Origin of the sequence: Allobosea sp. LjRoot9 (assembly GCF_964252745.1) — a bacterium.
In the GTDB taxonomy this organism is placed as follows: domain Bacteria; phylum Pseudomonadota; class Alphaproteobacteria; order Rhizobiales; family Beijerinckiaceae; genus Allobosea.
In genome coordinates this window covers 1,350,581-1,408,251 of record NZ_CAXUPC020000001.1, presented here as the reverse complement: position 1 = coordinate 1,408,251, position 57,671 = coordinate 1,350,581, and the positions used below count along the sequence as shown (strand labels likewise).

Sequence of the window (57,671 nt, the reverse complement as noted above, 5' to 3'; positions counted from 1 at the left end):
GGTCAAGGGCATCAACCGCGTCGTCTACGACGTGACCAGCAAGCCGCCCGGCACGATCGAGTGGGAGTGAAGGGGAGTACCTTCGAGTAGTATCGGACAGCAGAGGACACTCAAGCGAATCCTAGGCCTCCGATAGCAGGCGATAAATTCTAGGCGACCCGCAGATCTGCCGCTCTGTCGGGCGTCTCCCCGCTCTTCGAACGGCGCTCATACGCTGTCAGGCACCCCCACCTTCGCGACTTTGTGGCCGTCAATATTCGGTCGCGCGCTGCCCGAAGACGTTCGCGCGCGACCAGCTCTCGGCGTCGATCACATGATCGCAGATCGATTACTGCTCCTTCTTGAACAAATCCTGGAAGATGAGCGGCCCCCAAATGCGGCCGCGTGCATGCACCAGCGCGCCGCCCTCGTTGAGCTTTCCCAGCGTGACGGGTGCGAAGCCGAGTTGTTTGGCCAAATCCTCCACGGGAGCGGTCGCGTCCTCGTCGTCACCAGACAGAAAGACGACCCGGTGGCCGCCCTCGATGATGGGATCGGCAGCGAGGGTGGCCGCGCCCAGGTGATTGAACCCTTTGACGAGCTTGGCACCGGGGAACGCCTTCGCGACGAAGGCGGACGACGGGAGACCGTCCAGCTCGTCAGGCTCTGGAAACGCGTTCATCGCGTCGATGACCGTCTTGCCTTTCCAGCTCGGCAGGGCCTTCGCAACCTCGCGATGCTCCCCGAACGGAACCGCCAAGATGATCGTGTCGGCCTCGAGCGCATCCCGCAGCGGCTTGGCGACGACCCCGGGTCCAATCGCCCGAGCCTGCGGCGCCAACGCCTCGGGCGGCCGGCGGCTCGCGACGGTCACCGCGATGTTTTTACGGGCGAAGGCGCGGGCGAGGGCCTGGCCTATCCTGCCGAATCCTACAATCGCGTAGCTCATGATACTTCTCCTATCCGTGTTGAGATTGATTCCTCGGCCTTCAACGGCGCGGGGTTATCCGTTCTGCTGTGTGGAGATCTTTGGGTAGACGTCCCGTCGTGAACGACGTCCGCGCGGCCGGACTGAGCCTTCAGCGCGGAAGCCGTTCCACCGTGGACACGCCAATTCCCGCGGATCAGCCGCTTCCGGTGATCCGGCGCAAATTCAGATGGCCGAGAAGCCGCCATCGACAGACAACTCCACCCCATTCACGAAGCTCGACTCGTCTGAGGCCAGAAACAGCGCGGCCGCCGCAATTTCCTCAGGACGGCCCATCTTTCCCCGCGGAATCAGGGATTCGAACATCTGCTTCGCCTCCTCGGTGAGGACTTGGTCCTGCATCGGTGTGGCGATCGGCCCCGGGTGCAGCACATTCACCCGGATATTCCTGCCCTTGAGTTCGTTGAGCCATCCGCGTGCGAACGCGTGCAGCGCCGCCTTGCTCGCCGCATACACGCTGTAACCAGGAAAGCCTTTGATCGAAGCAACTGACCCGGTCATGAAGATCGAGCCACCATCGTTGAACAGAGGCAACGCCTTCTGGACCGTAAACAGCGTGCCGCGCGTATTCAGGCCGAAGGTCGCATCGAAATGCTGCTCGGTAATCTCGCCCAGTGGGACGGCTTCGCCCGTGCCAGCGCTCGCGTACAGGATGTCGATCCTGCCCTTTTCCCGTTTGACCGTATCGAACAGACGGTCGAGGTCGTCGAGATTGGCCGCGTCGCCGCGCACGCCGGTCACGTTCCGGCCAATCAACTTGACGGCCTCGTCGAGCGCCTCCTGTCTCCGGCCCGTGATGAAAACATAGGCGCCTTCTTCAACGAACCGCTTGGCGCTCGCCAGCGCCATGCCGCTTGACCCACCCGTGATGACTGCAACCTTACCCTCAAGCTTTCCCATGACTTCTCCTTCAGACTCCGTCTTTGGTCGTTCGGGGAAGACCCCCGAGACCGTGGAAATGGGTCCGTCGGCGTCGGGTGTTGAGTGCGGAAGCGCGCAGATCGGTGGTGCGAAATCCATCCGGCTGGATGGCTGATACCAGCCGCGACGATCGGTATCCGCCGTTCGGAATTGAGCTGCACTCGTCGGCATAGGCCGAGATGACCGCCCGTACGGCTGTTCGATGTGTTAGATATGGGCTTTGGAAGGCGCGCCGCGCGGTGCGGAATTGCACCATGATCGACTGGGATGACGTTCGCTATTTTCTTGCCGTCGCGCGCGGAGGCTCGGTGCGGGCTGCCGCCGAGCGCCTCGGTGTGAACCACTCGACCGTGCTGCGACGCATCGCCCAGCTCGAGGAGCGCCTCGGGGCGCAGATGTTCGAAAAGCTGCCTTCGGGCTACCGCCTGACGGCTGCGGGCGAGGAGGTCGTCGAGCTCGCGAACCAGATGGAAGCGTCGTCGCACCAATTGGAGACGCGCGTCTTCGGGCGCGATCAGAGCGCGCGCGGGCTTCTGCGGGTGACGCTGCCACCGTTCCTCGCGACACATCTGCTCATGCCGGATCTCGCCGATTTCGCGCGTCTGCATCCGGATATCGAGATGGAAATCGTGTCATCCGGCGAGGTGGCGAATCTGACCAACCGAGAGGCCGATGTCGCGATCCGCATTGTCGCCGACCGCAAGACCCTGCCGCTCAATCTTCACGGCCTGAAGGGACCGGAGCTGTTCAGCGGTGTCTACATGTCTCGCGATCGACTAGCCGCGTGGCGTACGGGCGCGCCTGATCCCATCCGGTGGATCGTCATAGACAATCAAGGACTCCCGGCCTGGGCGCGCGAGGGAGAGGTTCACACCACGGGAGTTCCATTCAGGACCCCGGACGCCGAGACGCAGATCGTTGCAGTGCGGCAAGGGATCGGGATGACGAAACTGCCGTGCTTCGTCGGAGATGCCGACGCTCTATTGGTGAGGGTGCCGGGCATCGACCTGCCCATGCATGGGACGCTCTGGCTTCTCACGCAGGGCGAGACACGCAAGACGAAGCGCGTGCGGCTCTTCACGGAGTTCGTATCCCGCAGGCTCGCCGCCTACGCTCCGCTTCTCGCGGGTCTGCCCATATCGCGCGACTGACGCCCGGCATGTCGCCGGCGACGCTTGCCGTAATCCGGTCGGAAGCCGAGCTGCGACCGCTTGAAGCGGCGTCGTTCAATCCGCGAATGTTGCGCCGTATCGCAATCGGCGCGAGGGCCGCACGACTGACGGCGACGGGCTTCACCATCCCTGACGGTCTTTTTGGCAGGCTGGAGACGCCGCTTTTGCGGAGAACTCCGAGGAAAATAGAGCAACCGGTGTCGATAGTCTTTGAAACCGAGCAAATCGCGGATCGCCGAAATTCTCCTTTGAAGTCAAGAGCGAGAATTTCTGACGGATCCGGGATACGGTTCTTCGTCGGCGGCGGGAAGTTTTTCCTCGATGGATCAATGCGTTATGATACTTCGGAACAATCGAGTGGGAGTAAAAGGTTGGGGCACATGTGGGGGAGGCCGGACTGTGACTGCCGATCTGGATGGGTCGAACCGAACCACGAGTTGATGGCGCCTCGCCGGCGGGCGCTTCCGGTCAATGCCGGGGTGGGTGACATTCCCGAACGGCCAGCGGTGTAGTCATCAGATTGAGCGACGAAACCATCCGGTGCTATCGAGGGCGTTCAACACGGAGCAAGAGTATGTCGAGCGATGGTCCGCAGGGGAAGGCAATCCGGGCGTTCTTTGAAGATCCCGAGAACGAGAACCTCTTCCCCAACTGCCCTTTTCGGCGAGAGCTCCCTCATTTGCATGAGTTTGATGCCGCGTCGGCCGACATAATCCTGGGCCATATGCTTGGTCACATCATAGACCACAAGGCAGGTCAGCCGTGCCGCAATGAATCGGGTGAAATGGTATCGGCGATCAATCAGGACGATATCCGGGATGAACTTCGGTTCGTCTACAATGATTGTAATAATCCTAGGCTGAACGAAGAAAGAAAATCCGGCGCAGATCTAGATCCAGCCGATCTCGATCCATATCGGTACCCTGAATATCATGGCTTCGATCCTGAACAGAGAGGCTGTTTTGGCGCCGATGCGCGCGCGGAACTGATGGCGGAAGCCATTCGCGTCTATATGCGGAATCCAAATTACTTGAAAACAGTAGCGCCGAATGTGGCCACCCGAATCCGTGCAGCGGTGAATCCAAATCCCGCCTTGAACCAGATCACTCAATTCAACTGATGGCCTCATATGGGCGGAAACGACCGCGATAATTGATCTGGCTTGCCCCCTGAAAAGGGATCCTCCCTGTAGTCAGCCTTTTGGGCCTCCGGAGGATGTCAGGACTGCCAGGGAAGAAGCTGTCGGCAAGCTCAGGCAGGCCGGCGCGTTGTCGTCGCAGGGTCGACCGGTTGGGGAAGCGATCTGCGCCATCGGTGTGACGCCGCTCACACATCATCGGTGGGCAAGGACTCTGGCGGTCTGAAGTTGGTCGTGTCCCGTAGCGTGGTGTAGCTTGTGATGGCCACCACGTTGGCCGGCTGGGCCGGGAAGGTCAGGCAGCCAATGTTGGGATGCCGACGATTGGATCATCGCTCAATGGCGCGATGCTTTCCAGCGTGATGTATCGGGCGCGCTGGACGGCCCACTCGTCGTTTTGTTCGAGCAGAATGGCGCCGACGAGCCGCGTGATGGCGGCCTCGTTGGGAAAGATGCCGACGACCTCTGTGCGGCGTTTGATCTCGCCGTTGAGCCGCTCCAGGGGATTCGTGCTGTGCAGCTTGGCGCGATGCTGCGTCGGGAAGGTCATGTAGGCGAGGACATCGGTCTCGGCGTTGTCCATCAGGGCGGCGAGCTTGGGGACGGTCGGCCTGAGCTGATCGGCGACGCGGCGCCATTGCTGGCTCGCGGCATGGGCGTCGTCCTGGGCGAAGGCCGTGGCGATGAAGGCTGAGACGACGCGCCGCCCGCTGCGGCCGGCATGAGCGAGCGCATTGCGCATGAAGTGGACGCGGCAGCGCTGCCAGGTCGCGGTGAGCACCTTCGAGACGGCGGCTTTGATGCCCTCATGGCTGTCGGAGATGACGAGTTTGACCCCGCGCAGGCCGCGCCGCGCCAGCTTGCGCAGGAAGGCGGTCCAGAAGGTCTCGGCCTCGGACGGGACTGTCAGGGATTTTGTGTCTTGGGCCATAGTGACGCCGATGGAGGGCGCATATGGTCATCAAGAAGGACACGTTGGATCAGTTGCTTGCGGGGCGTGACCCGCGAGATGTTTTTGCCAAGGATGGACTTGTCGACGAGCTGAAGAAGGCTCTTGCGAACCGGGTTCTGTCGGCGGAGCTGGACGATCACCTCGATGGCGAGGCGGCGGCCGGGAAGAGCAATCGCCGCAATGGCTATTCGAAGAAGACGGTGCTGGGCGAGAGCTCGAAGCTGGAGCTGCGGATTCCGCGCGATCGGGAGGGTACGTTCGATCCCAAGCTGATCGCCAAGTACCAGCGCCGCTTTCCCGGCTTCGACGCCAAGATCATCTCGATGTACGCCCGGGGGATGAGCGTCCGCGAGATCCAGGGCCATCTGCTGGAGATCTATGGCCTCGACGTCTCGCCCGACCTGATCTCGACGGTGACCGACGCCGTGCTGGAGACCGTAACGGAGTGGCAGAACCGGCCGCTGGAGACGAGCTATCCGCTGATCTTCTTCGACGCCATGCGCGTGAAGATCCGGGACGAGGGCCTGGTCCGCAACAAGGCGGTGTACCTGGCCCTTGGCGTGCAGGCCGACGGCACCAAGGACATCCTCGGCATCTGGATCGAGACGACCGAGGGCGCCAAGTTCTGGCTACGCGTGATGAACGAGCTGAAGAACCGCGGCGTCGAGGACGTGCTGATTGCCGTCGTCGACGGCCTGAAGGGCTTCCCCGAAGCGATCAACGCCGTCTTTCCGCAGGCGATCGTACAGACCTGCATCGTGCATCTGATCCGGCATTCGCTGGAGTTCGTCTCCTGGAAGGATCGAAAGCCCGTCGTGCCGGCGCTGCGCGCGATCTACCGCGCCAAGGACGCAGAAGCCGGAGCGGCCGCGCTCGAGGCCTTCGATGCGGGTTTCTGGGGCAAAAAATACCCCGCGATCGCCCTGGCATGGCGCCGCAACTGGGATCGCGTCATCCCGTTTTTCGCCTTTCCCGAGGGCGTGCGGAAAATCATCTACACCACCAACGCGATCGAGGCTCTGAATGCCAAGCTCCGGCGCGCGGTCAAAATACGGGGGCATTTTCCAACCGACGAGGCCGCGACCAAGCTGATCTATCTCGTCTTGCGCGACGCTGCGGCCGAGTGGAAAATGGCACCGCGCGAATGGGGCGAAGCAAAATCCCAGTTCGCCATCATGTTCGAGGAACGCTTCATCACGCGGTGAAGCTCAACCCGCCCCGGACACAAAAATTCAGACAGTCCCGCCTCGGACGGGCCGATATCCATGCCCAGCACCTCGCGCCTGCCGTCGCTGTTGACGCCGACGGCGACGATGACCGCGACAGAGACGATCCGGCCGGCCTGGCGGACCTTCACATAGGTCGCATCGATCCAGAGATAGGGCCAGTCGCCCTCGATCGGCCGGTCGAGGAAGGCCTGCACCCGTTCGTCGATCTCCTCGCAGAGCCGCGATACCTGGCTCTTCGAGATGCCGCTCATCCCCATCGCCTTGACCAGGTCATCGACTGAACGCGTCGAGATGCCCTGGATGTAGGCCTCCTGGATCACGGCCGTCAGCGCTTTCTCGGCCATGCGACGCGGCTCGAGGAAACCCGGGAAATACGAGCCCTTCCTCAGCTTCGGGATGCGCAGCTCGACCGTACCGGCGCGCGTCTCCCAGTCACGCTCGCGATAGCCGTTGCGCTGTGCCAGGCGCTCCGGGCTCTTCTCGCCCAGGCCTGCGCCGGTCAGGCCGCTGACCTCAAGCTCCATCAGGCGCTGGGCGGCAAAGCCGATCATCTCGCGCAAAACATCCGCATCAGGGCTCTTCTCCAGCAGCCCGCGCAGGTTCATCATCTCGTCGGTCATCGGTGGATCTCTCGGTTCGGGGTTGGTCGTCGCAACCCAAACCTAACCGGCAACCGCCGATGACCACCTCACCTACACCACGTGACGGGACACGACCCTGAAGTTCGACCAGGTGAAGCGGCTGAAGGACATCAAGAAGGAAAACGAGCGACTTCGGAAAGCCGCCTCGGATCTGACGCTGGAGAAACTGATCCTCGCGTAGCTGTCCCCGGGGAAGCTTCCGAGCCCCACCCGGCGCCGTCGCTGTGTCGAGCACGTCGTGCTCGCGGCTGAACGGCGCTTCACTCTGATGCGAGGGCGGTCACCTAGAGCGATTTCCGATCCAATTGGATCGTTCAATTGCCCTAGACCTTTGTTTTGACGCGTTTTCTTCACGCGAACCGGTATCCACTTCGCTCGAAAACGCTCTAGGTTCCTTGCAGCGTCAGAAATGGGCTTTTGGCTGGAGCTTCAGCGTCGTTCGCGTGGAATCCGCCATCTTCGATAGCAACCAGCCGGGATTGCCGAGGTTGAAATAGGTCTTGAGCAGAAAGCGCCAGAACAGACGCTCTGCGTTCGAGGAAGGCCCATGCTGCGCCAGTATTCTGGCGCATTCGGCCGCGGTTCGGCTGCCGTGGACCGCGCTGTTGTTCACTCCCGTTCGCCGGAAGCAAGCAATCGGCCGATCAATCCGGCCGTAGGGCTCCTTCGTCAGGGCTCGGCAGAACATCTCGTAATCGCCGGCGTCCTTGTAAGCGATGTCGAAACCGCCCAGTTCCTCGAAGAAGCTCCGCGAGAAATAGGTCGCCATGTGCATGATGGGGTTCCAGCCCAGACACGCAAGGATTGCGGGCGTCACCCAGTTCGGAGGGGCCGCGAGCCCACCAAGGCTATGCCCTTTTGCATCGGTCCATCTGATGGCGCCGACGACCCAGCGCCTGCCGCTTTCGCGGTAAGCCTTCACCACCGCCTCGGCCGCGCCCTCGAGCATCACGTCATCGGCGCCAAGAAAGCCCAACAACTCGCCGGACGAGTTGAAGGACCCCTTGTTGATGGCGTCGAAGATGCCGCTGTCTTTGCCCTGGAGCACGCGCAGCCCACAGCTGAGCGCGAGCTCTACGGTTCCGTCGGTACTGCCGCCGTCGACGATCACATGCTCGATCTCGATGTCGTGCGTCGCGTTCGCGCGCGCGGACTCGATGCATTCCTTCAGATACTCGACGGCGTTCAGCGTCGGGGTGACGATTGTCACGATCATGGAACTGCCCTGCCGCTACAGCCAGTCGGTTACGAGAGCTGGGGCGAGGGGGCCGCCTCCGGCCTTGCGGCGATCATCGGCAAGGTCTCCTCCTCCGCCATGTCGCTCTCCATGTCGCCTTCTGCCACGACAGGAATCCGGGTTGCCGCGTTCTGCATGGCCCACATGGCCGCCTGGGTGCGGTTCCTGACACGCAACTTGCGCAAGATCGCCTTGACGTGAACCTTCACAGTCGCCTCGGCGATCTCGAGCTTGCGTGCGATGACCTTGTTGGATTCGCCCAGCATGAGCCCTTCCAGAATGCTGACCTCGCGGCCGGAAAGGCCCGAGAACGGAGACCCGTCGGCCCTGCGTTGCGCGCCTTGCAGAAGGCGCTGTGGTGCGACCGCGACTTCTGAGAGCTGTGACAGAAGCTCGGGGGGGAAGACGGCTCCGTTCGCGATGACGACCTCCAGAGACATGATGAGATCCTGCGCGGAGATGGACTCGACAAGATATCCCACCGCTCCCAGTTGCACGGCGCGGTGCATCAATTCGCGGCTGCCGCGCAGGGCAAGGGCCACGATCTTGGCGCTCTTGAACTGCCTCTTGATGTCGCCGACGATGGAGCAGGACATGTCGTCGATCACGACGATGAAGAGATCGGGCGATTTTTGGCCGTTCTCGTGCCTATGGAGATCGAGGCTGGCGGTTCTTTGGCTTACCCGGAAACGCGCGCCATTCAGTAGCTGTGTAATCCCTTCCCGGAGCAGCGCGTTGTCGCTCAATACGGCGGTTTCGATGAGTTCAGGCATCGTATTTCCCCCATTACTCGACACAAAAACCGATACGATAAAGGCCTACTCGAACTACTGCGTATCCATTAATCTGTTAGAGGCATTCCGAGACAGGATTCGCATCTTCTAATCAATTGGGGCATCAGGCTGGCTCAAATTGGCATATGTGCCAGAATTTCATCGTTAATAATTAGTTCATTCGGATGTGTTCGTCTTGTCAGGAAAGTACGGTCCTCGTAAGGACAATCCTTACAGGACAAGGCCTGGCTGTTAAGGCATGGCTGTTATTGTCGAGGCTTGATTTTGCCCTGGCGCGGCTTGCTTCGCGGCTCCGGATCGATCGCAGACGTTCGGATTAGATCTCTGGCGAGTACCGCGGCTTCCGTCCGATTCCGAACATTGAGGACACGCATCACCCCCGAGACATGGATCTTCGTGGTTGGCTCTGCGATGTGGAGCGCCTGGGCGATTTCGCGGTTCGAAAGCCCATCCGCCAGGAGTGTCAGGACATCTTTCTGTCGCGGCGTTAATCCGAATGGGCTCTGCTGCAAGCTGGAGCGCCGTTGTGGAGCGTCGCGAGAATGATGGCTTTCCGCGTCCGTGCTGAACGGAGTCAGGGCGCGCGGGATCGAGAGGCGCCCGGCAAGGACATCCCTGACCGATTCAACGATCTCGTCATCCCGCTGCAGCGTTGAAATGAAACCGTGGAAGCCTTCAGCGATAAAGTGGAGAACCTGGTCGAAGGTGCCGTTGGTCGAGATGACGACATAGCGCGTCAGCGCAGAGGCGCGCTTGAAGTCCCAGATGATGCTGGGACTCGCCGATCCCATCAGGTTCAGACTGACGAGCGCGAGATGGATGTGTTGTTCTGCCGACAGGTTGCGCATCAGGCTGTCGAGATCGGTAGCCTCTAGAAATTCGGCCTCCGGCAGCGCAGCCTGCAGCACGACCCGCAAACCCGTGCGGTAGAGGGCATGTTCGTCGGCAACCAGAATCCTGACCATGGTTCGTGCAGCCGATCCGGTCGCCTTTTGCAGTCAGGAGGCGCGGCAGTTCTTGACGCAGCTTCCGCTTGGTTACAGGCGGCCATCGAGGCCCAGCCTCCCAGTTCCCCATGCACCGTGGTAACGGGAACGGTCTCGCAAGTCGCTACGCCCTTCAGGAGAGGGTGCCGCTTTGTGCGTGGCCATCATTTTTCGACGATGCCAAGCTGAGTACTCCGCACAGGTCTGAATGCGACGGCTCAGAGCACCGATGGCGTAGAGCAGGATGCGAAAAAGTGGGCACCGGTTTTTTGCATTGATCCTGCTGTCACTCTTAGATGAGAGCAGGATGCGAAAAGTGGGAGCCGGTCTTTCGCATCGATCCGGCTCTGGTCAGTGCCCTCAGATATCGAGAATCCAGCCGTGGCTGGCGCCGTATCTGATGATGTCGAGGCGCGAGTGCAGCATCAGCTTCTTGCAGGCCCTGTATCGGTAGGTTTCGACCGATTTGATACCAAGGCCAACGCGCCGGGCGATCTCCTTGTTGGAATGACCGACGGCCGCGAGGCGCAGGACCTGCAGTTCGCGGTTGGTCAATGTGCCGTTCGGAACGGCTACGGGGGCCGGGCTGTGGGCTTGGGACAGCTTGCGAATCCATTCGGAGCGGAACTCTTCCAGCTCGGAATCGATGTAGATGCCGCCGCTCAGCACCGTTCTGATGGCTTGGGTGACCTTGTCGCTCGACGAAGCCTTGAGGACGTAGCCGCGAATGCCTGTCTTCAGCGCCTTCTGTACGTAGCTCGACTCTTCGTAATGGGTCAGCATCACGATCAGGGTCGCGGGAGCTCCTTCAAGAATGCGCTCGGCCAGTGTGAGGCCGCTCATGCCGGGCAGGCCCATATCGAGAATGACGATGTCGGGGTTTCGGTCGCGGACGAGCGTGAGCGCCTGGGAGGCGGAGGTGGCTTGTCCCACAAACTCGAGATCCGGCAGCCCGAGTACGAGAGCCTGTAGGCCGGTCAGGATGATCGGGTGATCGTCAACCAGTATGATACGCGCCGTCATGGCGGGGCGGCCTGCTGCGGTTGGGGCTTCAATGGTGCGGTTGCCGTCACGATTGTACCCTTGCCGAAACGCGGGCCGATCTGCAGTGTTCCGCCAATGCTGTTCATGCGTTGCTGCATCCCGCGAAGCCCGATGCCCGAACTGCCGAATTCTCCCTGCGGCTGTGTTTCCGTCGACAAGCCGGCGCCATCATCGGCTATCGTGAGCGACACCGATCTGCAGTTGAATTCCAGAACGATATCGATTTTCTGTGCGCCGAGCGCGTGCTTGAGCGCGTTCGTCAGCGCCTCCTGGGCGACCCGGTACAGGTTGCTTTCGAGGGCGACGGGAAGCGAGTCGGGCTCCGTTCCCTTCTTCTTGAAGGAGAGGTCGAGCCTGCCGTCCGTTGTGAACCAAACGGCTGTGATCTCGATGGCTCGGCTGAGGCCGAGTTCGTCGACAATCCGCGGCCGGCCACCGACGACGGCATGGTGGATTTTACGTCCGACCTCGGAGACATGCATGGCGAGGTCGTCGAGGCGGCTTCGCGCCGGGCCGCGGGCGGCGTCCCGCATGCGTCTCAGTTCCATGAGAACGAGGGCCATCTCCTGGCCTGCGTGGTCATGAAGATCCTGGGCAATGCGCTCACGCTCATCGGCGCGGATATGTTTGATCTCGTCCTGGAGTTCCTGCTTCTGCGCCTCCGCGATACGCAGCGCCTCGACAACGAAGCAATATTGCTCGACCAGTCGCAGGCGATCGCGGCGCAGTTCGTCGGCTTGCTCCATGGCAAGGCGCTCGTGCCGCTCGGCCCTTGACCTCCTCATCTGCTCTGCGCGCGCTACAAACCTTGCATCTCGCACAGGGAGGAGGCGCAGCAGAAGGCTGGCCGGGCGGCTTTTGCGCCGCGGAACCAGAGCGTTGCCAAAGCAGCGATAGTCGAGGGCGCCGCCCTGTCCGTCGAAGCTGACCCTTTCGATCAACGGCTGACGGGAGCCTGAGCAGCGAATGAGATAGGTTCGCAGGGCTTCGGCTCGGCTGGAGCAGATGTCGAAGAGCGACGATATCGAAGTTTGGGGAGAAAGAGCCAGGTGCGCTGCACGATTCTGCGCATGGATGCTTCCGTCGCAGCAAACAACGAGAGACGGTTCGAGATAGGTTTCCAGATCTAACTCAGTTCGAAGCTGCAGATGCATCATCGCGGAAGTATTCCCTCGTATCTGGATGCAGTTCTGTTCGCTTGAGGTGAAGCACGACGCGGCATGCGGCGGCCCCCCTGGCGATCGTCTGTTCAAGATCGACGGCTGCATAGCCGACCGCATTAGCGGTCATCACGCCGAAGATGTTCGACGTCAGCATGCAGAGGGATGGGTGGCTGATGACTGCATTTCCCAGGGGGCATTTGCAATTGCCCAGGACGATATGGTCTTCGTCTTCTTCGATGATGAAGAATGCGCCGTCAGCGCGCTTATTCAAATTGATCAGAGCTGCAAGAAGCTGATCTCGATTGAGGTTCTGAACGCCAAGTGCTGTCTTATACTGTTTCTCGATGTCCGATCCCAGCCGCGCAGCGATGCTGCTGACATAGGCGCATGCATCATCGACTCCGGCTGTGGTTTCGAGCAAATCCGCCATGCCGGCAACCAGGGTATCGAAAAGACAATGCTGGTCGAAATCGATGACCAGCGAATCAAGGCTGGGCGATGTCGTATTGGCAATGATTGGGGGCACGATGACTGGCCCTCCTGAACAGATTGCTGGTCGGATACGGGCATTCGAGCGATGAAGTTCACGCAAGATCGACTATACGGCGGGCATGAGCTGTGAAGATCTCTTTCGCCGGTAATTATCCCTCCGTAGATTGGATCCTATGTCCTGATTAGGAACATTTTGTATCGAATTGGCGCAATTCTTGTGTTCCTTGGCGGGGAGCGAGAATGGGTGGCGAAATACGGCTCATTTTCGCTCGACGCAACTAAAGGTTGAAACCAAAGTCTGCACGTTGAGCGTGTTATAGCATTCAAAGCAGTAAGATATCAATGGTTATTATCACATGCACGTGATGCGTTAGGAGATCAGCGACGTGGCCTCATTGATGTATGTCAAGGAGTGCCCGAGGCGAAAGAACTGAATAATTTAAATCTGCGTTAGGCTCGTTCAGAGCCGAGCCAGAGGCGGTCTTCCATCCGGGAATACATTTATTTTATCATATAGTACCATATTGAACGAAGTTTGCCCGGCTAGTTCACAGTAAGAATATTCGATAGAATGACTATATAAAGGTCGCTTATATGTAGTAATTTATTTTAAATTATCAATTTAAATTATTTTGAATATGAAAATAATTAGAATATCGTAGGTTATAATAAATACATATATGTATGCATATCGAATAATTCTAGATAATATTGAATTTATTTTTTAGTAATTAGACGTATTTGGCGAGTCATCGCTTAATTGCCTGAGAGTCATCGAGGTTGTATTAAGTATTGATGTTACTTATGAGATATATTTTTGGGTAAATAATCGCCGCCGTTCAATGAGCGCGGGCGGGAGATCGGGCTCGGCACGGTGCTGACGCACGGCAAACCAAGCGTTTCAGCGTGATGACCGGCAACGCTTGCATCGCGATCCATGGGTTGCTCCCGGGCGCGGTCTCTGTGGCCATCTGCATGCCGCCGTGACGACGGAAGACGATTGCTTTCATTCACCCGACGGTCGAGGAGCCTGGCGCTTTGATCGAAAGACGTGCCTGAAGCAACGGTGAAGCGACGAGCTTCCGAAGCCGTCGCCAGGCGAATGGCAAGAAGCTCTGTTGGGAGTGGTCGATGGGCGTGTGCAGGATCAGACCGGGATCGATGAGCATCCTCGCGCCAGTCCTATCCGCGAGGCGGCGGTTGAAGACCAGGTGCTCGCAGATGCTGGGGCCAGGCTGGAGATAGCTTCCAAGGCGATAGGCATCCGTGCGGTAGAGGCACAAGCCGTTGAAGGTCGACGCGCACTCGATCTCGCGATCGTCGGTGAGCGCTCGCTGGTGCGGATAGATCTGCGAGCGAAAAAAACGATAATAGGCGAAGATGTTGTTCCGGCTTCCCGCCAGGTCTTCCAGCAGCGTGTCGAAGGATCTGTGATCATCCTGAAACGCCAGGAGATCGTAGTAGTGGGGTCGCGACGTCGCCGAAACGCCGAAGATGCCTTGCCGCTCGAGTTTGGCTGCGGCGGCGAGCAGGGCGGCGATCGAGGGTGGCCTGGCGATGACGTTGTCGATGTCGAGGACGCAGATGAAGCGGGGCTCGAGATCGGCTGCTTCGAACTCGCTCTTGAGCCGCTCGCGACCAAGAGCCATCCGCTTCAGCCGATCCCGCTCCCCCGCCATGAAGGGGGTCGGCACCAGAACGATCCTCCCGCTGGTCTCTTCACGCTGAAGCAGTTCCCGGGTTCCGTCGCGCGAGCCATTCTCGCCGACGAATGCGACGACGCTCAGCCCTTCCGAGCGCAGCGCGGCGAGCAGGCCCAGGAAGGACGGGATCGTCGCGGCACAATCCCTGGCTAGAGACAGAAAGACGAAATCGGGTCTCATCATAGCTTTCCCGCTCAGCTATCCGAGGCTTTGAGGGCGATCAGCGATTTCGCGAGGAACAGGACGTTCTCAGTCAGAACCCGCGCATCCGGAAAGAGCTCTGTAAGCTGCGCCCGGTCGAGCATCGAGGTGCCTTCCACGATCTGCATGGCGTGGTCGAGCGAGGTGGCCTTTGCGTAGAAGCCGCGCGCCTTGCTCGACACCATCCGCCGCTGCACGGGCTGCGGCAGCCAATGCAGGATCGGAGCGTTGCTGTGAGGGTCCAGCGGGAACCAGAAGTTCGGCGTCTGCACGTAATAGCTCGGAGCCAGCCGCCTGATCTCGGCGGCGACGCGCTTCATGTCGTCCCAGCGGCCGACATGCTCGATCAGCGAGTTGGAATGGACGAAGTCGAAGCTGAGATCCTCGAACTGCGCGACGTTGCGGGCATCTCCCTGGATGACATGAAAGCGCGGATCGGGCGATTGCTCCTTGGCTTCGATGTTCAGGAGCCAGATCTCGACGCCCGAAGCGGGCATGTCGAACTGCCAGTAGTCGGCGTCGCCTCCCATGTCGAGAATCCGGCACGACCCTCGCGTCCTGATCACGGTCTCGATGACCGGACGGATATAGGTCTTGAACCTTTCCTCGCGGAAGTGCGCGCGCCGGAACGATTGCGGGATCATGTTCATGGGGTCTTAGCCTCGCGATGCCGTGCCTGTCCGGGGCTTGATTCTAGCGGCAATCCATCCCCAGGCGGCCGTCTTCGAGGACTAGGCGCATTGAGCTTGCGGACTACGCCGTTCTGGTGAGGTCGGCAGGGCACGGCTAGAGCGTTTCCGAGCGAAGTGGACACCGGTTCGCGTGAAGAAAACACGTTAAAACAAAGTGTTAGAGGCTGTTGTGAACCAACTGGATCGGAAACGGCTCTATTTCGGCCCGATGATCTGTCCGCTCGCCTCCTGGCCGAGAGTGCGGAACGCATCATACGAAATCGGTCCCTGCCCCCAGATGAAGAGCGGCGCCTTGGTCGCCTGATGCAGCACATAGGTGTTGCGGTCGAAGAGATTGCCGCCCGTTTCGATGATCCCGAAATTCGGGTTCGACGCCGCGACATCGCTCACGCCGCCCGATAGGCCACTCGGCCCCTCATAGATCACTTCATTGTCGTGCACGGCATTGCCGACGGTCCTGTAGAGCGCCTTGGCACGACCGGCTTTTGCGGGTGGCTGATCGAGCCGCTCGCGGCCCTGATCGACGAGCACGATCCCGGCGCTGCCTTTGCTTACGGTGACCGTGTTGCCGTAGACACGCACTCGCTCGGATGCCGCGATCTGGATGCCGGCGCCCCAGACCCAGAGGCTGCCCTGCTGGCCGCCACGCCCGGTCCCGTTGAGGCGAACGGTATTGTTACGGATGATGGCGTCGAAGCTGATCTCGTAGAAGATTCCAGCGTCGGAGTTCCGCTCGACGACATTGCCTTCGATCAGCACGTTGCGGCAATCGACATCGCACCAGAGCCCTGAGCCGTAGTTGTCATGCACATGATTACCGCGCAGCGTCAGGCGCTCGACCTTACCCGCCTTGACGCCGCCAGCCTCCCAGCCCGCGTCGAAGCCATAGATATTGTTCTCGTAGATCTCGTTACTCTCGATCATGACATCCGCGCCGTTGGGCGAGATCCCTAGCTGGCCGTTGTGATGAACCTTGTTGCCGCGCACGACGCTTCCTTCGCCGGTCGCTATTCCCGCTCCGCTGTTGAAGCGAACCTCGTTGTCTTCGATGAGCCAGGCTGTAGCGCGGCGATTCTCGTCGCCGAAAATCGCGCCATGCTGAGCCGGCGTCGCATATTTCTCCACGATCAAGCCTTTGACGGTGACGCCGCGTGCGCCGTCATTGCGGAAGGCATAGGGCTGGCGCGTTCTCTCCAGAGTGCGGCCGCGCGGATCATCCGCGAGGTAGGATTGCCCCGTTGCAGGGTCGTCGAAGACGGTTCCCGGCCGCAGGGCAGCGAGTTCGGAGACCGGTTCGAGCGGCTGACCATCAAGGAAGAAGCGCACCGGATCGTTGCAGCGCGGACGCGAGGCCAGGCAGGTGCCGAAGGCAGGACGAAGCCGACGTGGCGTTGCGATGACCCAGAAGGGCCCCGACTGGCGCATATCCGTGACCAGCTCGGCTCCATTCAGGATCGCACCCGGCTGGCCGATGAAAACCTGCCTGTCCTTCGGCGCGATGAGTTGAGCCCGATGTATTCCGGGCGCGATGCAGAATGTCGCTCCCGGTGCCGCCTTGGCGACGAGAGCCTGAATGCTTGCACCGACAGGAATCTGGATCGCTCCGATCGGGCATATCGCGCGCTCCGCGGCTTCGGATGGGGGACCGCCCAGGCATGTCGCCGCCAGCAGCGCAGCCGCGCCGGCGATGTGCGCTCCAGTGCCTGCCATGCGCCGGGGCCGGGCGGGCGCGACGACGATATGCAAGCCGCGATAGATCATCAGCGAGCCAAGGCCGACCCCGAACAGGATCCAGAACGGAATGCCCAGCATCGGTCCTTCGAGCGCGACGTCGAAGGATGCGTCGATGATGATCGAGGCGAGATAGCAGCTAAGGAAGATGAAATAGCGGGACCAGTCGACATCGCCGCGCAGCCAGGCCAGGCGCGACGCGCGCAGCAGTGCCACGATCCAGCTGGCGCAGGTGAGTAGCCAGAGCGCCAGGCCGGGTACTCCGCCTCTGGCGAGATATGTCATATGGACGCTGTGAGGGCTGCGCAGCGTCGGGCCGCCGCGTTCGAGACCGACCACGAACCCGTCGGCTTCCGCCAGGTTCACGCCGAAACCCTTGCCGGTCCAGAAGTAGGGGCCATGGAATGTGTAGTTCCGGATGGCCTCCCACCAGTTCAGCCGCCATTGCTTGGTGCCGTCGAGGTTGTTGGCATCGCTTGGCGCGGCAATGCTCACGACATTCTCGACCAGGGCGCGGGCGCTGATCGGCCGCTCGCCCCGGGGCAGATCGATCTCGAGATCGGCCATATAAGCTAGGCCCATGATCAGTACGATGCCGCTGCCAATGGTGATCAGGCGGCGCAGCTGGCCGCTCAGCACCATGGCCAGGACCAATGGCGCCAGCAGGGCCAGCATGCCGCCGCGGCTCTGACTGGCGATCAGCAGTGCCGCGCCGAGCGCGGCAACGAGCCAGAGGCGCCTGACCTTGCAGAGGCCGACGAGGACAAGCACGAGCGCGCCGCAGAGATGGACTGCGAGCTCTCCCGAACGAACCGAGATGACCTCTACGTCCTGGCCGGGCAGCTTTGGAATCGAGCTGCCGAAGAAGCGCGCAACGAGATAGAAGACGATGGCGATCGGGATGAGAATGCGGGCGTTCAGCCTGAAATAGCCGACGACCTGGGCGATCCTGGCTGGGCGCTCCACCAGCAGCGCCGCGACGATGAAGGCAAAACCGGCATAGAGCGCGACCGCACCGTCTCGCGGCGCGTCGATTCCATAGGCTCCTAGGCCCTGCAGAGTGCGCAGCAGGACCCAGGCCATGAGCAGGCACGCGCTGATGGCCGGCACTGTCGCCACAAGCACCGTCGTGCAGCCCGAGGCAAGGAACGCCAGCAGGCCGAGAACAAACAGGATCTCGCCGATGAAAAGGGGAGGCAGGCCGAGATAGGCGAAGCTCTTCCCGAAAACGACATATCCGGCGAAGCCGAGCGCCAGCGCGGGCAAATAGCGATCGGTCGCCCGCCGGTCGGCAGTGCCGTCTGCCAGTGCTGGTGACCTCCCTTTCATGATCCGTCCTCGCTCTGCGCGGCGACCAGCCGGCGAGCGGCGAGGGTATCGCGCGGCTGCTTCGAAGCAGGATGGGATTTGGAGGTAGCCATGCCGGCGAGGGCGATGCTTCACCCCGTTCTGGGCAGTCCCTTTGCGCAGCGTTGCCGCCGGGGGAACGGCGGTAAGCTTGCGGGGGCGAGATGCGGCTTGGCTGTCGTCCGTGGTCGATCCCAAGAGTTGAGAGCGTTGCCCATGCGAAAAACCGATACCGACTTTTCCGCGCAAGGCTCTAGAGCGTTTTCGAACGAAGTGGATACCGGTTCGCGTGAAGAAAACGTGCCGAAACAAAGGGCTAGAGCACTTGAACGATCCGATCGGATCGGAAATCGCTCTAGCGGAGGCGGAATGAAACGCAACAGGGGGACACGATCGGCGGGAGATGCGCTCCCCTGGCCAGATTCGGATCGGGTGGCCATGACGCTCGAACAGGACATGCCGGGCGGCCAGGCGCTGAGCGGTGTCAAGGCAAGCTTTCGCCCGATACTCGGTCCCGTACTGTCCTTTGGCGATCAGGCGCTCTCCAGCGCCTGCAATTTTCTGACGACCATCCTGCTCGCCCGGGCGCTGGGCCTCGAGGCCTTCGGACTGTACACGATGGTCTTGCTCGCGCTGTATTTCGCCATGAGCCTTCAGCTCGGCCTGATCGTCAGTCCCATGATGAGCATCGGGGCGAAAGAGGAGGGGGCTGAAGCGCAAGCCTACTACACCGTGGTCTTCCTGCATCAGGCCGGCTACGTCGCTGTCGCCAGCCTTGCGATCTTTGCCGTTTTGACCTTCGCTGCGGGCGTGGTGCCGCCGCTCGCTGGCCTCGCATTGCCGGGTTCGATAGCTGCAGCGGCCTATCTGACACAGGATTTCCTGCGGCGTTATCTGTTCGCGCGCCGTCAGCCGGCGGGCATCCTGCTGATCGACACGGTCAATCAGGCGCTCAAGCTCGGGGCGCTCGCGGCGCTCTGGCACGCCGACATGATCAGCGTCGCGGATGCGCTATGGGTCGTCGCTGGCGCCGCCACGGTCTCGGCAATCTGTGGCCTGTGCATGTCGGGACCGTTTCGCTGGAAGCCGGAGGTCTTCATTGAAGTCACGGGCCGGCAATGGCGATCGGCGCGGTGGCTGGTTCTCACCGGATCCGTGCAATGGGTGCTCAACTATAGCGGCCTGCTCGTGACGGCCGGACTCTTCGGCCCCAAGATCCTTGGCGCGCTAAGGGCGGCCCAGAGCCTGCTCGCCGTGTTGAATGTCGTGCGCGAGGCACTGGATAATATTGTTCCACCGTTGGCCGGACGGGCCTTCGCGGAGGGCGGGCTGCCTGGTCTCAGGCAGATGCTCGGTCGCGCGATGCTGTTTGCGGCACTGACCGGCGCCTCGGCCGTGATAGGCCTTGGCCTGTTTGGCCCGTGGCTGTTGCACCAGCTCTACGGCGGCGAGATACTCGAGTTCGACTGGGTGATCGTCTGGTATTCGTTCGCCTTCCCGATGGCGCTCATGACCCAGGCGCTGGGCTGCGCCTTCCGGGCGCTGGAGCGTACGCGACCGATCTTCCTCGCGGTCTTGGTCGGGGGCTGTTTCAATCTGCTTGCGGTCTATCCGGCTGCGGTCGTCTTTGGCGTGGCGGGGCTGATCGCGGTCACGCTCTTGTCGGAGCTGACCGTCCTGACCGTCCTGACGATCCAGGTGGTACGGGTGCCGGGCATGGTGTCTGGCGAGCCCCATGAGCGCATTCGCTCTGCCGGTGGCAGGGCGGTTGCGGTGCCGCTGCCATGATGCCGATCCCGTCATCGCAGGTGCATCTCTGGTGCTGCCAAATCGATCTTGGCAGGACAGAGACGCAGGAACGGAGCTGGATCCTGTCCGATGACGAACGCGCCCGCGCCGACCGCTTCCATGATGCGAAGGCGCGGCTCGCATTCGCCGCGGCGCATAGCTGGCTGCGGCATGTTCTGGCCCTCTATACGCTTGCTTCGGCGTCGCAGCTCCGCTTCGTCGAAACGATGTTCGGCAAGCCTATGCTTGCGAACGGGCACGAGCGGCGGCCCATAGCCTTCAATCTCAGTCATTCCGGCGAGTTGGCCATCGTCGCGGTGACAGCCGGAATGGCGGTAGGAGTCGATATCGAGCGCGTTCGGCCGGTCTCGTCCGAGGTTGCGGCAGGGTGTCTGGCGCCCGGCGAGATCGCGGGGCTCGCCGCGCTCGCGCCTGCGCTCCGCAACGAATGCTTCTTCCGCTGCTGGACGCGCAAGGAAGCCTGTCTGAAGGCGATCGGTATCGGTCTGAACGCGGCGCCGTCGAGCTTCGAGGTCTCACTCGATCCGTTCGTGGCGCGGCTTCTGGCGGTCCATTCCGATCCGACCGAGGCCGACCGCTGGCAACTCGCCGACCTGCGGCCGGCGCCGGGCTATTGCGGCGCGCTGGCGGCGCGGCATCGTGATTGGTCCGTGATCTGGATGGCTCGTCCAGCGCTGGCAAGTAGCGCCCCGCGCTGAGGTCAACCGGGGCGCGTCGTTTCAATGATGCGTTCGGCCATGGTCCGCGAACCGGCTTGCGAGAACGCACCCTCATGGCCTTCTCCTGGAAGGGCGAAGCAAGGCGTTCCGGCGGGGAAACGACCCGTCCAGCCGAGGGCCGGATCGGGTGGCCAGCCATCGGGGATCGCTTCGCTCCGGAAGAGCAGAACGCGGCTATGATAGCTGGGTGGAGTATAGCGTTGGACCAATGTCTCGAGTTCGTCCGTCGTGCGCCAGAACTGAGCTTCATCGGCCACTTCGTCGGCGGCTCTCCAGAAGAGCAGCCGTTTAGCCTGCCGCACGGCGGCAGTCGATTGCAGCCAGAACGACATGCGCGTCACAAAGCTGCCTGCCCCCGCGCGCCAGAACCGCCGGGCGAAGCGGCCCGCGCGCCTCAGCTTGAAGAGCAGGCGCGCACTGTAGGGTTGCCGCAGGAAATAGCCTGGGGCCCAGCAGTCGATCAGAACGAGCAGATCGACTTCGCGTCCGGTCGCCGCGAGTTGCCTGGCCACTTCGCACGCGATCACGCCCGATCGGCAGAAGCCGGCGATCCGGTATCGTCCCTCGGCTCTGGTCGTGATGATCGCGTCGCAATAGGCGGCCGCCAGCTGTTCGATCGAGACCGGTGCCGCGCCGTCCACGAGCGGGTCGAGCAGTTGCAGGGCGACAAAGGGCTGATCGGGGCCGAGTTCCTGCGACAGCGGCCGATACAGACGCAGATTATGGGCCGTATGATTCAGCGCAAAGAAGGTCGGCTGCGTGCCGGTCTGCTGCAGCCAGGTTCGGCGCAGCGCTGTCGCGTCGACCACAGGCGGCGGAGCCGGGCCCGCCGGCAGCCAAAGCGGGGACGCGATCGGCAAGGAGGTTGGGGTCGGGCGCGGCAGTCGCTCGGTCGGGCTGGCGACCAAGGCTTCGGCAAGGCTCTCATACCGCGCCACCAGCTCGCTTGCAGTCGCCTCGTCATAGAGATCGCGATGATATTCGCAGGTCAGGCGCCAGCCTTCCTCGCGCTCAACCAGAATGAAATTGAGGTCGTAGAGCGCGCCCGGCAGAGGTGAGGGAATTCCCGACAGCTGAAAGCTGTCATTCGCGAGCACGCCGATGAAGGCGCGTTGCACGATGAAGTTGACCGAGATTGGCGGCCTGCTGGCGTCCCCATCGGTCGGTAGCATCGGGGCGATCTTGTCGAATGGCCATTGGTGATGGTCGACCGCTTCCTCGAATGTGTCGCGAGCGGCTCGGCAAAGGTCGAGAAAGCCCTGCTCGTCCGAGAGCTGCGTACGCAGCACGAGGGTGTTGACGAACGGGCCGACGATCGCTTCCAGCTCGACCTCGTCGCGAGCCGCCATCTGTGTGCTCAGGACGATGTCGGAGGCGCCGGTGCGCTGATGCAGCAGCGACAGGAGAACGGCATAGGCGGCGGCGAAGAACGTCGCGCCTTCGTTGCGCGCCAGCTCGGCGAGCTTCGCGGTCAAGGGACGGGGCAGCAGCCTGGAGAGCGAGGCGCCGTTCGTGCTGCGCGTCGCAGGGCGCGGATGATCGGGCGGAACCTCGACGACGCGCGCGTTGGCGAGCTTGTGCGTCCAATAGGCTTCCTCGCGTTCGAGGCTACCGCCGGCAATTCCCTCATAGCTTCCCTCGGCGAAGTCGGAATACTGGAGCGTGAGATCGGGGAGGGCGGGTTTGCGGCCGCGGCCGAGCGCTTGATAGGCGGCCACGAAATCCTTGGCGATGATGCCCATCGACCAGCCGTCGCTGACGATGTGGTGGGCAATGACCAGGATCACGGCCTCTGCACGGCTCTTGCGGAGTAGCGTTGCCCGTAGCAGCGGAGCCTCGCTCAGATCGAAGCCTGTGCGCGCCTCGACCTGGGCGATGCGATCGGCCTCCGTGGTTCGATCGGCCTCCGGCAGGCCGGACAGGTCGATCTCGACCAGTTTGAAGGGCACATGCTCCGCTATGGCTTGAACGGGGTGGCCATCGATGACCTGGATAGCCGTCCGGAGGCTTTCGTGCCGGTCCAGGATCGCCTGGAAGGCATCCTGTGCGAGAGCGGCGTCCAGATGGCCGCGTATACGCCATTTGATAACGATGTTGAGCGCCGGCGTACCTGGGTCCTTGTTGTCGAGCTGCCAGTAGCGCTCCTGTGCCGACGAGCACCGTGCCGTCATCACGATACGGTCGGGTTCGCGAATATGGATTTCGGGATCACGCGAGAACTGGTTTGCCATGGTTGTTCACCCTCGCTCGCGCTGTGAGACGGCGTCCGGCTCGCCTGGCTGCGCGGTGTCGCGCGATTGCCGCCATGGCCGCTTCCAGAATGCGGGAGCGGCGGCCGGTTCGGTGACGCCTTCGTCGGGAAGCGATGCAGCGACGCTGGCGATCGTCCGGTTCCGGAAAAAATCCCGGGCCGCGAGCTTCAGGCCCTCGCGTCGCGCCCGCCCGGTGATCTGGAAGATGCTGAGGGAATCGGCGCCGAGATCGAACAGATCCTCGTCAATGCCGATACTCTCGCGCCGCAGCACATCGCACCAGATGCGGACCAGGGTTTCCTCGACACGGGTGCGCGGCATGATCTTGCCGCCCGTCGGCGCCGCGATGTCGGCGTCGGGAGCGGGAAGCGCGGCGCGATCGAGCTTTCCGCTGGAGTTGAGAGGCAGTGCCGACACGCCGACCCAGGCCGTCGGCACCATGTAGTCCGGCAGCTCCTGTGCCAGCATGGCCCGCAACTCGGTTGATGGCGGGCTTTCCGCGCCGATGACGTGATAGCAGACCAGCCGCGGCTCGTTGGGGACGTCCTCGCGCAGGATCACGGCCGAGACGAGGCCGGTCTTGCGCGCGAGGACAGCCTCGACTTCCCCGGGCTCGATCCGGAAGCCGCGCAGCTTCACCTGGTGGTCGAGGCGCCCCAGATGCTGGATGCGGCCATCGGCGAGGTATTTGGCACGGTCGCCGGTGCGGTAGGCCTTGGCGCAGGTGTCCGGATCGACCGGGTTGGCGATGAAGCTCTTGGCCGTGAGCCTTGGGTTGCTGGCATAGCCGCGTGCCAGCCCCGCGCCCGCGATCAGCAGCTCGCCGGGAATGCCGACGCTGACGGGCTCGTCATTGTCGTCGACGATGTAGAACTGCGTGTTGGCGATCGGCAGGCCGATCGTGATGACGTCGTCATCGGGTTGGATGCGGGCGACCGAAGACCAGATGGTGGTCTCGGTCGGTCCATACATGTTCCACAGCTCGCCGCCGCCTTCGAGGAGCTTGCGGGCGAGCTCAAGCGGCAGGGCTTCGCCGCCGCAGAGCATGCGGAAGCCCGGGCGCGAGCGGAAGCCGGCTTCCAGCAGGAGCCGCCACGTCATCGGCGTCGCCTGCAGAACGGTGGCGCCGCTCTGTTCCAGCCGCGCCAGAAGCTCCGTTCCATCCTTCGCGTCCTCGGCGGTCGCGATGGCGACCCGGCCCCCCCGGATCAGCGGCAGCAGCAGCTCCAGCGCCGCGATATCGAACGTCACCGTGGTGACGGCGAGCATGGTGTCGGTGCTGGCGAAGCCTGGCTCGTTCGCCATCGCAAACAGTAGGTTCGACAAGCCGCCATGAGTGACCTCGACGCCCTTCGGCGCTCCGGTGGAGCCCGAGGTATAGATCACATAGGCGAGGTGACCGGCCGAAACCGGCGCCGTCCTGATGCCGGCGAGCTTGCGATCGGTCTGGTCCACATCGATCGGGATGATGCCTTCGTCGAGGTCGAGGACGGCCGGATCCAACGGGCCGGCGGTCAGAAGCGCGACGGCTTCCGAGTCCCTCAGGATCGTCAGGATCCGGGCCGTGGGCATCATCGGGTCGAGCGGCACATAGGGGAAGCCGGCCTTGAGCGCGCCCAGCATTGCGGCGACGAGCGCCGGGGAACGCGCGATCAGGAGCCCGACGCGGCTCTCGGGCGTATCGATCCGTGCCATGAGCTCCGCCGCGATACGGTCTGCCCAGGCGTCGAGCTCGGCATAGGACAGCTGCTCATCGCCGAATGACAAGGCGATGGCATCAGGCTGTTGCTGTGCCCGCTGCTCGAAGGCCGCGACAGTGCCCTCTTCGATCTGGAAGGCGACCTGCGTGTCGTTCAGATCCGAGACGAGACGCTGGCGTTCTCCGCCTTCGATCAGCGGCATCGTCGCGATAGTCGCGTCGGGATTGGCCGCAAAAGCCGCGAGCAGCGTGCGGTAGTGCCCCAGCCAACGGTCGATGGTCGCAGCATCGAAGAGATCGGCGCCGTAGCAGCAGTCGATCCGCAGCCCGTCGTCGGATTCCCCAATGTTGAAGTAGATGTCGAAGGTGGAGAACGATTTGGGGTTCGGCTCCGCGCTGGCGCTGACGCCGGGTCCGAAGTCGAGATTGCCCGCCAGACGCTCGAGATTGAACTGCACCTCGACGAGCGGCAGCCGGCCCGAGACGGGCGGGATGCGCAGCCGCTTCAGAAGTGCGCCGAGCGTGAAGCTTTGATGGTCGTAGGCGTCGAGAATCAGGTGTCCGACCTTGTCGAGATGGGCCGAGAACGGCTCTACCGGATCGATGGAGCCTCGGATCGGCAGGAAGTTGACGCAATGGCCGACCGGCGTAGGGCCGTTCAGCAGCGATTGCCCGGCGGCGGGAACGCCCACCACGAGGTCGCGCCCGCCCGAGAGCCGCAGCAGCAGGACCTGGAAAGCGGCGAAGAGTGTGGCGAACAGGGTTCTCCGGCGCTGCGCGCCGGCGGCCTTCACCCGACGATAGAGCTCGGCGTCGATGAAGCTCGTGCGCGTGCCGCCGCGGAAGCTGCGCGGCGCTTGCCGCGGCCGGTCGGTCGGCAATTCGAGCGGGGCGGGAATGTCGGAGAATATCCCGGCCCAGTATGTTCCGGCCTCATTGACGCGCGGGTCCTGGCGCATCAGCCTCGCATATTCAGCGAACGGCATCGGGGCCTTGAGGCTGCCGGTGCCGGAGCGATAGGCTGTGGCGATCTCGTCGAGCAGGACATTCGTCGACCAGCCATCGCAGACGATGTGATGCGCCGACAGGATCAGTACATGCCGGTCATCGCCGAGCCGGATGATCTCGGCTTCCGCCACCGGGCCCTGCACCAGATCATAGGGTCGGTCGGCATAGGACTCGATCGCGGCGCGAAGTGCCTCTTGCGGATCGGGTTCGCCGCGCAGATCGCTCATGGCGACCGGGAAGCTCCCCGATGGCGCGATCTGCATCGTCTCGCCATCCCCAGAGAACCTGGCATGGAGGATCGCGTGCCGGGCGGCGACCTGCCTGACCGCCTCCGCGAGGCGGGGCGCGTCGATGTCGCCTTCGAGCGTCAGGCTGATGGATTCGTTGAAGGCGGCGCTGGCCTCTGCTCCCGTCTGAGCCGAAAGCCAGATTTCCGTCTGGGCCTCCGTGAGAGGAAGTTCGGTTTCGGAGGGCGCGATGAAGGTCTCCGCCGCGCGGCTTTCGACGCTGCCGCCAGGCAACATCCCGTCCCGCCGCATGAGCTGGAGGCTTTCGCGGAAAGCCCGGAGGATCGCGGCGATTTCGGCATCGCCGTGCTGAGTCGTCAGGAAGCACGGATAGTGCTCCTGGATGAAAATTCCGCGGGCCCGCAGATGATAATGCAGCAGGCTGCCCAACCGGTGGTCGCGGCCCGGCTCGAAATAGAGGACGCTGCCATAACTTTCGATCGGTACGTCCCAGCCGACCTCCGCGAAGGCGCGCTTCAGATCCTCAGTCAGATGTTGCATGCGGTTGGTCAGCGCCTCCGTGAGCGCCGGCCCCTTGTCCCTGACATGCTTCAGCACGGCGACGGTCGCCGCCAGGGCGAGCGGATGCCTGACGAAAGTTCCCGCAAAGAAGGTGACGCCGATCTCGGGCGCGCTGTCGTCGCCGAAGCGCCAGGCGCCGCCGTCGAGCGCATCCATGAAGCGTGGCGTTCCCGCCAGCAGGCCGACGGGCAGGCCGCCGCCGACGACCTTTCCATAGGTGGCCAGATCGGGGCGGATCCCGAGCAGGGCCTGTACCCCGGCCGGATGGACCCTGAATCCGGTCACGACCTCGTCGAACACCAGTGCCGTGCCGGCCTGTTCGGTGATCGCGCGCAGCTCCTTGAGGAAGGCGGCGGGCAGGTATCCGGGCCGCCGGCTCTGCACGGGTTCGACGAGAATGGCGGCAAGCTCGTGAGCGTGCTCGCGGAGCCAGGCGAGGCTTTCATCCGTGCCGTAGTCCAGCACGGTCATGCGGCCGACGGCCTCCGCCGGGATACCCGGTGCGGCGGGTACGGAGCGGCGCTGCTCGCCCGCGCCGACGCCGCGGACCAGAACCTCGTCGAACTGGCCGTGATAGGCGCCCGCGAAAGCGACGATGCGATCGCGGCCGGTCACGGTGCGGGCAACGCGTATCGCGGCCATCACGGCTTCGGAGCCCGTATTGCAGAAGGCGACGCGGGCATGGCCGGTGAGCTCGCAAAACAGCCTGGACGCCTCGTGCGCGAGCGGCGATTGCGGCCCGATGGCAAAGCCTTCGGCAAGCTGGGCCTGAACGGCCTCGACGACGAAATCCGGCGCGTGGCCGAAGGCCGTTTGGCCATACCCGTTGACGAGGTCGATATAGACGTTGCCGTCGACATCCCAGATCTGGGCGCCCTTCGCCCGTGCGGCGACGATCGGGTAGACCATCTCCTTCCAGTCCGCGGCGAAACCCGAGACGGTGCGCGGGTCGGCGAGCATCGGGCGATGCTGGTCCGCGAGACGCTTCGAATTCGGGGTCCTGCCGACATAGAGCGCCGTCAGCCGGGCGATATGGGCTCGCTGCGCCTCGGTGAGCGCCTCATTGCCCGTGCGGATCAGGGGCCGGAACCGTGTGGCCGGGCTGGCTGCTCCCGCCGCGTTCGGCGCAGCGGGAGCAGGAGTAGGAGCAATCGCCGGTTGAAGCTGTAGAGGCGGTGCCGTCTTTGCACTGGCAGGCGATGCCGCCTGGCCGCTCAAGACCTGCAACTGACGCTCCATCAAACGCGACATCGCGTCGAGTTGCTCGCGCATCAGCACGTCGATGGCCGAGCCGTCTGGCCGGTCGACGTTGATGGCGGCAGCGGACGGGGCAGCGGGCGAAGCAAGGGATGGGGCAGGGGATGGGGCAGGGGATGGGGCAGCCTTCGCCGCTGTCTGCAGGATGATGGCAGGCTGCGCGATTTCCTGCGGATGAAGCGCGGCGATGTGGCGCGCTACTTCGTCGACGCTTGGAAGATCGTCGAGAAGCTGCCGGAAGCGGATCTGTACGCCGAACGTCGTCTGCAGGCTTTGGGCAGCCTGTGTCAGCAAAAGCGAGTCGAAGCCGAGCTCAAGGAAGCTCGCGCCGGTCTCGGCTTCGCCGAAGGGCCGGCCCGACAGATTCTCGAAGATGGCGGCGACGCGGGTGCCGAGGCCCGAGCGGCCCAGGAGGAGGTCGACATCAGCTTGGCTGTCCATGGCCGGTTCCTGATCAGGTTGACCTTGATGAAGATTGTCGAGGGGCGGGACGGGTATGGCCGGCACGCCTCCGGTGGAGGTTGCGGGAGCCTCGACCCAGTGCCGGCTGCGCTCGAAAGGATAGCTCGGCAGGGAGACGTGTCTGCGGTTGCCTTCGCCGTGATAGGCAGTCCAGTCGGGCGCGATGCCGGTGCTCCAAAGGCGTCCGAGGGCGGCCGCGAGCATCTCTCCGGCGTCGCCCTGCGCTGCAGGCAGGCAGGAGATGGCGGTGCGGCCGGCGCCAGCCCCTTGCAGCGCGAAGCTCGCCAATGCAGCGCCGGGGCCGACCTCGAGCAGTACCGGAGAAAGCTCGCGCATCAGGGTGGCGATACCGTCGGCGAAGCGGACAGGCTCGCGGGCATGCCTTGCCCAATAGGACGGATCGGTCGCCTGTTCGGCGGTGATCCAATCGCCGCTCACACCCGAGACATAGGGCAGCTCGGGCGGATTGAGGCGGATGGCCGCGACCGCTTCGGTGAACGGCTCGATCAACGGGTCGATCATGCCGGAGTGGAAGGCATGGGAGGTCTGCAGCCGGCGATGCGTCACCTCGCGTCGCGCAAGCTCCGCTTCCAGCGCCTCGATCGCCTCGAACGGGCCAGCGAGCACGCTCATGCCGGGGGCGTTGACCGCTGCCACCGAGACGCCGTGACGAGCTAGCGTCGCAATCTCGGCATCGGGCAGGCGCACGGCCAGCATCGCCCCGCCCGGCAGATCCTGCATCATGCGGCCGCGCGTCGCGACGAGCGATAGGGCATCCTCGAGCGAGAACACGCCGGCGTGGCAGGCTGCGGCGAACTCGCCGACGCTGTGGCCGAGCATCGCGGCAGGGCGCAGGCCCCAGCTCGTCAGAAGCTGTGCGAGAGCATATTCGACCGTGAAGATTGCGGGCTGGGCGAGCACGGTCGCCGAGAGGCGCTCCGGATCGGCGCCGCCATTGCTCGGATAGAGCTGGCTGCGCAGATCGAGATCGAGCCGGGGCTTCAAGATCTCGCAGCAGAGATCGACCGCCTGACGATAAACCGGCTCTCCGGCATAGAGCTCGCGCGCCATCTGCGGGTATTGCGACCCCTGACCCGGAAACATGAAGACGAGGTCGCCTGAGCCGGTCACCGCCGTGGTGCGTGCGGTATTCTGCTTGCGTAGCGCTTCGGCAGCCTCGGCATGGCTGCTGCCGGCCACGGCGATGCGGTGGGCGAAATGGCGCCGTCCCGTCTGCAAGGTGAAGGCGATATCGGCGAGGCTCTGTTCGGGGTGTGCGTCGAGATGCTGCGCGAGCCGGTCGCGCGCCTGGCCGAGCGCCGCGGCGCTCCGGGCCGAGACCGTCAGGATCTGGCTGCTGCGTGCCGGGGCTTCCGCTTCGGTCGCGGGCGCCTGCTCCAGCACGAGATGGACATTGGTCCCACCGACGCCGAAGGCGCTGACGCCCGCACGGCGCGGTCCTTCCCCGGCGGGCCAGCCCTGCTGACGATCCGCGATGAAGAATGGGCTGTTCGGCAGATCGAGCGCGGGGTTGGGTTGCGTGACATGCAGGCTCGCCGGCAACGTTCCGTTCGCGACTGCGAGCGTGGCCTTGATCAGGCCTGCGACACCGGCTGCCGCATCGAGATGGCCGATATTGGATTTGACGGAGCCCAGCGCGCAGAAGCCGCGATCCTCGGTCGCCAGACGGAAGGCAGCGGTCAGCCCGGCGACCTCGATCGGGTCCCCCATCGGCGTGCCGGTTCCGTGACACTCGACATAGCCGATGGTGCGTGGGTCGATATCGGCGGCGGCATGGGCCATGACGATCGCGGTCGCCTGACCGTCGACGCTGGGCGCGGTGAAGCCGACCTTGCCGGCGCCGTCATTGTTGAGGCCGACGCCGCGGATGACGGCGTAGACGTGATCGCGATCGGCGACGGCATCCTCCAGCCGTTTCAGCGCCACGATGCCGGCACCACTGCCGAAGACCGTGCCGTTGGCGCCGCTATCGAAAGCGCGGCAATGGCCGTCCGTCGAGACCATGCCGCCATCCTGGGCGAGATAGCCTCGCCGCTGCGGGAAGGTGATGGAGACCCCGCCCGCCAGGGCCATGTCGCAGCCGTGGTGAAGCAGGCTCTGGACGGCCTGGGCGACGGCCAGAAGCGAGGTCGAGCAGGCTGATTGGACCGCGACGCAAGGGCCGGTGAGACCGAGCTTGTAGCCGATACGCGTCGCGGTGAAATCCGAGGCGGAACCGACCAGCATCGAAAGGTTGCCGACCTGAAAGCTCGACGTGTAGTCGGCGATGGCGGCGCGATCCTGAAACAGATTGTGCAGCAGATAGGTGCTGGATGTCGCGCCGGCGAAGACGCCGATGCACTGGCCGGGTTTGGCGGGATCGTAGCCCGCATCCTCGAGCGCTTCCCAGGCACATTCCAGCAGCAGGCGCTGTTGCGGATCGGTGACTGCGGCCTCGCGTGGCAGCATGCCGAAGAAGGGAGCGTCGAACAGTTCGACGCCTTCGAGGATGGATCGGGCCGGGACATAGTTCGGCAGCGCGCGCGTCGCCGCATCGAAACTGTCCTCGAGTGCGGCGGGGTCGATCCGGGTGATGGATTCCACCCCGTTCAGAAGGTTCTGCCAGAACGCACCGATATCGGCCGCGCCGGGGAAGCGACCGGCCATGCCGATGATCGCGATGGCGCCGCTGGGGAGGGGGTCACTCATGGGAACCGCCGGCCGGCGCGGCACCGAGCGAGGATAGCGTCAGCCCGCGTGAGCGAATACCGCGTTCACGCGCTGCGGCGAGGGCGCCGAGCGTGCCGTGGCCCGCCGGTGTCAGATGACCGGCCAGGGCGCGCAGGTTCGGGCGGCGGTACAGATCGATCAAGCCGAGGCCCGCCATGTCATGGGTCGGGTCATGGGCAAGGCGTCGGTGGAGTTCGGCCATCAGCAGCGAATTGCCGCCGAGATCGAAGAAATTGTCGTCGATGCCGACCTGGTCGATCTGGAGGACATCGGCGACGATCTCCGCGAGCTGCCGTTCCAGGGCACTGCGCGGCGCGCAATAGGGCGCGGCAGTGTCCGGCCGCGATCGGTCCGGCTCGGGCAGCGCTGCTCGATCGAGCTTGCCGTTCACCGTCAGAGGGAGATGGGGCACGAAGACGAAGGCCGCCGGCACCATGTGATCCGGCAGGACCGAGGCGAGATGGGCTTTCAGCGCGGCAGGCGAGGGACGTTCGCCGCCCTCCGTCACGAGGTAGCCGACGAGGCGGTCATGCCCGCCGCTGCCGGCACGCAGCAGCACTGCAGCCTGCCTGATCGCGGGATGCGACAGGAGCGCCGTCTCGATCTCGCCGAGCTCGACGCGGAAGCCGCGAATCTTGATCTGCTGGTCGGCCCGGCCGAGATACTCGTATTCGCCCTCGTCGATCTGGCGGGCAAGGTCGCCCGAGCGGTAGAGCCTGGCGCCCGGCCTGTGGGGGTGCGGCACGAAGCGCGCGGAGGTGAGGTCGGGCCGGTTCAGATAGCCGCGTGCCAACCCCGCTCCAGCGACGAAGATCTCGCCGATCTCGCCTGTGGGAACCGGCAGCATGGTGTCGCCGTCGAGCAGCAGAATGTCGAGATCTGGAATCGCTCGGCCGATCGGGCTCGAGCGCCGCGTGGTTTCGGCCGGCGACAGGGGACGATAGGTGACGTGAACCGTGGTCTCGGTGATCCCGTACATATTGATGAGACGCGCGTGCTCGCCGCGCCGTTCGTACCAGCCCGCCAGGCGCCTGGGGTCCAAAGCCTCGCCGCCGAAGATGACGAGTCTCAGCGCGAGCCGATCGCGCCCCGAACGATCGCGATCGGCCTGGTCGAGGGCTGCGAACGCGGACGGCGTCTGGTTGAGGACCGTGACGCCTTCATCGGCGAGAAGGCGCAGGAAGGCAGTGGGGTCGCGCGTCGTGCCTTCCGGCACCATCACGAGGCGCCCGCCATAGAGGAGTGCTCCCCAGATCTCCCAGACGGAGAAGTCGAATGATACGGAATGGAACAAGGTCCAGACATCGCCAGGGTGGAAGGCGAACCAGGCCTGCGTCGCGCTGAACAGCCGCGTGACGGCGGCGTGCTCGATGGCGACACCTTTCGGGCGCCCGGTCGAGCCGGAGGTATAGATCACATAGGCGAGGTCGCTTGCTGCCGGCAGATGGCGGGTCAGCAGATTCTTGGGCAGCGGTTGCCTCGCCGTATCGGCGTCTGCGCGATCATGCGGATCGAGCCATCGCCGGCCGGGGGGCAGCCAGCCGGCACAATCGGATGTTGCGACGATGATCGCGGCATCGGCGTCCTCGACCATGAAAGCGAGGCGCTCACCGGGATAGGCGGGGTCGAGCGGCAGATAGGCGGCGCCGCTCTTCAGGATGGCGAGCATTGCCACGATCAATTCGAGCGAGCGCGGAAGGCAGAGCCCGACGATGGCGCCAGGCTTCGCCCCCATCGCGACCAGGCGAGCCGCCAGCTGGTCGGCGCGGCCGTCGAGCTCGGCATAGGACAGGCTGGCCGAGCCAAGCGACAGCGCGACATGGCGCGGCTGCGCGGCGGCTCGGGCCGAAAACAGGGTGACGAGAGTCTCGGCTTCGACTGGGGCCGCAGCGCTTGCGGTCCTGTCGGATAACGGCGCTTGCGCCGGGATGGCCGCCTCAATGAGAGCGGCTCCGGCTGGTGCTTGCACCCGGCTGCTATCCTGCGTGCAGCAGGGGGCGGTTCTGTCGAGGATCTTGGTCATGGAGGGAAGGCTATGCGCCAAGGCCGTCCGACAAAATGGGAGCAGTTGGAGTAACACCATCTCCCCATGAAGCAGCGCGTTCCGCGCAATGGGGCAGCGCCCGACGGTCCCTATCGGGCGAGGCTGCGCGGAAGAGCAATGCTCGGGAGTGGGTCGGCCTCTGTCGCCTACGAGGCCTTCAGCCGGAAATAGAGCCCTGAATAGGTCTCGACATGGCATTCCGGATGAAACGGCACGTCCAGGCTGCGCGGCTTCTCCCATGAGTCCACGAGCTGATAGCCGAGCGCGAGCATGCCGTTGATGAACCCGGCGCGTTCCGCCACGCTATAGGGGCAAAATGCCACTTGCCGTGCTCGCGTGATCACGGACTGGATCGTCACGAAGGATCGTCGCGCGTGAAGCGGCGTGCGTTGCACGATCACGTGCCGCGGGCGACCCGCCCATGCGCTCAACCTGTCTTGAAGATAGCTTTCGGACAGATATTGCAGCGAGCCTGCCGCGAGCAGGATATCCATCCCGCAACCTTCGTCGACGGCGTTGGTGAAGCGCAGCCGCTGGGCGGCTTCCTTGCCTGCGAGCGCCCGACCTGCCTCCGTGATCCGGGGGACATCGAAGACGGTCCAGCGAAAATCCTCCGGGAAGGCGAGATAGCGGTCGTACTGGCGGAAGGCGTGACCGACATAACCACCGAGGTCGAGGAGCGTCCGGGCTCCTTCGTCCAGGGCGCCGCGTAACCAGAACAGGACCGGGTATTCGGTCGCGGGCATCGGCTCGAAGCCGCCGGCCGTCGTGGTGTAGTGGTCGATGTCGGCCATCGCGTCGTGGTCGAAGCCGGCCAGGCCCGGCGGAAGTGCAAGGCGGGCTGCCTCGAAGCTCCCGTACACGCCGCTATAGCCGCAGTGATATTTGCCGGCTCGAAAGCGGGTCTGGTAGAGCCAGCGGCGCATCGCCGTACCGGCTGGAAGCCAGCGAACCGCCGGGAGCAGCCTTTGGTTCCAGGCCACCATCGCCATCATCCGTCACGCTCCCATCCTGCGCGCCGGCACCCGGCGGATACCCAAGATGAAGGGCTCGCTTAGGACGAAGATCGCGGCCGGGCCGCCTGCGTCCGCTCGCATCGTGATGGCGCGAGCGAACAGCCGCATTGCGGGTTCGACGAAAAGAATCGTCAGGGCGAGAAGGAACAGGATCACCGTCGCCCGCAGACGGGTGGGCTGCGGAGCGATGTGGCGCGTTCGCGGCGCAGGTTGGAGCGCCGGCCGATCATGGGAGATGGAAAGGGGTGCAATCCGTCGTTGCGCCTGTCTGGCAGGCGCGCCGAACGCCGCCGTCATCAGTTCGGCGCCGCCTTCGTCGACTGCCCGCCAATGCTTTGCGAAGGCCGAGTGCTGGACCGCTGGCAAGCCCGTGCGGGAGCGTTCGCCGTCGCGGTCTTGCCGAGCAGGGTTCTCCGACATTGCCAAAGGGGCCTCCATTCCACTGTGTCGAGATCGCTCCCAATCGCCTGCAGCGAAATCACCGCCGGCTGCGACGCGGGCTTCGAGATCCGCTGCAGGATTATAGCTTTGGTTCAGCGCCTCATTTTCAGCCCCAATGTTGGGCAGCGTCGACGCGAATGACGTCGTCTTCGCCGAGATAGCTTCCGTTCTGGACGCTGATGAGTTCAAGCGGCTCGATACCGCTATTCTCCAGTTGATGGGCGGCTCCCAGCGGGATGAAGATGTGCTCGCTCCTGCCGAAGCGACCGATCGTCTCGTCGATGGTCACGGTGGCTGTGCCACGGACCACCACCCAATGCTCGGACCGGAAGCGATGCTTCTGCAGAGACAGGCGCCCTCGGGGAGCGACGACGAGCCGCTTGACCTGGAAACCCTCGCCGGAATCGACGATCTGGTAGGAGCCCCAGGCATAATGAACGCTCGCATGCGTCTCGGCTTGGCTGCAGCCCTTGCTGCGCAGCAGCTCGACGATCTGCTTGACCTCTGCTGCGCGGTTGCGGTCGGCGACAAGAACGGCATCCCGACTCGCGACTATGATGAGATCTTCCACACCGAGGACGGAGGTCATCGGCCCGTCGGTCGAGACCAGACAATTATGTGCATCGAACAGCTCGACATTGCCGCGGCGGGCATTCCCGCTGCCATCATGGTCGCTCAAGGCCCACAGGGCGTCCCAGTTCCCGACATCGGACCAGCCGCATGAGGTCGCGACGACAGCGGCTCGTTCCGTGCGCTCCATGACGGCGAAATCGATCGAACGTTTCTCGGCCTTGACGAAATCGGCCAGGGCCAGCGCGAAAGCGCCGTCCTCGTCTCGTCCGTTCGCGAGGGCGGCTTCGACTGCCTTCACTGTCGCGGGTTCGAAGGAGCGATATTCCTCGATCAGGGTTTTGGCGCCGAACAGGAAGTTGCCCGAGTTCCAGAGCCAGCCCTTGAGGAGGTATTCCGCGGCACGGTGTCCATCAGGCTTCTCGGCGAAGCGCTCGACGCGCCGGGCTTCGCCCTCGAGGACAACCCCGGGCTCTATCCAGCCATATTCCGTGCAGGCATGGCGCGCCGTAATCCCGAACGTGACGAGGCGCCTGGCTCGGGCGGCAGAAAGGCCGTTCGCGACGGCGCTCCGGAAGGCGGCCGGGTCGGTAACGACATGGTCGGAGGCGACCACGAGGACGGTGGTGTCCACGTCCTGGCTTGCCGCGACCATGCAACCGGCAAGGATGGCGGGCCCGGAGTCGCGCCGCTCGGGCTCGAGCACGATATCGGCCGTGGCGTTTATTTCAGCGAGCTGCTTCTCCGCCAGGACGCGATGAGTATGGTTGGTCAGGATGATCGGCCGGTCGAACAGCTTGTGGCGCAACCGCAGGACAGTGTCCTGGAATGTCGAGCGTTCACCGAGGAGCATGGCGAACTGCTTCGGGAGAGAGTTGCGGGATGTCGGCCATAGCCTTGTCCCGGCGCCACCGCACATGATGATCGGACGTATCTTCGAAGGCATGTGGGGATCCTCTCGGCGGGGGGCGGCGACGTGGTCATTGCCGGCTGGCAAGGCCCGTGAGTGAGCGAATGCTTGTCTGAGTCTCCCCGGATTGTTTGCTTTCGGTCGGCTCCCGCTTTGGCGTGATCTGGATGATGTCACCGGGCTGCAGGGAGGTTTCGAAACTTGCCTGGATCGTCGCCGGTGCGAGGCCGGTTTGGCGCGTGATCCGGAGGTCCCAGTCGGCCGCGGCGCTGGAACCCTCGCTGGCGGCCAGCCTGCGGCGCCGGCTCTCGGCGATTTCGCGCGCCGCCGGAATGCTGCGCTCGACCTCCAACATCTTCTGCCGTGTTTCCTGGAGCTCGAGGACGACGCGGCGCATATAGGTCGTGTCGAGCTCCCTCAGCCGGAGCGTCAGCTCGCCCAGCGCTGTTTCGTTTTTGGCGAGCTCGGCTTTGATCCGGGCGGCGTCGCTGCGCGTGCGGGCATGTTCGCGCTCGCGCTCGACCTGAACGGTGCGCAGCGCATTGCCGGTCGCGGCGAGCTTGTTGTATTCGGACGACTGCTCTTGTGTCAGATCGACCTGACGCTTGGCCAATTCGGCCTGCTCCGTCAAAGCGGTCCTTTCGGATGCGAGCCGTGCGACTTGCTGGCTCAGCAATTCGCGCTCGCCCTCGCGCGCACGGTGCTGGAAGTCGAGGATTTCCTGCTCTCCAGCCATGATCTGGGCGCTGCCCGACGTCCGCGAAGACAGCGGCGCGAGCTGCTTCACGCCGTCACGCTCGGCCTCCAGCCGGAGCCGTCTCGCCGCCAGCGTCTGGAGCGATGTGCCGAGCAGCTGCTCGCGCTCGTCGGCAAGCAGGAGCTCGGATCTGAGAACGGCGACCGACTCGTCGCCGACGCGGTAGCCGCCGGCCAGCGCTATGGCCCCCAGGACACTGAGTCCGTGCCGGAAAGGATAGGTCCCCGGTGAGCGAACCTCGCCCATGACGTAGACGGGCTTCAGTTCGGCGATCCGCAGGCTGACGACGGCATCACGAAGATAGCCATCCATGAGCGCACTGCGGATGCGCCCCTCCGCTTCGGGCGCGGTCAGCCCGCCGATCCTGATGCGCCCAGCCAGAGGCATGTTCACCGCACCTGCGCCATCGAGCACGAAGTCGCCGGAGAGATCCGACTGGCCAAAGACGGAGATCGTGACCTTGTCGCCGATCGCGAGCGTCTCAGTCGCTTCGCGTTCCGCCGCCGACGCGCTTGGCCCCGTGAGGAAGCTCGGCCCCGCGAGGAAGCTTGGCGTCGCGAAGAACAGGAAGGCGAGCAGCGCCAGAAGGGAATACCGCAGGCCGCATTGTCCCGGCCCGTCGAGATGGGCGGGCGTTCCGGGCGCGGGATGAGGTTCCCGTTGATCAGTTGAGGCGTGCAAGGTCAGCTCCGACCGTCCTGCCCAGGCAGATCTCAGGATGGGATGCTGGGCGGCGTCAGGATGTCAGGACTAGGCCCGCTTTCCGCGTTGCCATTCAGGCCAAGGCGCGTCGCCACAGGATTAATCCCAACGTGCTGTACGGCCGTCGCCGTAGCACCAGGGCATCATGCTGGGTCGTGGAAGTCCCACCAAGAGGATGACCCTCCCAAAGCGTCCTTTGAGAACGGAATGCTTACGGCAAAGCTGCGGGTTCGTTCCCGTGCACGACCCGGCGGAGTTCCGACATGCAGAAGCGTATTCTCGTCACAGGCGGTGCTGGCTTTCTCGGCTGCCATCTTTGCGAGCGCCTGGTCGCTCAAGGTCATCAGGTCCTGGCGGTCGACAATTACTATACAGGTCGCCGTGAAAATCTGAGCGCGCTTCTCGGTCAGCCTCAGTTCGAGGTAATGAGGCACGACGTGACCTTCCCGCTCTATCTCGAGGTCGACGAGATCTACAACCTCGCCTGTCCCGCTTCGCCGGTGCACTATCAGCGCGATCCCGTGCAGACCACGAAGACAAGCGTGCTTGGCGCGATCAACATGCTCGGCATGGCCAAGCGGCTCGGCATTCCGATCCTGCAGGCTTCGACCAGCGAGATCTATGGCGATCCCGACGTCCATCCCCAGGTCGAGGATTATCGCGGGCTCGTCAGCATCAGTGGGCCGCGCGCCTGCTACGACGAGGGCAAACGCTGCGCCGAGACACTGTTCTACGATTACAACAGACGCCACGGCGTCGCGATCCGCGTCGCTCGCATCTTCAATACCTATGGCCCGCGCATGAACCTCGAAGACGGCCGCGTCGTCTCGAATTTCATCGTCCAGGCGCTGCGCAACGAACCGATCACGCTCTACGGAGACGGTCGGCAAACACGCGCCTTCTGCTTCGTCGACGATCTGGTCGAGGGGCTGATGCGCCTGATGAACGTTACCGAGCCGCTGGACGGCGCGGTCAACCTCGGCAACCCGGTCGAGACGTCCATGGCCGAAATCGCGAACCTGATCGTTTCGATGACGGGTTCGCGCTCCCAGATCGTCTTCAGGCCGCTGCCCCAGGACGATCCGCGCCAGCGCTGCCCCGACATCAGCAGGGCGCAGGAACTGCTGCACTGGAGCCCCAGGGTCCCGCTGCGTGAGGGCCTCGAGCGCACGATCGCATATTTCGACGACGTGCTGTCGAAGATGCACGACCCGGTGCGGCGGGTCGAGGTCGCGAGGGCCGGCTGATGACATCGCAAACCCCTCTTCCTCGCGCCCGCATCATGGGCGTGAATGTCAGCGCCATCACGATGGCGGACGCGCTGCACGCGATCGAAGACTGGATCGGCCGGAAGGCTCACCACTTCGTCTGCATCACCGGCGTCCATGGGGTGATTGAAAGCCAGTCGGATCCGGCGCTCATGGCAATCCATGAACATGCCGGGCTGGTTACGCCCGATGGGATGCCTTTGGTCTGGATGGCCCGCAAGCTCGGACACCGGCATACGGAGAGAGTCTACGGCCCGGATCTGATGCTGCAGCTCTCCGCGTTGTCGGCGGAGAAGGGCTATCGCCAGTATTATTTCGGCGGCGCTCCGGGGCTTGCCGATCGCCTGCGCGACCGTCTCACCGCGCGTTTTCCGGGACTTGCTGTCGCGGGCACCTTCTCGCCGCCATTTCGGTCGATCCCGGCCGACGAGGACGAGGAGATGGTGCGCATGATCAACGACGCCAGGCCCGATATCGTCTGGGTCGGGCTCAGTACCCCCAAGCAGGAATACTGGATGGCCCGACATGTCGGCCGGATCGATGCGCCCGTCATGATTGGTGTCGGGGCGGCTTTCGACTTCCTCGCCGGCACGAAGCGCCAGGCGCCGCTCTGGATGCAGCGGAACGGGCTCGAATGGCTGTTCCGCCTGGTGTCGGAGCCAAGGCGGCTCTGGCGCCGCTACGGCAAGATCGTGCCGCAGTTCATGCTTGGAGCCGGCTTGCAGCTTCTCAGGGCGAGGACTGCGACAACGGCTACCCACAAAAGAGAGACCGTCTCAAGAGAGGTATAATTCGATTTGGCGACTGCTGGAGCTGGGTGATTTCAGATGAAATCGGGAAGTGATCCCATCTGAAATCTGAATCCGTCTCTCATCAAAGAGTTAGAGCAGGTTCTAATACGAAAGACCGGTTCCCGTTTTTCGCATCCTGCTCCGGAGAAAATAAAAATCGCTATCCCTAAAATTGAATTCTCAGTGGAGCAGTATAATGTCTCAGAAAACTGTCTTGGTCACTGGTGCGGGTGGCTTTATTGGCTTCCATCTGGTCAATTATTTGAAGAATCGAGGCTACAAGGTCCGAGCTGCCGACATCAAGGACCCGGAGTATCAGGTCAGCGCGGCGGACGAATTCCGGATTCTGGATCTCCGCGAGATCGATGACTGCCGCGAGGCCGTTCACGGCGTGTCCGAGGTCTACAACCTCGCCGCGGATATGGGCGGCATCGGCTATATCTCCGGCGCGCACGCCTCGATCACCTACAACAACACGATGATCAGCGCTCAGATGCTCAAGGCCGCGCACGACGCCAAGGTCGAGCGCTTCCTGTTCTCGTCCTCGGCCTGCGTCTACCCGCAGCATCTCCAGGACGTGCCCTCGGTGGTACCGCTGAAGGAAGAAGATGCGTTCCCGGCCGATCCGGAACCCGGATACGGGCTGGAGAAACTCTATACCGAGAAGCTGTGCCAGTACTTCACGGAAGACTACGGCTTCCAGACCCGGCTGGTCCGCTTCCACAATGTCTATGGGCCGCTCGGTACCTATGACGGCGGCAAGGAGAAGGCGCCCGCCGCCATCTGCCGCAAGGTCGCGCATGCGAACTCCGGTGATACGATCGAGGTCTGGGGAGACGGCAGGCAGACGCGCTCCTTCATGTACATCGACGATTGCGTCGAAGGGATCTATCGCATCATGCGGTCGGATTATTCCGGGCCGCTGAATCTCGGCACGGACGAGCTGGTCGACGTCAGCGGGCTCGTCGACATCATCGCCGAGATCGCCGGAAAGACGATCCTCAAGCGCTTCAACACCAATCGCCCGCAGGGCGTCCGCGGCCGCAACAGCGACAACACCCGCCTGCGCGAGGTGCTCGGATGGGAGCCGCTTATCCATCTCAGGCAGGGGCTGATTCCGACCTACGCCTGGATCGAGGGGCAGGTGAAGGCGGGCGGAGCCGACCGTCAGGCTTTGATCGAGCCGATTCCGAGGGTCGCAGCCCAATAGAGCCGGATGATTTCAGATGGGGTCACGAAGTGATCCCGCCTGAAATCTGAATCCGTCTCTCATCAAAGAGTGAGAGCAGCAGAGCGTTTTCGAGCGAAGTGGATGCCGGTTCGCGTGAATAAAGCGCGTTAAAACAATGACCTAGAGCGATTGAACGATCCAATTCGATCGAAAATTGCTCTGGCGCAGCCAGGTTCCGCCATTACGTGGCAGGGGAGTTCGCCATGCCGGACGTTGTCACCACCGTCGTCCCTTCCGCGATCGCCATTGCAAAGCCGGGCTATCAGCTTGGTGCGAATGTGGCTCCTGCAATGCGGCGGCAGCTGGTTGCCGCTGCGCTGCTGGCGGGAGATCTCGTCGCGCTGACGATCGTCGCCGGTATCCTGCAACTCGGCGCGGTCATAGTGGCGGCCGATACCAAAATCGCCATGGCGAGCCTGATGTTGGTCTGGATGCCGGCTCTGTGCGCGGCACAGGCCTGCTTTGGGCTGTACGGCTCGGAGCGCGCCGAACCCGTCGACAGGCTGCGCCGGCGCACGCTCGGCAATGCCACGGCGGCAGCGGTGGTGATGATCTGGCTCATGATCGCAGCGCCGCCCTCCCATTTCTGGGGCTTCGTCGTCATCGGGGCGGCCCTGACCGTTATGCTCGGCTTCTATATCGAGGCGCTCGTCAGGGGCGTATTGCTGCGCCACTCGCTGTGGACCGCCCCCACCATCCTCTACGGAACGATGTCAGCCTGCGCGGCTCTTGCTCGCAATCTGGTCTTGCGGCCGGAGCTAGGGCTGAGGCCGGTCGCCATACTGACCGATGACGACGGCTATGCTTTGTCCGACGCCGGACAGATGGCGGATATTCCGATCATCACCTCCGGGCAGGCCAATGTCATCTCTTCGCGGATCGAGGTCGCTCTTTGCGCATCGGGCGATCTGCGCGAGGAAAAGGCGGACTGGCTTGCGCGCCTGCCCTTGCGCCAGATCTTCGTCGTTCACGACGCCTCGGCGCTTCAGGTCCTGAATCCGCAATTGCGGGCGATGGGCGGGCTGTTCGGGCTCGAGCTGCGCAGCGCCATTCACATGCCGCGCAATCTGCGCCTGAAGCGCATTGCGGATCTCGTGGTGGCGATACCACTCGCTGTTCTGGCGCTGCCCGTGGTCGTCCTGTTCGCGCTTGCCGTGAAAGCGGTCGACGGCGGCTCCGCCTTTTATGCGCAGCCTCGGATCGGCCGGAACGGCCGCATCTTCAATGTCTACAAGCTTCGCAGCATGTATGCGGACGCCGAAGCGAGGCTGGCCGCGCATCTTGGCGCCGACAGCACGGCGCAGCAGGAATGGGAGCGGTTCTTCAAGCTGTCGAACGACCCTCGGATCCTGCCCGGGATCGGGCAGTTCATCCGCCGGTCCAGCGTCGATGAGCTGCCGCAGCTCTGGAACGTCCTGCGCGGCGACATGAGCATCGTCGGACCGCGGCCGTTCCCGGCCTATCACAGCCAATGCTTCGACACCGCGTTCCAGGTCTTGCGGGCGAGCGTACCGCCTGGCCTGACGGGCTTGTGGCAGGTGACCGACCGCAGCGATGGCGACCTCGCGGTCCAGAAGCAGCAGGATAGCTTCTACATCCATAACTGGTCGTTCTGGCTGGACTTCTACGTCCTGCTCCAAACCGTTCCGGCAGTGCTGCTGGCGCGAGGTGCGAAGTAACGCACCGCAAGCGGTTTCGCGTTTGCGGAACGCCGGGGGCGCAGCCGATCGCGCCCCTCACTCAGATCAATCGAGAGCAGCCGGGGCAAGCCATCATGGATTTCTTCAGCGAGATGCGAGGCCCTCGCCAGACGGCGACGTTGTCCAGCCACTATGATGCCGTGAGCTTCGATTTTCTTGCGATGCTTTGGCAGCGGCGCGGGCTGATCCTGTCGATGGCCTGTGGCAGCATGCTGCTTGCGGCTTTGGCCACGATGATCATGCCGTCGCGCTACGCGGCCGATCTGGTGCTGCAGTTCGACTTCACGCGTGAGGACGCCCCGAATGGCGGCGGCAAATCGAGCAGCGTCGCGCTCGAAGCCTCGACGCTCGTCGAGAGCGAGGCGCGGATCATCCGCTCGCTTGCGACGGCGCGCGCCGTCGCGTCGCGCATGGGGCTCGATAGTGAGCCCGAGAAGCCGGCCTCGACCCTGTCAGGTCTGATGGCGGGCGCAGCCGAGATGATCTTTTCCTCGGCGGCTCGCAACCGCATCCGGGAGTTTCTGGGGCTTGGTGGCGTCGGTCCCATGACCGCGCCGGCGAGGCGCGACATCGTCGCGCAGAAATTGCTGTCGTCGCTGACGGTCAGCAACGATGCGAAGGCCTATCTGATCACCCTCAAATATCAGGATACCGATCCCGATCGCGCTGCGCGCATCGTCAATGCCTTCGGGATTGAGTATCTCAGGCGGAAAATGGAGGCCTCTGCGAGCGCCTCGCAGCGCTCCAGCCAGTGGTATGGCCTGCAGGCGCTGGAGGCGCGCGCCAACCTCGTCAGGATCGACAAGGAGATCGAGGACTTCCGTATCCGGACCGGCTTCGTCGAGCTCGGCCAGGACGGGGCTGACATGCAGCAACAGCAGCTTCGCGACATGCTGGCCCAGCTCAATGCCGCCTCGGTCACGCGGCTGGCGGAGGAGACGCGCCTGCATCGTGCGCAGGTATCGCTTGCTGCCGGCAATGTGCCGCAGGCGACGGATCTCGGCGGGTCTCCGGTCGTTCAGGCGCTTCTGGATGAAGAAGGAAAGGCGCGCAGGGCTCTGGACGAGATGGTCAGCTCGACGGGCGATCGCCACCCCGCGGTCGCTCGGCTCAAGCTGACGCTCGCATCGGTACAGGAGCGCCTGAAAAAGCAGCTGGCGCAGTCGGTCGCCAATATCGAAACCGATGTGCAGGCAGCCCATGCCGCCGAGGCTGCGCTGTCACAGCGCGTTGCGGCGCTCCAGACGAAATCCATTGAGTCCAGGGGGTTGGAAGGTCAGCTGAAAACCCTGCAAGCCGAGGCGACGGCCGCGCGCGATCGGCTGAAGCAGCTCTCGGACGCACAGCAGCAGTCCAGCGCTGTGAGCGAATTGAGGCCCGTCGTGGCGCAAATCCTGGCTCCCGCCGAAGTCCCCTCGCTGCCGGCTTCCCCCAGCCAGGCGCTCGTGCTTGGCCTCGCTTTGATGGGCGGGCTCGCCGCCGGGGCATCGCTCTCCTATGCGCTGGAGAAGCGGGATCGCGGTTTCCGCAGCGAGAACGAGTTCGCTGCAGAGACCCGCGTCAACTGCGTCGGCCTTCTGCCCAATCTCGAGCACTATCCGAGCGGGCTGGAAAGTCTCGTCTTCGCCGAAGCGGTGCGATCGACGGTGGCCGGGATGTTTCCTCCCACCAACCCGCCGAAGGTCGTGCTGATCACGTCTACGGCGCCGGGCGAGGGTAAGTCCTTCGTGGCCTCGGCCATGGCCCGCGTGCTCGCGAAGATGGGGCAGCGGGTTCTGGTGGTGGATGGTTCGCCCCGGCGCCTGCTGCTCGGCGAAAACTTCCCGCATGAAGCGCTGCTCGACCAGTGCCTGCCTCAGACCGGCGACGTCAGCGCCGCGGATGCGACCCCCGTCGCGACGGTCCGGCGAGCATCCGGCCTGCGGGACGGCCAGAACGTCTACTCGAATCCGGCGTTCGAGGCGATGCTGCGCGAGGCGCGGGCGAGATACGACATCATCCTGTTCGAGGTCGCGCCCGTGCTGCTTTCGGCCGACAGCGCATTGCTGCGCGAGCATGCCGACACGGTACTGCATGTCGTCAAGTGGAACGATACGCGCAAGACGACTGTCGCGACGACGCTCGACCATCTCGCCCGGTTGGGACTGGACGTCGGCGGCATCGTGCTCAACTGCGTCGATCTCGAGGAGCAGGGGCGTTACAACGCCTCCGACCGCGGCCAGATCTACCGGGATTACAAATCCTTCTATCAGGCCTCGGCATGAGCAGGCGCTCCCGCCATCCAGGTCTGCGCTTGCTGGCAAGCACGGACTTCAGCTGTCAGGGCTGCGGTTCGCCCGCCGTTTCGCTGCCGCGCGACCTCTCGGCCCAGGGGCTCGTGGTCTGCGATCGTTGCGGGCGTCCGGTTGCGACTCTCGCCGCCTTCCGGGGCTACGTCGATCGCCTGGCGGCGGGCCCCGAGTTCTGCGACCACCATCTGACGGTTTGTCATTCTGACGTTGCGGAACCTTCTTCATCCACAGGGTGAGGGACAATTCTGAAGGCTACAGCGCATTGATATAGTGTGCCAATTTTGTACATTTAGTACTAACGAACTAATCCCCTATGATATAAATCCGGCTTTCTGGGTAGAATAGCCTTGCTGCCCTGGGGTATCTAGAGGCGCGACCACACCTCAAGTGTTCTCGCCTTGAAAGGAGCCCCTTTATGGCTAATTTTTACGTTTCCTCAACAGGAAATGACAGCAATTCCGGACTTGATGCATCATCGGCTTTCGCGACCTTGGAACGTGCCCAGGAGGCCATGCAGCAGAGCGGCGGTGCCGATACGGCCTACCTCGCTGGAGGTACCTATTATCTCGACAGTCCTCTCCATCTGACATCCGCCGATTCCGGCTCGTCCTTCGTGGCCGTGACCGGGCAAGATGCCGTGATCAGCGGCGGCACGCCGGTGACCGGCTGGACACAAGGTGCGAACGGCATCTGGTCGGCCCATGTCGACGATGCCCAGGTCCTGCAACTCACGGTCAACGGCGTTCAGCAGGTCGAAAGCCGCTTTCCTAACGTGGATCCGTCCGATCCGATCCGGGGCGGCTGGCTCTGGGGGCAGGAACTGCCTGGCGGGGCCGATCCCACCAAGTCGCTCGCCTTCAACCCGTCGGATTTCCCCGCTGGCCATGCGCCGCAGGTCGGAGAGACGGTGACGGTGTTCTCTGAGAACGGCTACGCCAACGACCATCTGACCATCGCGTCGGTCAACGGCAACGTGATGACCTTCACCACCGAGGCCAATTACGATCTCGGTGCCGCGAGCCGCTTCTTCGTCTCCGAGCCGGTGCCCGACAACGTGGGCGAGTGGTCCTTCGACAGCCAGACGGGCACCGTCCTGTTCAAGGCGCCCGCGGGCTTCACCGGCGAAGGCGCGGTCGCATCCTCGGATCACAGCTTGTTCGTTGTCGATGGCGCCAAGGATGTCAGCATCAAGGGCCTGACCTTCACCGATACGGCTGCAGTTGCAGGCGACCCCGCCACTGCGGCGATCGAGGTGCATGACGCAACCGGATTGACGGTGGAATCGAACCATTTCGTCAATGTCGGCGTTGGCGTGGTGCTGCATGGCGACAGCAGCGGAAACCTGATCTCGAGCAATAACTTCGAGCATATCTGGTCTAGCGCAATCGCGTTGAGCCCTGGGACCAGCGGCAACCAGATTTCGAATAACGTGATCGATCATTCGAACGAGGCCTTCGTTCAATTTGGCTCGATCGACATGCAGGAATCGGCGCACAATCAGATCGATCACAACACGATCACTAATGTACCGCGCTTCGCGATTTCGGAAGTCAATTACGACCCGAATCAGGTTTCGGGCGGAAATGTCATCGAATACAACAACATTAGCCATTCCGGTCAGCAGACGCCCGATGTCGGCGCCATCTACCTGTTCTCGCACGAGGATCCCGGCGCGCTGGGGGATACGATCCGATACAATCACATCGTCGATACCGGCGGCCTCAATACGCATGACGGCGGGTTCGTCGCCGGCAACGACATGAGTTCCGGCATCTATCTCGACAACCTCGCCAGCAACGCGCAGATATACGGCAATTTCGTTCAGGGAACGGCCTTCAGCGGCATTCTCATCCATGGCGGATCGGGCAACGAAATCCACGACAACACGCTGCTGGACAACGGCAAATATGGCATTTCGACCATCGGTGTGGACGGCTACACGATCACCGGTAACGAGACCTACGAGAACTTCATCCAGGTCTCGCAGGATGGCAGCAACACGATCGATACCGATCAGACCAATCCAGGCCTGATCCACAACAACGTCTACTACAATCCCGATGGCGCGGCCTTGACGGTAGCCGACGTCTCGCTCTCGAGCTTTCAGCAGCGCGGTGGAGATGCCGGCAGCGTCGTGACGACTCAAGGCGGCTTCACCGATGCCGCACATGGCGACTACAGCTTCACGACTGGATCGGTCGCGCAGTCGCATGGCATCGAGTCGGCTGCGTTCGGGTCTTCCGGGGCCACGATCGCGGATTCGGAGCCGGTCACCGGCACGCCGGTAACGGCAGAGCCGACGACGCCGGTCACGGTCGAGCCGACGGCGCCTGTCACGGCAGAGCCGACGACCCCAGTCACAGTCGAGCCAACGGCGCCGGTCACGGCAGAGCCGACGACCCCGGTCGCGGTCGAGCCGACGGTGCCGGTCACGGTCGAGCCGACGGCGCCGGTCTCCAGCCCGACTGATCCAGGCGTCATTTCGATCCCTGTGGTCGTACCGCCCGCGGAGGTCACCGCGCCGGTTGCGCCGTCGGTCCCGACAACTCCGTCCGGCTCGAGTGGTCATCACGCCTCATGGGGTGACCATGGCGGTGGCCGCAACTGGCTCCAGGATATCCAGGTCAGCCAGGACGATAACACCGACCGCCACCACCAGTCCTCGCACTGGCACTGGCACTAGTAGGTCGCGGGCTTAACCCATGACGACCCGGTTCCATCGTCGGAGCCGGGTCGTCATTTATCCTCGAAGATCCCGCATCCACGATGATCCCGACCTGCGATCATTCATCGCCTGTCGGGCGGGATCCGCCTTGCTCCGTTCACCCGAGCTTCGCGATCACTCTCAGGAGCCTAACGACTATGCTCTCGCAAACGGTTCGCAATCTGACGCCTGCATTCGCTTCACTTTTCGGGCTGTCTTTCGTGCTCAACCTGTTCGTCTTCGTGTCCCCGATTTATACGATGCAGATCTATGATCGGGTGCTGACAAGCCGGAATGGCACGACGTTGGTCATGCTGTCGTTGATCGTGCTTGTTCTGTTTGCAGCTTATGCCGCGCTCGAGCATTTCCGCAGCCGCGCGCTCGTTCAGCTCGGTCTATGCGTGGATCGGGCGCTGTCCGAACCGGCTTTCGAAGCTGCTTTTCGCGGCGCATTGGAAGCAAAGGGCTCGCAGCAGGTCGTGCCCATTCGTGACGTGGAGACCCTGCGCGCCACATTGTCCGGCAGCCTTGTGCCGGCTCTTATGGATGCGCCCTGGGTTCCGATCTATCTTGCTCTCTGCTTCGTCCTCCATCCCGCGATCGGCGTCGTCGCCACGGTTGGAGCGGCCGCAATTTTGAGCGTGGCCCTGCTGAACGAGCGCATCACCAAGAACCCCCTGGTTCTCGCGTCTGAACTCGGTCACAGGGCAAGCGAGCGCCTCGCCGCGTCCCTCCGGAATGCCGAAGTCATCAAAGCATTGGGGATGGGCCGGGCGATCCGCAGCGAGTGGCAGGCACAGCACGGCCGAGCTCTCGAACATCACATATCGGCGGCCAACCGGGGCGGGACGCTGCTGGCCGTAACCAAGCTGTTGCGGCTCGCGCTCCAATGCGCGGTGCTCGGCGTCGGCGCTTATCTCGCCATCCATCAGGACATCGCGGCAGGCGTGATCTTCGCCGCCTCGCTGATCATGGGACGGGCTCTGGCCCCCATCGAGGGCGCTGTTGGCCAGTGGAAGAGTTTTGTGTCTGCCCGCAGCGCCTTCCAGCGGCTCGGTACGACCTTGAAGACACCGTCCGATAGCGCGGGCATGACGCTGCCGCATCCGGCCGGAGCGCTGCGCGTCGAGGGGTTGAGCGTGCGCGCTCCCAACGGGCAAGCGCTGCTTTTGCACAATGTCTCGTTCGAGGTGGAGCCCGGCGAGATCGCTGCGGTCATCGGGCTGACCGGCTCCGGGAAATCCTCGCTCGCCCGGGCGCTGGTCGGCGTCTGGCAGCCCGCTCAAGGCGTCGTCCGCCTCGATGGCACCGACATCAGCCACTTTTCCGATGATCAACGCGGCCGCGTCCTTGGCTATCTGCCGCAGGATGTCGAGCTGTTTGCTGGAAGCGTGCGCGACAACGTCACCCGCTTCGATCCCTTAGCCACTGACGATGCGGCCATCGCTGCCGCCTCGGCCGGGTCCGCGCACGACCTCATCCAGAGTTTTCCGGACGGATACGCGACACAGATCGGTGACGACGGAGCGACCCTCTCCGGAGGGCAGCGGCAGCGGATCGGCCTGGCGCGGGCGCTCTACGGCCAGCCTGCGCTGGTCGTGCTCGACGAGCCGAACGCCAATCTGGATATGGATGGCGATGCTGCGCTCGGTCGCGCATTGTCGGGGTTGCGCGCCGCGGGTGCGATCGTTGTCGTGATCACGCATCGCCCGCAGCTTCTGTCGCAGGTCGACAAGATCATTCTCATGCAGAAGGGCCAGGCCGTCAGGGTCGGCCTGCGTGATGAAATCCTGCCAGTGCTGCTGCAGCCTGGCGCCGGGGCGAGCGTTCGGCCGCCACAGCGCGTGCAGCCGCGGAGCGGCGAGCCGGTTTCGGTGGCAAGGTGGGGGCGGCGATGAAACTCACATTCAATCCTGCGATAGGGCGCAATCTTGCGATAGGGCGTCAGCGCCTCGAGCCGGCGCTTGTCATCCTGAAGCGCTGGCTCCCGCCGGCCGGGGCCCCTGTCGAGGGCGGCGGCGATTGGCGCGCTCCGGTTCGGAAGGGCTACATCGTCGTCGTCGCCGTGCTGGGCGTGGGTGGATTCTGGTCGGCGACCGCTCGCCTCGACAGTGCCGTCGTCGCTCATGGCAGCGTTGTCGTGGAAAGCGACCGCAAGGCCGTTCAGCATCTCGAGGGTGGCCTGGTCGAGGCCATCGTCGTGCGGGACGGCTCCGAGGTTCAATCCGGCGAGGTCCTACTCAGGCTCGACACGACGCATGCGGCCGCGCAACGAAGCGTGGCGCGGCTGAGTGTACTGCAGGCATTGGGTGAGGAGGCGCGGTTTGCGGCCCAGATCGACCAGCTCGATCGCATCGTTTTTCCAAAGGAGCTGACCGATGCTGCGGCAACCGGGGAGGTGCGCCGCATCATTCTCGACCAGGAACGGCTCTTCAAGGAGCGGGCTTCGGCCCAGAAGCTGGAAGTCTCCATTCTGGGAGAGCGGCTGTCGCAGTCCCAGAAGCAGCGCGACTCGACCGAGGCACAGCGCGATTCCGCAGCCAGCCAGGCCGCCAGCATCAAGGACGAGCTCGCCAAGCTGCAGCCTCTGGCCGATCAGGGTTACATCGCGGCAACGCGCATCAACCCGTTGCGCCGGTCATTGACGGAGCTTCAGGGCCGTATCGGGTCGCTGGAGGCCGATCTGATGCGTTTCTCCGTCGCCAACGACGAAATCCGGCTGCAGACGAGCCAAATCGGCTTGCGCGCTGCCGAGGAGGCATCGACGAAGGTTGCGGAATGCCGGGTGAAGCTCGCCGATGCACGCGAAAAGCTGCGGATGGCCGAGGATGTGCTAGCGCGTTCGGAGGTTCGCGCGCCGCGCGCAGGCCGGATCGTGGGCTCGAAGGTCCATACGGTGGGAGCGGTGGTCAAGCCGGGCGAGACCATGATGGAAATCGTGCCGCAGGACGACGAGCTCGTCGTCACCGCCAAGATTTCGCCCCTGGACGTGAACCACCTCCGCCCGGGCATGGCTGCGGAGGTGCGCCTGCCTTCGTTCAAGGGGCGCGCGACGCCCTTCACGGTCGGCGAGGTCAAATCCGTCGCAGCCGATACGCAGCGCGACGAGGTCTCGCAGCAGATGGCCTATGAGCTGCGCGTCAGCATTTCAGCATCGGGCTTCCCTCCGAAGATCCGCGCCAAGCTCAAGCCGGGCATGCCGGCCGACGTCTTCGTTCCGACCGGCGAACGAACGGCCCTAGCCTATCTGATGCAGCCCCTGCGGGATTCCATGCGTTCGGCCTTCAGGGAGGAATGAGTCCACGCCGCGCGGCCGAGTGCGCTCATGGGGCAGCAAGGCCGGTTTGTTCGGCGCGGCCCGGGCCATATGCGGCTGACTGCGCGCGCGGCATGCACGACGCAAACAGGGTAGCGCGGGCCAAAACAGGGTACGACCGAATCGGGGCTATTGCCGGAAATGCGCCGTGCTAGATCAGCTTCTCCGAGGAGCTGATCCGCATGCATCCGAAGATCATTCCTGTCGTCATGTGCGAAGGGGCCGGCATTGCTCTGTGGCCTGTCTCTCGCGACACGATGCCGAAGCAGTTCATCCCGCTCTTTGGCCGGGACTCCGCTTTTCAGCGCACGGCCAGGCTTCTGTCCGACGCGACTGTCTTTGACAGGCTCATTGTCATCGCCAGCACGGAACACCGTTTCACCGTCGCCGATCAGTTGCAGGCGATCGGCGTGAAGGCCGAGATCGTGGTCGAGCCCGTCTGTCGCGGCTCCGCTTCTGCTGTGGCGATCGCGGCCGAGCTCGGTCTTGCCCGCGATGACGCTGCGCTCGTTGGCGTCTTCGCGGCCGATCATGTCGTGCAGGACGGCAGGCTTTTCGTCGAGACCTGCGCCAGGGCCGCCGTCGTTGCGGCGCAGGGCGGCATCGTGACGATCGGGATATCGCCAGCCTATCCTGCAACGAGCTACGGCTATATCCGCCCCGGCTCGGAGATCACGGGTGGCGCGTGTCAGGTCGAGGCCTTCGTCGAGGCGTCCGATGCCGTGCAGGCGGCGCGCTATCTCACGGACGGCTATCTGTGGAATTCGGGCAATCTCATCTTCGATGCAGCGACGATGCGCGCTGAACTCGAGGCTTTCGAACCCGATGTCATGGCGTCCGTCGGCGAGGCTGTCGTGAAGGGCGGTCGCGAGCTCGGATTCCTGACGCTCGAGCCGCGTGCTTTCGCCAAGGCGCCGAAGGTTTCGATCACCACCGTCATGGAGCGAACGCAGAAGGCATCCGTGATCGCCGGGCAGTTCGGCTGGTCGGATGTCGGGTGCTGGTCCGCGGTCTGGGAGCTTTCCGAGAAGGGGGCGAACGGCAATGTCGTTGAAGGGCGTGGCTATGTGTTCGATGGTGCCAACAACCTGCTTCGCTCCGAGGACGCTCTCCTGGCTGTCGTGGGCGTCGACGACATCGCCGTCATCGCGACGCGCGATTCCATATTGGTGGTGCCCAAGGCGATGGCCGGCAAGGTGACCGACGTTGTGGCTCTGCTCACGGCAAATGGCGAGCCGGAAGCCGGCAGCCATCGCGAAATCCACCGGCCCTGGGGCAAATACCTCTCGATCGATCTCGACACGCGTCACCAGGTCAAGCGCATCACGGTCAAGCCCGGCGGAGTCCTGTCCCTCCAGAAGCACCATCATCGGGCCGAGCACTGGGTCGTGGTGCGCGGGACGGCCGAAGTAACGCGCGATGACGAAACCATCATTGTGCATGAAAACGAGTCGATCTACCTGCCGATCGGCTGCGTCCACCGCATGGCTAATCCCGGCAAGATCCCGCTCGATATCATCGAAGTCCAGGTCGGATCCTATCTTGGCGAAGACGACATCATCCGCATCGAGGATATTTACAAGCGATGCTGAGGTGAGAGCCTGATGGTGCAGAGATCACTTGGCGCCAGCGCCACCGTGCCGGGTACGACAAATGGGCTTCCGCCGGCCTGGTGAACACCGGGATTGGCGTTTACGAGGCCGGAGGAGGGCGCTCCAGCCGCCCGGCCTCAGTACAGCTCCGGGACGTAGAGCTCGGGCGGAACGGGGTGCCGGGAGTAATCTGAATTGCGCACGCGCTCGGGCAGGATGATGTCCGATTTCGGCACGCTCTCATACGGGATCTGGCCGAGCAGATGGGTGATGCAGTTAAGCCGCGCCCGCTTCTTGTCGACGGCCTGAACGACCCACCACGGGGCCGTCTCCGTGTGGGTGCGGGCGAGCATGTCTTCCTTTGCGCGGGTGTAGTCTTCCCAGTGGACACGGCTCTCCATATCCATGGGCGAGAGCTTCCATTGCTTCAGGGGATCCTCGATCCGCATGCGGAAGCGGAATTCCTGCTCTTCATCCGTGATGGAGAACCAGTATTTGATCAGGATGATGCCGGATCGCACGAGCATATGCTCGAAATCCGGAACGGAGCGGAAGAACTCTTCGAGTTCATCGGGAGTGCAGAAGCCCATGACGCGCTCGACGCCGGCGCGATTGTACCAGCTGCGATCGAACAGCACCATTTCGCCGGCTGTGGGCAGGTGCTGCACATAGCGCTGAAAGTACCATTGATGGCGTTCGCGCTCGCTGGGCGCGGGCAGGGCGACGACGCGGCAGATCCGCGGATTGAGCCGCTGCGTGACGCGCTTGATCACGCCTCCCTTGCCAGCCGAGTCGCGTCCTTCGAAGAGCACGACGACCTTGAGCTTCTTGTACTGGATCCAGTCCTGAAGCCGCACGAGCTCGTGCTGCAGCCGGAACAGCTCGCGGAAATAAACCTTGCGGTCCAGCATTGCGCCCGTCGGAGCCAGACCTTCGGAGACGAGTTCGTCGAGACGGTCCTCCTCGAGCTGCATCTCAAGCTCTTCGTCGAAGCTGTCTGCGATTTCGGCTTTGATGCGCTCCAGATCGTTCGTCATGAATGCGGGCCTTTAAAACGACTTTTAGAGGATGATCGGCAATTTCGGGAACGGGCAGGCACGCTGGCGCGCCGTGATCGCAAAGACCTCGACGCGGCACAGGCCTGGAAGCTGAATCGAGCGCTGCGGACTGACGTCCTCCAATCTCCCATAGCTGCAATGTCGTCGGCGCGAATGACGTAACGATGAAGGCGGCGAGGATGCGCGCCCTGCGGGGAGCTGCACGACCTTGATACTCAAGTACGCGAGTAGTCGATCCTGCCGTGTGACGAGGCAGCCTACCAGACGTCGATGCGCGCTGCCTGGCTTCACGACGATGGCCAATTCTGCTGGGCGGAGGCGTTTGCGGGCGCAACTCCTCAAGCGGTCTGCCGCGAAGCTTCTGCGTCCGCTATTGAGGACGCTGGCTTGTGAATCACTGCCTGCCTTCGGGCGTCGAGGCGTTCGCCGCAAAGGGGCCAGCATGTCGAAACGAGCACGTGAGCTTCTCATTCTCATCCTCACCACGTTGATCCTGCCGCTTGCGGTGCTCGGTTTGGGATTGTGGCAGCAGCAACGCGCACCGGCACATGAGACGGAAACGCTTGCGGAGCGTCAGCGTATCGCCGCTGTGCTCGTCGATTTCGAGGCCGCGACCCGATCCGCCACGCCGGGCGAGATTCCCTGGCGCGCGCAAATCAGGAAGGACGGCCGCGTCTATGTGGGCGCACCCGCGGTGGAGGTTGTGCGCGGGGAGCTGAGCCGGCTGGACCGGGCGATCCTGATCTCCAAGGTCCGCCGGCACCTGCCGCCGGTGGTGATCGTCTGTGCCGCACTGGTGTTTGCGTTGTCCTTGCTGATGCTGGTGACATCCATATCCCTCGGTTGGGCGGGGCGCAGATCGCGCGCCGCACTCGAGCGCGGCTTCGATCTGGTCCGGCGCGCTTTGCCTCTGGCGCTGGGGATGCAGGTGGTGCTGACAGCCATCGGCGTGGTCGCGGCAATCGCATTCGAAATCGCGCCGCTGATCGAGCTCGACGATCCCGGCACCAACGAATTCAAACTGCTTGCCCTCGCCGTCGCCGTGATGGCCTTCTCCTTGTGGACGGCGGGCAAGGCGGTGTTCAACCTGCGCAATACGCTCGCGCATTTCCAGCCGAACCCGCTGGAGATCAGCGGCCGGAGCATCTCGCCTGCGCAAGCGCCGGGGCTATGGCGATGGATCGACGGGTTGGCGGATCGGCTGGGCGCGTTGGGCCCGGATCAGATCGTGGTTGGCCTGACACGCGGTTTCTTCGTGACATCAGGGCCCAAGCTGCTGTCGCCCGGCGGAGAGCGGCTCGAAGGGCGCACGCTCTACCTCCCGCTGCCATATCTGCCCCTCCTGCGTCAGGACGAAGCCGAGGCGATCATCGGTCACGAACTGGGCCATTTCACCGGAGGCGATACCGAATACAGCCTGCGCTTCCTGCCGATCTATGCCGGCGTCAATCGCTCGCTGGCGGCGATGGTCCTGGCGGGGCGCGGGCGCGATGGCTCGGACGGCCTGATCACACGGCCGGCGGTCGAGCTGGGGCTGTTCGCGATGGAGCGCTTCGACCGGGCGGTGCTGCACTGGAGCCGCCTGCGCGAATTCGCGGCCGATGAGGCCGGCGCCCGGATCACCTCGGCTGAAGCGGCGGGACGGGCGTTGCTCCGCACCAGCGCAGTCGAGGCGCGCATCGGCGAGACGCTAGCCGAGGCATTCCAACACCCGGAAACGGCGCCTGCGGACCTGATCGCCGCGACGCTCGACCATGCGCGGGACTATGGCCTGGACGATCCATCCGAGTTTCGCGAGGAGCGTCAGCCCCATCCCACCGACACCCATCCGCCGACGCATCAGCGCCTGGCGGCGCTCGGCGTCACGCTCACACCTGCTTTGCTGGCCGATGTCATGTCTGCGCCCGCAGCAGGAGCGCTGGTCCGAACCTCGGCGCTGTTTGCTGCGCCGGATCAATTGTATCGCGACCTCACCGGCGATTTCGTGGAAAGCGCACGCGAGGCGCATCGGGCTCATCGCGTATCGCTCGAAACCGCTGCGGGAGCCGTCAGCAGCGACGAGGTTGTGGTCCGGGACAGCGGTGGCGCCGCGGGATGGTTCATAACGCCCGCCGGTCTGCTTCTCGGTGCGATGGCCATCGGCGCGAAGCTGCAGGAACCTCAATTCCCCGAAGGCGCCAATCTGATCGCAGGCGTGACCGGCGCAATCGCCTTGCTGATCATATTCTATGGCGTGAAGCTGCTGATCCGTGGCGAAAAGCCATTCGTCACCCTGCGACCGCAGACGATAGCCCTGGATGGTGTCGATCGGCCGCTGCGCTGGGCGGAGATCGAGCGGGTGGGCTATTATGTGGTCGGCCCGGCGACCAAGACACAAGGGCTGAGGTTCAGCGTGTTTCTAAAGCCGGACGCACCGCTTCCGGGGCGGGCAAAGGGAGCAAGGCGGGCGAAGATCAAGCACAAGCAGAATATGATTGAAATCGGGTCGATGCGATTTCGCAATCTGACGGCGCTGGAATTCGTCGAACTGATCGACCAGTACCGTGTCGCCGAAACTGCCCGGACGCTTCTCGGGCAGCAGAGTGGCGTATCATCGGCCACGGAGGTTGCTCAGCACATCAGCGGCAACGGTCCGCGCGGCTAGAGCGTTTTCGAGCGAAGTGGACACCGGTTCGCGTGAAGAAAACGCGTCAAAACAGAGAGCTAGAGCTGTTGAGCGATCCAACCGGATCGGAAACTGCTCTAGAAACCGCCGCGTTCCACATGCGGACCAGCCTGTCTTGCCCCGGCTCTCGGTCCGTAGGGTGTCCAAACGCCTATTGCGCGAGTGCTGCACGTTGCTTGAGGAGGGCGTCGAGTATGTCCTGCTGCTCGTTGATGCGGTCCGCGTTGCGGTCTTCGTCGGCGGCGCCTGAAAAGGCGGACGCTTGTTCCATCAGTTCTGCGAGGTTGGCGCGGGTGATGGCAATGCGTTCATCGAGTTCGGCGAGGGCGGCGGCGTCAGGCATGGGCTCGTCCTTTCGGGTTTGATCAGGTTGTCTGTCGAGCGATCTTGCGAGCGATCTTGATTGACCTCATCAGGCGGCGTTCGGCTTCCAGTCGACGACCTCGGTCGCGAGATTGGCCGCTGCCTCGATGATCGGCCGCGCCGGCATCGTGACATAGGACGCGGTGAAATTCATCGGCGTGGGAACCCAATCGCAGTTGAGGGCGACGAGTTCGCCGGATTCGAGGAAGCGCTCCACCAGCGGCGAAGGCAAGGTCGCGATGCCCAGGCCGTCCAAGGTCATGTTCAGACAGGCCGCCAGATTGCTGGATGAGACCGGGCGGCTGAGCCGGCTGCTGTTGCGCTTGAAATAGTCGACGACCTCCGCATAGGGCCGCGTATTCTTCGCATGTGTGAGAATGGGAAACCGAGCGAGATCATCGGCCCCGGCGGGATCGGGCAAGGCTGCGGCGAAGCGGGGTGCGGCGACCCATGGCAGCGCAACCGTTCCCAGCGGAAGATTGGCGACCGAGAGGTCCGAGACCGGTCCATTGAGGAAGGCTATGTCGAGCGAGCCGTCGATGAGATTGCGCTGGAGGTTGAAGGTGAGGTCCACGCTCAGTTCGACGACGACGTCGGGGAAGCGCACGGCCATCTCGCGCAGGAAGCGATGGAGCCAGGTCTGGGCCACGGTCTCCGCGACCCCGAGCCGCATGACAGATTGCCGGCTTGTCGTGTCGCCGGCCTGGAGCAGCGCCTCGGTCGCCTCAAGCGCCTTCGCTGCCAGTGGAAGCAACGCCTGGCCCTGATCGGTAAGCACGACGGAACCTGCGTCGCGCTCGAACAGGCGTTGGTTCAGGCCCCTTTCAAGCGCCGAAATGCGCGCCGAAATATTGGGCTGGGTCGTATTCATCTGTTCGGCGACACGGCGGAAATTCCGAAGCGAGGCCAGCCGGACGAAGGTCTCGATCTGTTTGAGCGTGATCTGCATTGAAAACCCGAGCTGCGTCCGCCTGATGCTGCGCCACAGGATAGATATTTTCTATCGTCTCAAGATAATCAAATAATTAGACGTGATTGTCGATCGCAGCCATCTTTTCGCCGGTTGGGATGGGCCGGCAGCACCGCTGGACTCCCTG

37 protein-coding genes and 2 pseudogenes (1 of these 39 cut by a window edge) are annotated in these 57,671 nt (G+C 63.5%); 16 read left to right on the top strand and 23 right to left on the bottom strand.

Translation table 11 applies throughout. From position 1 onward, the window contains the following. A protein-coding gene (gene guaA / locus ACSQ3P_RS06545) for a glutamine-hydrolyzing GMP synthase (RefSeq protein WP_436164771.1) crosses the window boundary here: on the top strand, nt 1-70 show its 3' portion. 1,496 nt of this gene lie to the left of the window's left edge; 70 of the gene's 1,566 nt are visible here — the last part of the coding sequence; its start codon lies off the left edge, out of view; it ends in the stop codon at nt 68-70. 258 nt (nt 71-328) lie between these two features. Here guaA and ACSQ3P_RS06540 read toward each other — a convergent pair whose 3' ends face one another. Further along, entirely contained in the window at nt 329-928 is a 600-nt protein-coding gene (locus ACSQ3P_RS06540; protein ID WP_436164770.1) for an NADPH-dependent F420 reductase, read from the bottom strand. A 204-nt stretch (nt 929-1,132) separates the two neighbouring features. Next, a complete protein-coding gene (locus ACSQ3P_RS06535) occupies nt 1,133-1,867 on the bottom strand; it encodes an SDR family NAD(P)-dependent oxidoreductase (protein ID WP_436164769.1) in 735 nt (244 codons plus the stop codon). Between the two features lie 275 nt (nt 1,868-2,142). On the opposite strand from ACSQ3P_RS06535, the gene ACSQ3P_RS06530 reads away from it, so the two are divergent. Both ACSQ3P_RS06530 and ACSQ3P_RS06525 read left to right on the top strand, forming a co-directional pair. Continuing rightward, nucleotides 2,143-3,039, top strand: coding sequence for a LysR family transcriptional regulator (locus tag ACSQ3P_RS06530; protein ID WP_436164768.1), 897 nt, complete (start codon nt 2,143-2,145; stop codon nt 3,037-3,039). Between the two features lie 595 nt (nt 3,040-3,634). Next, on the top strand, nt 3,635-4,180 hold the full coding sequence (locus ACSQ3P_RS06525) for a hypothetical protein (protein WP_436164767.1): 546 nt from the start codon (nt 3,635-3,637) through the stop codon (nt 4,178-4,180). 313 nt (nt 4,181-4,493) lie between these two features. Here ACSQ3P_RS06525 and ACSQ3P_RS06520 read toward each other — a convergent pair. After that, a pseudogene (locus ACSQ3P_RS06520) lies at nt 4,494-5,099 on the bottom strand (IS256 family transposase); the annotation flags it as partial. A 53-nt stretch (nt 5,100-5,152) separates the two neighbouring features. Here ACSQ3P_RS06520 and ACSQ3P_RS06515 point away from each other — a divergent pair. Next, nucleotides 5,153-6,355, top strand: a complete 1,203-nt coding sequence (locus ACSQ3P_RS06515) for an IS256 family transposase (protein WP_436164766.1) — start codon at nt 5,153-5,155, stop codon at nt 6,353-6,355. 38 nt (nt 6,356-6,393) lie between these two features. Here ACSQ3P_RS06515 and ACSQ3P_RS06510 read toward each other — a convergent pair. The 10 genes and pseudogenes from ACSQ3P_RS06510 to ACSQ3P_RS06465 all read right to left on the bottom strand — a co-directional run. Continuing rightward, nucleotides 6,394-6,999: pseudogene (locus ACSQ3P_RS06510) on the bottom strand (IS256 family transposase); the annotation flags it as partial. 424 nt (nt 7,000-7,423) lie between these two features. Beyond that, nucleotides 7,424-8,236 (bottom strand): glycosyltransferase family 2 protein, encoded by an 813-nt coding sequence (locus ACSQ3P_RS06505; RefSeq protein WP_436164765.1) that lies wholly within the window; start codon nt 8,234-8,236, stop codon nt 7,424-7,426. A 29-nt stretch (nt 8,237-8,265) separates the two neighbouring features. Beyond that, complete coding sequence (locus tag ACSQ3P_RS06500; protein WP_436164764.1) at nt 8,266-9,030, bottom strand: LuxR C-terminal-related transcriptional regulator; 765 nt, start codon at nt 9,028-9,030, stop codon at nt 8,266-8,268. A gap of 266 nt (nt 9,031-9,296) precedes the next feature. Next, nucleotides 9,297-10,016 carry a LuxR C-terminal-related transcriptional regulator gene (locus ACSQ3P_RS06495; RefSeq protein ID WP_436164763.1) on the bottom strand — a complete coding sequence of 240 codons (720 nt, stop codon included), beginning with the start codon at nt 10,014-10,016 and terminating at the stop codon, nt 9,297-9,299. A gap of 381 nt (nt 10,017-10,397) precedes the next feature. Then, complete coding sequence (locus tag ACSQ3P_RS06490) at nt 10,398-11,060, bottom strand: response regulator (protein WP_436164762.1); 663 nt, start codon at nt 11,058-11,060, stop codon at nt 10,398-10,400. Then, nucleotides 11,057-12,238: a sensor histidine kinase gene (locus ACSQ3P_RS06485; RefSeq protein ID WP_436164761.1), complete on the bottom strand. Its 1,182-nt coding sequence runs from the start codon at nt 12,236-12,238 to the stop codon at nt 11,057-11,059. The genes ACSQ3P_RS06490 and ACSQ3P_RS06485 overlap by 4 nt, the downstream gene beginning before the upstream one ends. After that, the gene (locus ACSQ3P_RS06480; RefSeq protein WP_436164760.1) at nt 12,213-12,770 is read right to left on the bottom strand and encodes a methanogen output domain 1-containing protein; all 558 of its coding nucleotides are present in this window, start codon (nt 12,768-12,770) and stop codon (nt 12,213-12,215) included. Before ACSQ3P_RS06480 ends, ACSQ3P_RS06485 begins: the two co-directional genes overlap by 26 nt. A gap of 976 nt (nt 12,771-13,746) precedes the next feature. Further along, on the bottom strand, nt 13,747-14,430 hold the full coding sequence (locus tag ACSQ3P_RS06475) for a glycosyltransferase family 2 protein (RefSeq protein WP_436164759.1): 684 nt from the start codon (nt 14,428-14,430) through the stop codon (nt 13,747-13,749). A 203-nt stretch (nt 14,431-14,633) separates the two neighbouring features. Then, nucleotides 14,634-15,290 (bottom strand): methyltransferase domain-containing protein, encoded by a 657-nt coding sequence (locus tag ACSQ3P_RS06470; protein WP_436164758.1) that lies wholly within the window; start codon nt 15,288-15,290, stop codon nt 14,634-14,636. A gap of 237 nt (nt 15,291-15,527) precedes the next feature. Further along, complete coding sequence (locus ACSQ3P_RS06465) at nt 15,528-18,392, bottom strand: right-handed parallel beta-helix repeat-containing protein (protein ID WP_436164757.1); 2,865 nt, start codon at nt 18,390-18,392, stop codon at nt 15,528-15,530. A gap of 234 nt (nt 18,393-18,626) precedes the next feature. Here ACSQ3P_RS06465 and ACSQ3P_RS06460 point away from each other — a divergent pair, with 234 nt between their 5' ends. Together ACSQ3P_RS06460 and ACSQ3P_RS06455 are read left to right on the top strand one after the other, a co-directional pair. Further along, the gene (locus tag ACSQ3P_RS06460; RefSeq protein WP_436164756.1) at nt 18,627-20,198 is read left to right on the top strand and encodes a lipopolysaccharide biosynthesis protein; all 1,572 of its coding nucleotides are present in this window, start codon (nt 18,627-18,629) and stop codon (nt 20,196-20,198) included. After that, nucleotides 20,195-20,917, top strand: a complete 723-nt coding sequence (locus ACSQ3P_RS06455) for a 4'-phosphopantetheinyl transferase family protein (RefSeq protein WP_436164755.1) — start codon at nt 20,195-20,197, stop codon at nt 20,915-20,917. The genes ACSQ3P_RS06460 and ACSQ3P_RS06455 overlap by 4 nt, the downstream gene beginning before the upstream one ends. A 2-nt stretch (nt 20,918-20,919) precedes the next feature. Here ACSQ3P_RS06455 and ACSQ3P_RS06450 read toward each other — a convergent pair whose 3' ends face one another. From ACSQ3P_RS06450 to ACSQ3P_RS06420, 7 genes are all read right to left on the bottom strand, one after another. Beyond that, complete coding sequence (locus ACSQ3P_RS06450; protein WP_436164754.1) at nt 20,920-23,169, bottom strand: condensation domain-containing protein; 2,250 nt, start codon at nt 23,167-23,169, stop codon at nt 20,920-20,922. 6 nt (nt 23,170-23,175) lie between these two features. Then, nucleotides 23,176-31,134, bottom strand: coding sequence for an amino acid adenylation domain-containing protein (locus ACSQ3P_RS06445; RefSeq protein WP_436164753.1), 7,959 nt, complete (start codon nt 31,132-31,134; stop codon nt 23,176-23,178). Next, on the bottom strand, nt 31,127-33,124 hold the full coding sequence (locus ACSQ3P_RS06440; RefSeq protein ID WP_436164752.1) for an amino acid adenylation domain-containing protein: 1,998 nt from the start codon (nt 33,122-33,124) through the stop codon (nt 31,127-31,129). The genes ACSQ3P_RS06445 and ACSQ3P_RS06440 overlap by 8 nt, the downstream gene beginning before the upstream one ends. Before the next feature lie 221 nt (nt 33,125-33,345). After that, complete coding sequence (locus ACSQ3P_RS06435; protein ID WP_436164751.1) at nt 33,346-34,194, bottom strand: methyltransferase, TIGR04325 family; 849 nt, start codon at nt 34,192-34,194, stop codon at nt 33,346-33,348. 3 nt (nt 34,195-34,197) lie between these two features. Continuing rightward, nucleotides 34,198-34,635: a hypothetical protein gene (locus ACSQ3P_RS06430; protein WP_436164750.1), complete on the bottom strand. Its 438-nt coding sequence runs from the start codon at nt 34,633-34,635 to the stop codon at nt 34,198-34,200. 127 nt (nt 34,636-34,762) lie between these two features. Next, nucleotides 34,763-36,172: a mannose-1-phosphate guanylyltransferase/mannose-6-phosphate isomerase gene (locus ACSQ3P_RS06425; protein WP_436164749.1), complete on the bottom strand. Its 1,410-nt coding sequence runs from the start codon at nt 36,170-36,172 to the stop codon at nt 34,763-34,765. 34 nt (nt 36,173-36,206) lie between these two features. Further along, nucleotides 36,207-37,574, bottom strand: a complete 1,368-nt coding sequence (locus ACSQ3P_RS06420) for a polysaccharide biosynthesis/export family protein (protein WP_436164748.1) — start codon at nt 37,572-37,574, stop codon at nt 36,207-36,209. 284 nt (nt 37,575-37,858) lie between these two features. Here ACSQ3P_RS06420 and ACSQ3P_RS06415 point away from each other — a divergent pair, with 284 nt between their 5' ends. The 9 genes from ACSQ3P_RS06415 to ACSQ3P_RS06375 all read left to right on the top strand — a co-directional run bounded on the left by ACSQ3P_RS06415 (nt 37,859) and on the right by ACSQ3P_RS06375 (nt 52,488). Then, complete coding sequence (locus ACSQ3P_RS06415; protein ID WP_436164747.1) at nt 37,859-38,842, top strand: UDP-glucuronic acid decarboxylase family protein; 984 nt, start codon at nt 37,859-37,861, stop codon at nt 38,840-38,842. 35 nt (nt 38,843-38,877) lie between these two features. Then, complete coding sequence (locus tag ACSQ3P_RS06410) at nt 38,878-39,654, top strand: WecB/TagA/CpsF family glycosyltransferase (RefSeq protein WP_436164746.1); 777 nt, start codon at nt 38,878-38,880, stop codon at nt 39,652-39,654. A gap of 196 nt (nt 39,655-39,850) precedes the next feature. Continuing rightward, a complete protein-coding gene (locus ACSQ3P_RS06405; protein WP_436164745.1) occupies nt 39,851-40,864 on the top strand; it encodes an NAD-dependent epimerase/dehydratase family protein in 1,014 nt (337 codons plus the stop codon). A 224-nt stretch (nt 40,865-41,088) separates the two neighbouring features. Beyond that, nucleotides 41,089-42,564 (top strand): exopolysaccharide biosynthesis polyprenyl glycosylphosphotransferase, encoded by a 1,476-nt coding sequence (locus ACSQ3P_RS06400; RefSeq protein ID WP_436164744.1) that lies wholly within the window; start codon nt 41,089-41,091, stop codon nt 42,562-42,564. A gap of 95 nt (nt 42,565-42,659) precedes the next feature. Further along, on the top strand, nt 42,660-44,849 hold the full coding sequence (locus ACSQ3P_RS06395; RefSeq protein WP_436164743.1) for a GumC family protein: 2,190 nt from the start codon (nt 42,660-42,662) through the stop codon (nt 44,847-44,849). 538 nt (nt 44,850-45,387) lie between these two features. After that, the gene (locus ACSQ3P_RS06390; RefSeq protein WP_436164742.1) at nt 45,388-47,559 is read left to right on the top strand and encodes a right-handed parallel beta-helix repeat-containing protein; all 2,172 of its coding nucleotides are present in this window, start codon (nt 45,388-45,390) and stop codon (nt 47,557-47,559) included. 83 nt (nt 47,560-47,642) lie between these two features. Next, entirely contained in the window at nt 47,643-49,478 is a 1,836-nt protein-coding gene (locus tag ACSQ3P_RS06385) for a type I secretion system permease/ATPase (RefSeq protein ID WP_436164741.1), read from the top strand. Beyond that, complete coding sequence (locus ACSQ3P_RS06380) at nt 49,475-50,878, top strand: HlyD family type I secretion periplasmic adaptor subunit (RefSeq protein WP_436164740.1); 1,404 nt, start codon at nt 49,475-49,477, stop codon at nt 50,876-50,878. The genes ACSQ3P_RS06385 and ACSQ3P_RS06380 overlap by 4 nt, the downstream gene beginning before the upstream one ends. A 200-nt stretch (nt 50,879-51,078) precedes the next feature. Continuing rightward, nucleotides 51,079-52,488, top strand: a complete 1,410-nt coding sequence (locus ACSQ3P_RS06375) for a mannose-1-phosphate guanylyltransferase/mannose-6-phosphate isomerase (RefSeq protein WP_436164739.1) — start codon at nt 51,079-51,081, stop codon at nt 52,486-52,488. A 137-nt stretch (nt 52,489-52,625) separates the two neighbouring features. Here the strand turns inward: ACSQ3P_RS06375 and ppk2 are convergent, their stop codons facing one another. Next, a complete protein-coding gene (gene ppk2 / locus ACSQ3P_RS06370; RefSeq protein WP_436164738.1) occupies nt 52,626-53,525 on the bottom strand; it encodes a polyphosphate kinase 2 in 900 nt (299 codons plus the stop codon). A 463-nt stretch (nt 53,526-53,988) separates the two neighbouring features. Here ppk2 and ACSQ3P_RS06365 point away from each other — a divergent pair, with 463 nt between their 5' ends. After that, entirely contained in the window at nt 53,989-56,190 is a 2,202-nt protein-coding gene (locus ACSQ3P_RS06365) for a M48 family metalloprotease (protein WP_436164737.1), read from the top strand. A gap of 172 nt (nt 56,191-56,362) precedes the next feature. Here ACSQ3P_RS06365 and ACSQ3P_RS06360 read toward each other — a convergent pair whose 3' ends face one another. Together ACSQ3P_RS06360 and ACSQ3P_RS06355 are read right to left on the bottom strand one after the other, a co-directional pair. Further along, a complete protein-coding gene (locus ACSQ3P_RS06360) occupies nt 56,363-56,554 on the bottom strand; it encodes a hypothetical protein (protein ID WP_436164736.1) in 192 nt (63 codons plus the stop codon). A gap of 69 nt (nt 56,555-56,623) precedes the next feature. Continuing rightward, a complete protein-coding gene (locus ACSQ3P_RS06355) occupies nt 56,624-57,523 on the bottom strand; it encodes a LysR family transcriptional regulator (RefSeq protein WP_436164735.1) in 900 nt (299 codons plus the stop codon). Nucleotides 57,524-57,671: the final 148 nt, after the last annotated feature.

Bases quoted from the DNA above. Each gene is read 5' to 3' on its own strand.
- ppk2 (WP_436164738.1), bottom strand. From the start codon at position 53,525: ATGACGAACGATCTGGAGCGCATCAAAGCCGAAATCGCAGACAGCTTC.
- ACSQ3P_RS06530 (WP_436164768.1), top strand. From the start codon at position 2,143: ATGATCGACTGGGATGACGTTCGCTATTTTCTTGCCGTCGCGCGCGGA.
- ACSQ3P_RS06540 (WP_436164770.1), bottom strand. From the start codon at position 928: ATGAGCTACGCGATTGTAGGATTCGGCAGGATAGGCCAGGCCCTCGCC.
- ACSQ3P_RS06390 (WP_436164742.1), top strand. From the start codon at position 45,388: ATGCAGCAGAGCGGCGGTGCCGATACGGCCTACCTCGCTGGAGGTACC.
- ACSQ3P_RS06435 (WP_436164751.1), bottom strand. From the start codon at position 34,194: ATGATGGCGATGGTGGCCTGGAACCAAAGGCTGCTCCCGGCGGTTCGC.
- ACSQ3P_RS06455 (WP_436164755.1), top strand. From the start codon at position 20,195: ATGATGCCGATCCCGTCATCGCAGGTGCATCTCTGGTGCTGCCAAATC.
- ACSQ3P_RS06505 (WP_436164765.1), bottom strand. From the start codon at position 8,236: ATGATCGTGACAATCGTCACCCCGACGCTGAACGCCGTCGAGTATCTG.
- ACSQ3P_RS06410 (WP_436164746.1), top strand. From the start codon at position 38,878: ATGGGCGTGAATGTCAGCGCCATCACGATGGCGGACGCGCTGCACGCG.
- ACSQ3P_RS06490 (WP_436164762.1), bottom strand. From the start codon at position 11,060: ATGACGGCGCGTATCATACTGGTTGACGATCACCCGATCATCCTGACC.
- ACSQ3P_RS06445 (WP_436164753.1), bottom strand. From the start codon at position 31,134: ATGAGTGACCCCCTCCCCAGCGGCGCCATCGCGATCATCGGCATGGCC.
- ACSQ3P_RS06450 (WP_436164754.1), bottom strand. From the start codon at position 23,169: ATGGCAAACCAGTTCTCGCGTGATCCCGAAATCCATATTCGCGAACCC.
- ACSQ3P_RS06380 (WP_436164740.1), top strand. From the start codon at position 49,475: ATGAAACTCACATTCAATCCTGCGATAGGGCGCAATCTTGCGATAGGG.
- ACSQ3P_RS06400 (WP_436164744.1), top strand. From the start codon at position 41,089: ATGCCGGACGTTGTCACCACCGTCGTCCCTTCCGCGATCGCCATTGCA.
- ACSQ3P_RS06385 (WP_436164741.1), top strand. From the start codon at position 47,643: ATGATCCCGACCTGCGATCATTCATCGCCTGTCGGGCGGGATCCGCCT.
- ACSQ3P_RS06485 (WP_436164761.1), bottom strand. From the start codon at position 12,238: ATGATGCATCTGCAGCTTCGAACTGAGTTAGATCTGGAAACCTATCTC.
- ACSQ3P_RS06355 (WP_436164735.1), bottom strand. From the start codon at position 57,523: ATGCAGATCACGCTCAAACAGATCGAGACCTTCGTCCGGCTGGCCTCG.
- ACSQ3P_RS06365 (WP_436164737.1), top strand. From the start codon at position 53,989: ATGTCGAAACGAGCACGTGAGCTTCTCATTCTCATCCTCACCACGTTG.
- ACSQ3P_RS06525 (WP_436164767.1), top strand. From the start codon at position 3,635: ATGTCGAGCGATGGTCCGCAGGGGAAGGCAATCCGGGCGTTCTTTGAA.
- ACSQ3P_RS06495 (WP_436164763.1), bottom strand. From the start codon at position 10,016: ATGGTCAGGATTCTGGTTGCCGACGAACATGCCCTCTACCGCACGGGT.
- ACSQ3P_RS06465 (WP_436164757.1), bottom strand. From the start codon at position 18,392: ATGAAAGGGAGGTCACCAGCACTGGCAGACGGCACTGCCGACCGGCGG.
- ACSQ3P_RS06515 (WP_436164766.1), top strand. From the start codon at position 5,153: ATGGTCATCAAGAAGGACACGTTGGATCAGTTGCTTGCGGGGCGTGAC.
- ACSQ3P_RS06425 (WP_436164749.1), bottom strand. From the start codon at position 36,172: ATGCCTTCGAAGATACGTCCGATCATCATGTGCGGTGGCGCCGGGACA.
- ACSQ3P_RS06415 (WP_436164747.1), top strand. From the start codon at position 37,859: ATGCAGAAGCGTATTCTCGTCACAGGCGGTGCTGGCTTTCTCGGCTGC.
- ACSQ3P_RS06535 (WP_436164769.1), bottom strand. From the start codon at position 1,867: ATGGGAAAGCTTGAGGGTAAGGTTGCAGTCATCACGGGTGGGTCAAGC.
- ACSQ3P_RS06460 (WP_436164756.1), top strand. From the start codon at position 18,627: ATGCGAAAAACCGATACCGACTTTTCCGCGCAAGGCTCTAGAGCGTTT.
- ACSQ3P_RS06430 (WP_436164750.1), bottom strand. From the start codon at position 34,635: ATGTCGGAGAACCCTGCTCGGCAAGACCGCGACGGCGAACGCTCCCGC.
- ACSQ3P_RS06395 (WP_436164743.1), top strand. From the start codon at position 42,660: ATGGATTTCTTCAGCGAGATGCGAGGCCCTCGCCAGACGGCGACGTTG.
- ACSQ3P_RS06405 (WP_436164745.1), top strand. From the start codon at position 39,851: ATGTCTCAGAAAACTGTCTTGGTCACTGGTGCGGGTGGCTTTATTGGC.
- ACSQ3P_RS06375 (WP_436164739.1), top strand. From the start codon at position 51,079: ATGCATCCGAAGATCATTCCTGTCGTCATGTGCGAAGGGGCCGGCATT.
- ACSQ3P_RS06500 (WP_436164764.1), bottom strand. From the start codon at position 9,030: ATGCCTGAACTCATCGAAACCGCCGTATTGAGCGACAACGCGCTGCTC.
- ACSQ3P_RS06470 (WP_436164758.1), bottom strand. From the start codon at position 15,290: ATGAACATGATCCCGCAATCGTTCCGGCGCGCGCACTTCCGCGAGGAA.
- ACSQ3P_RS06360 (WP_436164736.1), bottom strand. From the start codon at position 56,554: ATGCCTGACGCCGCCGCCCTCGCCGAACTCGATGAACGCATTGCCATC.